We start from the raw sequence: 53,449 nt of genomic DNA, 5'->3' as shown, positions 1-53,449 counted from the left end.
AAAAAAAGCCGATGAATCCATTGTCAATTTGGCTCAAAAGGTTCAAGATGAGATGGTGATTCAAGTTCCCGCAAAAGGAGTCGATAGTGGTCACCTCGCTGACGCTAGTCAAAAAACTAAAGAGAGCAATAAAATAAAGATAAATGAAGCTACACAAGAAGAAATAGAAAGTTTATCCGGGATAGGACCAGCTAAGGCCCAAGCAATTATACAACATAGAGAGGAAAACGGATTCTTCCAAACAACAGAAGACTTGCTAGAAGTAAGCGGGATTGGAGAGAAAACCCTGGAAAATCTGCAGGATGAACTGCAAATCCCATAGTTTTTGACGAATTAGAATAAAGAGTTGTAAACTATATAGGTATAGGGGGAGTGAGGCATGGAACGAATTTCATGGGATCAGTATTTTATGGCTCAAAGTCATTTATTAGCACTAAGAAGCACATGCACAAGGCTGATGGTCGGTGCAACGATTGTCAGAGATAAGCGCATCATAGCAGGTGGTTATAATGGAAGTGTTTCTGGAAGTGTTCATTGTAACGATGAAGGTTGTTATGTGATTGATGGACACTGTGTAAGAACTGTACATGCGGAAGCAAATGCATTATTGCAATGTGCTAAATTTGGAGTTCCAACAGATAATGCAGATATTTATGTTACACATTATCCATGTCTGCAATGCTGTAAGCAACTAATTCAAAGTGGGATCAAAACGGTATACTATGCGGAAGATTACCGAAATCATCCATATGCAATTGAATTATTTCAGGAAGCAGGTGTGGAAACGAAAAAAGTAGAGCTGAATTATTTGGCAGTTGATACAAAATATAAAGAAAAATCAGCATATGTACAACATTTACTTGAAAAACTTGAATTAAATACAAATGAGCAGGAATTAAGCGTGTTAAAAAAACAGGCGAAACAGCTTTTCACACCATATAGTCAATCAAAATAGGACGAGATCCTTCGCTTAAAAAAGTGAAGGGCCTCTGCTAAGAACTTCATAAAATATTTGTAGAAGAACGATTAATGCAGGTGAGTAATGTATGAGAGGATACTGGCATTTTGCAGCATTTTCAGTAGTTGTAAGTATTTTAACAATATATTTTAAAACTAATTGGTTTATTGTTGGATTTTTTTTATGGTTATTGTATTTGTATTATTATCGAAAATTAGGATCAATCCCAATAATTATGTCCATTATTTCCTTTCTCTTTTATTGGGTATATATACCCAATATTGATGTGGATATGCCCCGAAATGATTTGATCTCCAAAGAGACCTCCCATAGTGGTAAAATTACCAGTCCCATATCGTTAACTTCTAATAAAGTTGAATTTCTATTTCAAGAAAGACAAACCCAAAACAAAGTCTCCGTCATTTTCTTTCCGGATGAAAAAAGTTCTTCTAAAAGCTTTTTAAAGCATACCTCGATAAAACATGGTGCAAAATGTATCGTTCACGGTGAATTAGAGCTTCCAGAACAAACCACTAATCCTGGTCAATTTGATTTTCATACTTATTTACTAAAACAAGGAATCACTCATCAAATTATTCTTCAATCTTTCGATGATATTGAATGCCATGGAGGGTCAAGACTTAACCAAATTTTTACTCTGAGAGACAATTTATTAAATTATGTAAATGATAAGTATAGTAAAAAAACGAGCAGTTGGCTAAACGCTCTCGTATTAGGAGACGATTCGTTTATAAGTGAGCAGACTGTAGATTTATTTCAAAGGTGGAATCTCTCACATATACTTGCTATTTCCGGTCTGCACGTTGGATTAGTAGTAGCTCTCTTGTATTTTTTGCTTATCAAGTTAAATATACTGACAAAGGAAAAAGCTAAATTAATCATGATTTTTTTCTTACCTCTTTATGCATTACTTGCTGGGGGAGAACCATCCGTTTGGCGTGCCAGTTTATCCATCATGATTTTTATTATTCTAAACAAAGCTAAATTAAAATTTAATTATACTGACGTTTTAAGCATTGTCTTTCTTTTATTTATTCTTTTTGATAAATATATCGTTTATCATGTAGGCTTTCAATTATCTTTTATCGTTACATTTGGATTGATTTTATCAAAAAACTGGATTGCACAATCTAATTCATCCATATTTCAATTATTACAGATAAGTTTTGTATCCCAGATGATGATTTTACCGCTGCAACTTTCTTATTTTTCCACTTTTCAACCACTATCAATTTTATTAAATGTCATCGTAGTTCCTTATTTTTCAATATTTGTTATTCCTTTAATGTTTATTTTTTTGTTTCTCTCACCGTTTCCAGTATCAATCGTTAAATTTTTAGACTATTTTTTTGTTCACATCCATTCGATATTTATACATTTGGTCACACTTATTGATAAGCATGCAGATTATCCATGGATTATTGGCAATATGCCAATCGTAGCTACAGTCTTATATTATGTTTTATTTTTTATGCTTATGAAGTATCTTCAAAGTGCTAATCATCCTAAAGCTTTTACCTATGGATGCAGTATAAGCTTATTGATTGTATGTTTGGCTTTTCGTCCATATTTATCTCCAATTGGAACTGTAACAATGCTAGATATCGGACAAGGTGATGCATTTGTTATCGAATTGCCCTATCGAAAAGGAGTAATTTTTGTTGATGCAGGAGCGAATTTTACCTTTAACGATTTTGGGTCATCTGACAAAGTATATAAACAAATAATTAAACCATACTTATATTCCAGAGGAATTAATTATATTGATGCTATTTTTTTGAGCCATGAAGATATTGATCATATGGGAAGTGTTGAATATATACTTAGAGATATGAAAGTAAAGGAAGTCATTATTAGTGATTACTATGAGCTCGATCGTCAAACAGTAAAATTATGGAAGGAGTACGGGACACATATTAGGAGATTGAACGATAAAATTGATATAAATGGGCAAGTTTTTCAAACGATTGGTCCAACGAAAGATATGAAATCTCCAAATGAGAATTCTTTAATTTTATATACAAAGTTTGGTGGTATGAGTTGGCTTTTTACTGGGGATAGCGGAAAAGATTCAGAAAACGAAATAATAGATCGATACCAAAATCTAGCCATTGATGTTTTAAAAGTCGGCCATCACGGAAGCAGAACCTCAACAAGTAAAATATTTGTCAATCAATTAGATCCAAGCTATGCACTTATATCAGTTGGAAAAAAAAACACCTATGGACATCCAAGTGCAGATGTATTGGAAATACTTGAAAAAGAAAAGGTACAACTATTTCGAACTGATTTAGATGGTGCAGTTCAATTTCGATATAAAAATACGGAAGGAACATTTTATAAGTTTTTACCATAAGATGGGAGTGCAGGGGCTGACGGTTAATACAAAAACAATAAACAAAGAGACTGTCTCATGATCAGTCTCTTTGTTATAGAAGATATTTTTGTAAGTTAAGCCACCACATTGATAATAGCACCAATAGCAAAAAGTACAACAAAGAATACAAATGAAGTAACAAACCCGATAATGGAATCGCTGACGTCATTATTTTTCGATTGGACATCGTTTTCAAATTCGTTCATATCTATCCCTCCTATACCATTTCAAGTATAAAATAAAACGGAAATAAAATCTACTTTTGGTCTTAAATTTCTTCAAGAACTACGTCCTTATGCATCGTTATTTTTAGAAAGAGTTAACAGCTATACTTTTATTAAAAATGGTCAATCTATAACTAATAATCAAATACCGTTTAAGATTTAGTATCCCGGGGCTGAATTTTAAGCGTTTATATAGATTATAGAGGGAAATGAATGAGGTGCGCGTTTCCCTCTAAATTATTACTTGCTATTCTCATCTTTCCGTTTTACCATTGTTATAGCTAAACAATGGAGTGAATATCATGTCGTATTTAGAGGTCTTTAAACAGGTTAAAAATAAAGAAATAAGTCCGATTTTTCTATTATATGGATCTGAGACTTATTTCATACAAAACCTAAAAAAACATATCAGTAACACAGTAATAGGGCACAAAGAGAATGAAAATTTATCTACATACGATTTAGAGGAGGTACCCATTCAGGAAGTAATCTCAGACGTTGAGACGTATCCCTTCTTCGGCGATCGGAAGCTAATCATCGCATCAAATCCCGTTTTTTTAAAAGCAAAACCAGATAAATTACCCTTTGAGCATGATTTAGATGCTTTACAGCAATACGTAAATAATCCTGTTGACTACTCGGTTCTTATATTAACTGCTCCATACGAGAAGATTGATGAAAGGAAAAAAATAAGTAAATTCTTAAGGAAAAAAGCAGCAGTTGTTGAGTGTAATCCACTCAAAGATCATGAATTAAATAAGTGGATAACAAACATTGCAAACAGTTTAAAAATCACCATTAATCACGATGTTTATGAAATTTTTGATGCGGAACTGGCCTCTGACCTTAATCTGATGCAAAACGAACTAAACAAACTGGCAATGTATGTTGGGGAAGGAGGAACAGTTACTAAAGAAATAGCCGAGGACTTAATCGCACCTACAGCGAATAGCACCTCTCTCAGACTGGTTGATGCGGTTATTGAACGTAATTTACATAAAGCAATTACCATTTTTAAAGATCTTGAAAAAATGAAAGAAGAGCCAATTGCTCTTATTGCTTTGCTGGCTTTTCAATTTCGCATGATCTTTCGAGTAAAACTTTTAAAACAAAAAGGATATAGTCAATTTCAAATGCAAAAACAGATAGGGGCCCATCCTTATGTTATCAAAATTGCACTCAGTCGGGAAAAACAATTCTCAAAACGAAAGCTCGAGCATATCATGGACCAATTGGCAGATGCAGATTCCGCGATGAAGCGTGGGCAAATGGAAAAAGATTTAGTTTTTGAATTACTATTGTATGAATTAGTTAAATAAATATAAAGAAAAAACGATCCTACCTAGGGATCGTTTTTTAGTGCCCCCAGCATGCGCGAACTCTAACGCCATGTAGTGGTAAGCACATAATTAAAAGCAAGGGTATCTACAGTGATGTAGAATCTGAAGGAAGCTCAAGACAAACCTCCGGTCTGACGAACAGAAATCATATAAGAGGCAATCGCTCCTCCTAATCGTTTATTTTAAGCACCCAGTTGATTGATTTTTTGCTTTAGACGTGATTTTTGACGATTTCCATTGTTAGGGTGGACTACACCTTTTTGTATCGCCTTGTCAATTTGTTTGATTGTATTTTCTAATGCTGCTTTTGCATTTTCAGCATCATTTTCTTCAATTAAGTTTTCAACATGTTTGATCTGTGTACGCATTGCTGATTTGAACACCCGATTATTTTCACGTTTCGTTTCGTTTGTTTTAACACGTTTAATAGCTGATTTAATATTAGCCATCGTTTCACCTCCTCAAAGTTCACCATATAGGATACTTTATCAAAGGATTCGATTCTTTTCAATTTTAATTCACCCGCCAACGCCACTGAAAAACTGTTTTTCATCTACATATACTTTTCTGCTATCTTATACATAAATTTCCATTAATTTGTGAACGCTATTATAAAGTGTAGTAATACGCATGAAAGGAAGAGTGAGGAATGAAAAAACGTGAACATATGCACAAACAAGTACGAACGGATTTAGCTGTTGAAGCTAAGAATATGTATGTTGAAAATGAGCACACAGATAACAAGCAGATACAAGGTGTTACTGTAAAAGAGCAAGTAAAAGAGAATATTAACATTTCTTATGTAGAGATAAATGAAAAAGGAGCCAAATTGCTCGAAAAAAAACCTGGTTCCTACGTAACCATTTATGCGGATGGTGTAAAAAAACAAGATACGAAGCTACAGGAGAAGGCAGCTAAAGTGTTAGCTGGAGAGTTAGAACAGTTGTTAAAAAAGAATAATATAAGTTCAGGTAGTACTGGATTAATCGTCGGACTTGGCAACTGGAATGTGACACCTGACGCACTTGGGCCAATGACAATAGAAAAAATTCTCGTAACAAGCCATTTATTTAAATTGGAACATGAAACAGTTGCGGAGGGTTATCGTTCCGTTTCTGCAGTGACTCCGGGAGTAATGGGTGTTACCGGAATTGAAACAAGTGATATTATCTTTGGGATCGTAGAGAAGGTAAAACCGGATTTTGTTATTGCTGTTGATGCTCTTGCTTCAAGGTCAATAGAACGTATAAATGAAACAATACAATTATCTGATTCTGGGATACACCCAGGTTCAGGTGTGGGTAATAAACGCAAAGAACTAAGTCAGGATACACTAGGTATTCCAGTCATTGCAATTGGCGTACCAACAGTTGTAGATGCAGTCACGATTACTAGTGATACAATCGATTTCTTGTTAAAGCATTTTGGCAGAGAATGGAATGAAAGAGACCAGCCATCAAAGGCTTTAGCACCCGCTTCCTTATCCTTTGGTCACAAAAAGCTAAAAGAAGAGGACCTTCCCGATGAAGAACAACGAAAAGCCTTTCTTGGGATCGTAGGAGGCTTATCCGAAGAGGAAAAAAGATCATTGATTACTGAAGTATTAAGTCCCATTGGTTATAATATGATGGTTACTCCAAAAGAAGTGGATGGTTTTATGGTCGACATGGCTAATGTGGTTGCTAATGGTATTAATGCTGCATTACATGAAAAGGTGGATGTTGATAATTTCGCATCTTATACTAGATAATTAACGTAATCTTCTATTAAAAAAGAAAGATTTTGTTCTACCATCTAAAGTTTAGACATAGATTTTACTATAGAATCAAACTAGCTTTAGAAAGGGTGGAACGATGTCTGTAAAATATAATAAAAAATATAGAATGACGCGGTTTAATCCTTTTTATAAAAAAGGCGGATTGTATCTGATAAGCATCATCGTTTTATTTATTTCAATTGGTATATTAACAACAATTAAACCAGCTTATCGTTTTTCATCCGACACCATTACTAGATGGACAAGTGATATAGATAGTTCCACGTTTCTGTATTTGATGGGGACAGAGAATAGAATTTTTAAGGAAGCTTTTCCAAAAGATAAAAAACTTCCAAAGTTATCTACTACTTTATTTCAAATAGCTACGAACATAAAGCCTTCTGATCCCAGCAGTTTGCTAGGGCAGGAGTTACCAGGTTTCTCATCTTTCGGAAGTAAGGTTATTGTTGCTGGTGAAGGAACAGATTACACAAATCTGGCTATGGAATCCTCTCCACCTTTAGAAGATGTATTAGAAGATAGAGAAGCTGTATTGGATGAACCATCTGAAGAAGAGTCTGATAGAGAAGATGAAAATAAAGAAGCAAACCAAAGCACAGGAGAAAAAGACACTGTTTTTATATACAATACGCATACACGGGAATCTTTTTTACCACACTTGCCAAATGTAACGGATCCGAATCAAGCGCATCATGATGAGGTGAATATTACAAAGGTTAGTGATAGGATTGCCAAAAAGTTAAAGTCGAACGGGATTGGAACGAATGTAAATAATACAGATGTAATGAATATTTTAAAAGAAAAAGAATGGGAATACGGACAGTCCTATGATGCTTCAAGAAGTATAGTAGAAGAAGCTGTAGCTTCAAACAAGCATCTTCAATATGTATTTGATATACACCGAGACAGCTTGCCACGAGATAAGACAACAAAGAAAATCAATGGTGAATCTTATGCGCAGATTTTATTTGTTGTTGGAGCTGACTATGACGATTATGAGAAAAACCTAGCGGTAGCTACTGAGTTGAATTCACTTATAGAAGCAAAGTACCCCGGTCTGAGTAAAGGAGTAATTACAAAAGAAGGTGCTGGTACAAACGGCATCTTTAACCAGGATTTGTCTGAAAATGCTCTGTTAATTGAATTTGGTGGTTATGAAAATACTTTTGAAGAATTATACCGTACAGCAGATGTTGTTGCAGAAGTGTTTAGTGACTATTATTGGGACGCTGAAAAAGTAGACGCAGACTAAACGGAGGTATAGCTTATGGTACGTTCATTTATCGTTTTTCTAATGTTAATCGTTGTTTTCTTAGCGGGTATGTTGTTTGGAATAGACCGGGGACAAATCGTTTCAAAACCTGTGGAGACGGATACAGAGAGAATAGTGAATCATGAAGAAGAGAAGATGGATGAAGGTGAAATTATAGAAAAAGAGCGAATTCTACAGATCGAAGAGGCGGATGAAACAACTACGGCTGACGTAGAGCCAGATAACCATTTGACTCAAAAAACGGCATCTGTTTTAGAAGCAGGGGTCAAAGGATTTTATGAAATAATCGTACAAATATTATACCAGATATCACAGTTGTTTATTTAGCAAATAATCCTTTTCCCGCCATAGATCATTTGGGAGAAGGATTACTTTATATATGTTCTAAATCTTGAAACTAAATAGTTCAATTGCTATAATCAACCTAGTTGTTAGTAGCTTTTTATGTTGATAAATAGACTGCAAAAACTAATTTCAAACATACAAAGGGACCATTTGTTATAGGTACCTTAGCTTAGTCTTTATCCTTATTAGATATATAGGAGTGAACGACACGAATGGAAAACAAACAAAAACATGTACGTAATTTTTCGATCATAGCCCATATTGACCATGGGAAATCCACTTTAGCTGATCGAATTTTAGAGAATACGAAAGCGTTATCGAAGCGAGAGATGAAAGATCAATTCCTTGATGGAATGGATTTAGAAAGAGAGCGGGGTATTACTATTAAATTAAATGCCGTTCAACTTCATTACCAAAGTAAGAACGGTGAAGAATATATATTCCATCTGATCGATACACCTGGACATGTAGATTTTACATATGAGGTCTCACGAAGTCTTGCTGCCTGTGAAGGTGCAATTTTAGTTGTTGATGCAGCCCAAGGCATTGAAGCACAAACCTTGGCGAATGTGTATCTTGCGCTAGATAACGAACTAGAAATTATTCCTGTTATTAATAAAATTGATCTTCCAAACGCAGATGTTGATGCTGTAACAAAAGAATTAGAAGATGTAATCGGTGTTGACAAAAGTGATATTTTGCTAGCTTCAGCAAAAGCTAATATAGGCATCGAAGACATCTTGGAACGCATTGTAGAGGCAGTCCCTCCACCGGTTGGGGAAATAGAACAACCATTAAAAGCGCTTATTTTCGATTCGCTATATGATCCTTACCGCGGAGTGATTGCCTACATATGTATTAAAGAAGGATCTGTAAAAGTTGGCGACAAAATCATGTTAATGGCCAACGGGAAGGAATTCGAAGTAAATGAACTAGGTGTTTTTACACCAACGCCCGAAAAGAAAGATGAATTAGTTGTAGGCGATGTAGGATATTTAACAGCATCAATTAAAACAGTCGGTGATACTCAAGTCGGTGATACGATCACATTAGCTGACAATCCAGCGGAAATGCCTTTGCCAGGATACCGACCATTAAATCCAATGGTATTCTGCGGTTTATTTCCAATTGATTCAAATAATTACAATGACTTAAGGGAAGCTCTTGAACGATTAGAATTAAACGACTCAGCTTTGCAATATGAACCAGAAACATCCCAAGCTCTCGGTTTTGGATTTCGTTGTGGGTTTTTAGGTCTTTTACATATGGAGATTGTTCAAGAAAGAATTGAACGGGAATTTAACATTGAGTTGATCACTACTGCCCCTAGTGTAGTTTACGAAGTAGAGAAGGCTGAAGACGAATTAATAGAGGTGGATAATCCATCATTTATGCCAGACCCACAACAGATAAAAGAAATCCGGGAACCATTTGTAGAAGCCACCATTATGGTTCCAAAAGATTATGTGGGAGCTGTTATGGAGCTATCACAAAAAAAACGAGGGCAGTTTGTTGATATGAAATACTTGGATGATATCCGTGTCAACATTATTTATAAGATTCCACTTTCTGAAATCGTTTATGACTTTTTTGATCAACTAAAATCACAAACGAAAGGATATGCTTCTTTCGATTATGAACTGATTGGTTATCAGCCGTCTGACCTGGTTAAAATGGATATCTTACTTAACTCTGAAAAGATTGATGCATTGTCCTTCATTGTTCATCGTGATTTCGCACATGAGCGTGGTAAGCACATTGTTGAAAAATTAAAAGATCTAATTCCAAGACAGCAATTTGAGGTTCCCGTACAGGCAGCTATAGGAAACAAAATCGCTGCTCGATCTAACATTAAGGCAGTACGAAAAGATGTAACCGCAAAACTATATGGTGGGGATGTTACACGTAAACGCAAACTATTAGAAAAACAAAAAGAGGGTAAAAAACGGATGAAAACCGTCGGTTCAGTTGAAGTTCCTCAAGAAGCCTTTATGGCTGTGCTAAAAATGGATGATGATTAAAGCTGCAAATATCGAAGCCTTGCTACAAACATTTGAAGCAAGGTTTCTTTTCTATATAAACGGCATATTTTTCATAGTGTTTATACAGGTTATCGTATACTAAAAACGGATAAATCATGTCCGTTGACAAAAAAAACATCATTTGATAATTTATTATTAGCACTCAGTACAAAAGAGTGCTAACAGAGGTGATTATATGTTAACAGAAAGGCAGTTATTGATTCTACAGGTTATTATTGATGATTTTATCGCATCTGCACAACCTGTCGGTTCACGTGCGATTTCTAAAAAAACTAACATAAATTATAGTGCAGCCACGATTAGAAATGAAATGGCGGATTTGGAAGATATGGGATTCTTGGAAAAGACGCACTTGTCTTCAGGCAGAGTTCCTTCCGAAAAAGGATATCGTTATTATGTAGATCATTTAATAACTCCAACTGTTAAACACAAAGACGTGAGCTTGATTAAACATATTTTTAAGGAAGACTTTTTAGAATTTGAACAAATCGTTCAGATGTCGGCTGAAGTGTTGTCAGATTTAACAAACTACACGTCCATTATTTTAGGACCTGAAATTTATGAAACCAGATTAAAAAAAATTCAAATCTTTACATTATCACCACATGTAGCCGTAGCTATTTTAATAACAAACACAGGTCATGTAGAGCATCGATCATTTTCCCTTCCGGCTGCGATCCATGCAACAGATATGGAGAAATTGGTTAACATACTTAATGAACGGCTATATGACGTACCAATTGTTCATTTGCCTGAAATGATAAACACCGAAATAGTTTTCTTAATGCAACAGTATTTAGATGACTTTGAAACCTCTTATGACTATTTAAAAGCTGTGTTCTTCTATGAACAGCCAGTCAAACTATATATAGGCGGAAAATCTAATATTTTAATGCAGCCTGAGTTTAACGATGTTGATAAAATTCGTTCTTTTTATACAATGATGGAAAAAGAAGAGGAGATAGCGAATCTATTAAAAAATGCGACAGATGGTTTGAAAGTTACTATTGGGAATGAAAACAAAATAGATGCAATTAAAGATTTTAGTCTAATTACTGCATCCTATCAAATAGGTGATGATCAATTGGGAACAATAGGATTACTTGGACCAACAAGAATGGAATATCAAAAAGTAATTACATTGTTAAATGTTCTATCGAATGAAATGACTGAAGCTCTATATTTGTGGTTTAGACAAAACAAATGAGGATTTTAGTTTATTTCAATTACAATTCGTGATATAGTCTAACGTGGTTATTTTGTATATTGGAGGTGTTTAATGATGAATGAAAAAGCAAATGAAGCAATAACTGATAAAGACGAAGATTTAAATATAGATGCTGCCGAAAAAGAAGAAACTGAAGTAGTTGATTCAGGGGAAAAGGAAAATGTAGAATCAGCAGAAGATTTAAAAAAAGAAATCGCTCGTTTGCAAAAGGAAAACGAAGATATTTATGGTCAGATGCTTCGTGTGCAAGCCGAATTTGATAATTTTAAGAAACGCTCCCAAAAAGAAAAGGAAGCAAGCCTTAAATATAAATCTCAGGATATAGTAAATGAATTATTGCCCGCAATTGATAACTTTGAAAGAGCCTTACAAGTGGAGGTTACTGATGCTACAGCAAGTTTAATTGAAGGTATAACAATGGTTTATAATCAACTGAAAGAAGCCTTGAAATCGCAAGGAGTAGAAGAAATAGAAGCTGTTGGAAAAGAATTTGATCCTAATTTACATCATGGTGTCATGCAAGTAGAAGAGGAAGAATTTGAATCTAATATTATTGTTGAAGAATTGCAAAAAGGCTATATCCTTAAAGATCGCGTTATTCGACCTGCTATGGTTAAAGTAAATAAATAAACATCTTGTTGAAGTAATGAAGGAGGAAATGATTATGAGCAAAATAATCGGTATTGACTTAGGAACAACAAATTCATGTGTGTCCGTAATGGAAGGTGGGGAAGCTGTTGTAATTCCCAACCCAGAAGGAAACCGCACAACTCCATCTGTTGTTGCTTTTAAAAATGGAGAAAGGCAAGTTGGAGAAGTAGCTAAACGTCAAGCTATCACTAATCCAAATACAGTTCAGTCTGTTAAGCGTCATATGGGAACAGATTATAAAATAAAAATTGAAGATAAAGAGTATACACCGCAAGAAATATCAGCTATTATACTTCAGCACCTTAAATCATATGCAGAAGAATATATTGGAGAAAGTGTTGAAAAAGCAGTAATAACTGTTCCGGCATATTTTAATGATGCAGAGCGCCAAGCTACTAAAGACGCAGGTACAATTGCCGGGCTTGAAGTAGAACGTATCATTAATGAACCTACTGCCGCTGCATTAGCATATGGAATTGACAAAGATGATCAGGATCAAACTATTCTAGTATATGACTTAGGTGGAGGTACTTTTGACGTCTCTATTCTAGATATTGGTGATGGAACATTTGAAGTTGTTTCAACAGCAGGTGACAACCGCTTAGGTGGGGATGATTTTGACCAAGTAATCATTGATTATATGGTTCAAGAGTTCAAAAAAGAAAATGGTATAGACCTTTCCCAAGATAAAATGGCTACACAACGACTGAAAGATGCTGCTGAAAAAGCGAAAAAGGAATTGTCCGGTGTGTCACAAACCCAAATTTCATTGCCATTTATCACTGCTGGAGAAGCTGGACCGCTACATTTGGAAATGAGTTTAACACGTGCAAAATTTGAAGAATTATCTTCTGATTTGGTAGAGCGTACAATGACACCTGTTCGTAAATCATTATCTGACGCAGATTTAGCTGCTAATGAAATTGACAAAGTTATTTTAGTAGGTGGTTCTACTCGTATACCTGCAGTACAAGATGCTATTAAGCGTGAAATAAATCAAGATCCATCTAAAGGAGTTAACCCAGATGAAGTTGTCGCTTTAGGTGCTGCAATACAAGGTGGAGTGCTTCAAGGTGATGTAAAAGATGTCGTTTTACTAGATGTTACGCCACTTTCATTAGGTATTGAAACAATGGGCGGTGTTACTACGAAATTAATTGAACGTAACACAACGATCCCAACAAGTGAATCTCAAGTATTCTCAACTGCTGCTGATAACCAGACTGCGGTTGATATCCATGTGCTTCAGGGCGAACGTGAAATGGCTGCCGATAATAAAACCTTAGGTCGCTTTCAATTAACGGATATTCCACCAGCACCAAGAGGTGTGCCACAAATCGAGGTTACTTTCGATATTGATGCAAACGGTATTGTAAGTGTAAGAGCTAAGGATATGGGCACCAATAAAGAACAATCCATAACAATTAAGTCATCTTCTGGTCTATCAGATGAAGAAGTAGACCAAATGGTAAAAGATGCGGAGGAAAACGCTGAAGCAGATAAAAAACGCCGTGAAGAAATCGATCTTCGCAATGAGGCGGATCAGCTAATCTTTACAACTGATAAAACAATTAAAGACCTTGGAGATAAAGTTTCAGATGAAGAGAAACAAAAAGCTGAAGACACTAAAGAGGCTTTAAAATCTGCTCTGGAATCTGATGATATGGATCAAATCAAAGAGAAAAAAGAAGCCTTACAAGAGCAGGTACAACAGTTGTCAGTGAAACTATATGAACAAATGGCACAAGATACTCAAGCAAATCAAGGTGAAGGAAACCAAGAGAATAACGACGATGTAGTTGATGCAGATTATAAAGAAGTCAACGATGATGAAAATAAGTAACAATTAAACATTGTTTAAGATAATGAAGTCAAAGTCAGGATTTCCTTGGCTTTGACTTTTTTACAGCCTAGAATATTTTAAAGTTCATTTGCTATCAAAGGTTTAAAAATGATAAGATAACATTTATGTAATAGTGTGTCGGGGAGAGTGATTTACAAGTGAGTAAGCGTGATTATTATGATATCCTTGGAGTTGGCAAAGATGCTTCAAAGGATGAAATTAAAAAAGCTTATCGAAAGCTAGCTAGAAAATACCATCCTGATGTGAATAAAGAAGAGGATGCTGCAGATAAATTTAAGGAAGCAAAAGAAGCCTATGAAGTATTAAAAGATGATCAAAAACGATCTCAATATGACCAGTTTGGTCATGCGGGTGCTCAAGGACAAGGTTTTGGCGGCTTTGGCGGTGCACAGGATTTTGGCGGCTTTGGTGATATATTCGATATGTTCTTTGGTGGTGGTCGTAGACGTGACCCAAACGCACCACAACAAGGAGCCGATTTACAGTACACAATGGTGCTTGATTTTGAAGAAGCCATTTTTGGAAAAGAAGTAGATATTACTCTTCCAAAAGAAGAAAATTGTGAAAGCTGTAATGGTTCAGGAGCAAAACCTGGTTCGAAAGTGAAAACTTGTACGCATTGTAATGGTTCAGGACAGTTAAACGTAGAACAAAATACGCCGTTTGGAAAGGTTGTAAATCGTCGCGTCTGTCACCACTGTAATGGATCAGGTAAAATTATTCCGGAAAAATGTAAAAAATGCAGTGGTACAGGAAAAGTGAAGAAAAACAAAAAAATTCATATTTCTATCCCTGCAGGAATCGATGAAGGGCAGCAAATTCGTGTTACTGGAAAAGGGGAGCCCGGAAAAAATGGCGGCCCTGCCGGAGATTTATTTGTAGTAGTTCAAGTAAGAGCCCATGAATTTTTTGAGCGTGATGGGGACCATATTCATTGTGAACTACCTTTGACATTCACCCAAGTGGCGTTAGGCGATGAAGTAGAAGTTCCAACTGTACACGGTAAAGTAATGCTGAAAATCCCTGCTGGAACGCAAACAGGTAAAGTGTTCCGTCTAAAAGGAAAAGGAGCTCCAAATGTTCGAGGATATGGGCACGGGGATCAACATATTCAAGTGAAGGTAATCACACCAACCAAATTAAATAAACGACAAAAAGAGCTTTTAAAAGAGTTTAATGCAATTGGCGGTAATCAATCAACGGACGATCATAGCAGCTCTCTTTTCAAGCGATTTAAAGAGGCATTTAAAGGGGAGTAATCAAAGTGTTTCCAAGCTCCCCCTACTATCATTAATTCATATAGAAGAGAGTGGTTCCTATTGAAATGGTCGGAAATGTGTATTCATACAACCAATGAAGCTGTCGAACCAATTTCAAATATACTGCATAACAATGGAGCAAACGGGATTGTAATAGAGGATCCATTGGATTTAGTCAAAGAACGAGACACTTTTTTTGGCGAAGTTTATGAGCTAAATCCTGCTGAGTACCCTGAAGATGGAATTTTCATAAAAGCTTATTTACCTATAGACGAGTTTCTAAATAAAATAATTGGAGTAATAAAGGATTCTATTAATGAGCTACCTTCCTACAATATAGATATTGGACAAAACAATATTACTTTTAGTGAAGTTTCTGAGATAGATTGGGCAACAGCTTGGAAAAGATATTATAAACCTGTAAAAATCTCAGAGAAGGTTACAATAGCCCCGACGTGGGAAAAATATGAACCTAAATCAGAAGATGAACTTATTATTGAGCTTGACCCTGGCATGGCATTTGGTACAGGTACACATCCGACAACGATGTTAAGCATTCAGGCATTGGAACAATATATAAACAAAAAGGACACAATTATAGATGTCGGTTGTGGTTCTGGTGTATTAAGTATAGCCTCTGTCTTACTCGGTGCAAGTAAAGTTTATGCTTATGATTTAGATGACGTTGCGGTGAAAAGCACGCAAATTAATATGAAGATTAATAAACTAGAAGATAAAATAATAGCCAAGCAAAATGATTTGCTTCATAATGTAACAGTTCAGGCGGATATAATCGTTTCCAATATATTAGCTGAGATCATTGTACGATTTGTTGAGGATGCCTGGAATAACTTAAAGCAAGGTGGTTTATTTGTTACTTCAGGAATAATTCAAACGAAAGAGCAGGATGTTCAATTAGAAATGGAAAAACATGGGTTTAGCATTTTAGAAACATTTCATATGGGTGAATGGGTATGTATGATAGCCAGAAAAAATGAATAAAATTAGAGGTGCATGTCTTGCAACGTTATTTTGTTCCTAGAGATAATTGGGAGAATGATCAGGTTTATATACATGGAGATGATGCTCACCATATATCGAAAGTCATGCGATTTAAGATAAACGACAAAGTGATCTGTAATCATCCTAATGGACAAGCTGCGATTTGTACGATTACATCGTTTGATACAAACCTTATTAAATTAGCGGTGATAGAATGGTTAAACGAACAAGTAGAACTTCCTTTTCAAATTACAATAGCTCAAGGGTTACCAAAAGGAGATAAACTTGACTTTATCCTTCAAAAAGGTACAGAGCTTGGTGCACACTCCTTTATTCCATTCCAAGCTCAACGTTCCATTGTTAAGTGGGATAAAAAAAAGACTGAGAAAAAATTAAATCGTTTTGCTAAAATAGTTAAAGAAGCAAGTGAACAGAGTCATCGGAATAAAATACCGATCATTCAAGATATAATGGCAATTTCTGATCTCGTTCATGAAAGTAGAAATTACGATGTAAAGTTATTTGCCTATGAAGAAGAAGCAAAAGTGGATCATGAACATTCATTCGGAACGCTAGTGTCGAACTTAAAAGAAGGGCAGCGTGTTTTAGTTTGTATTGGACCCGAAGGAGGGTTCTCAACAAACGAAGTTGATCTGCTGAAAAAGAATAACTTTACGGCAGTCCGGCTTGGTCCTCGTATATTGCGGACAGAAACTGCAGCTCTATATGTATTAGCAAGCATATCTTATCATTTTGAAGAATTGAGGTGTTAATGGTGCCAACAGTAGCGTTTCATACATTAGGCTGTAAGGTAAATCATTACGAAACTGAGGGTATATGGCAAATGTTTATGAATCAAGGCTATGAACGTGTTGATTTTAATCGGCAAGCAGATGTCTATGTCATCAATACATGTACCGTTACAAATACAGGAGATAAAAAGAGCAGGCAAACGATTCGTAAAGCTGTTCGACAAAATCCGGAAAGTGTAGTTTGTGTTACTGGCTGCTATGCGCAAACATCACCAGGTGAAATCATGGAAATCCCCGGTGTAGATGTTATTGTTGGAACACAAAACCGGAGCAAAATGATCGAATATATTGAAGAACATATACAAACACGTAAACCAGTCAATGGTGTAACAAACATTATGAAGAGTCGAGTATTTGAAGAAATGGATGTCCCTGAATTTACAGATCGTACACGTGCTTCATTGAAAATTCAAGAAGGCTGTAATAATTTTTGTACCTTTTGTATTATTCCGTGGTCACGCGGGCTGCTAAGATCGCGAGGCCCAGAAAACGTAATAAATCAAGCACAACAACTTGTTGATGCAGGGTATAAAGAAATTGTACTAACAGGTATCCATACAGCAGGTTATGGAGAGGATATGAACGATTATAACTTCGCTATGTTACTTCATGACCTTGAAACAAAGGTAGAAGGTTTAAAACGAGTTCGTATTTCTTCTATTGAAGCTAGTCAAATTACGGATGAAGTTATAGAGGTGCTTGATAAATCAGAGAAGATTGTTAGGCATTTACACATCCCGCTTCAATCCGGATCAAATACCGTCCTGGCAAGAATGCGTAGAAAATATACAACAAATTATTATAAGCAAAAGGTAGATAAAATACGAAAAGCGCTTCCTAATCTTGCAATTACTTCAGATGTTATTGTAGGTTTTCCAGGTGAAACTGATGAAGAATTTAAAGAAACATATGATTTTGTTAAGGAAATAGGATATTCAGAACTACACGTATTTCCTTTTTCTAGACGTACTGGTACACCTGCTGCAAGAATGAAAGATCAAGTGGAAGATGAGCTTAAAAATGACCGTGTTCATCAGATGATCGAATTATCCAATCAACTTGCAAAAGAATATGCTTCAAAATACCAAGATGAGGTATTAGAAGTGATTCCAGAAGAACGAGTTCATGATGAGGAACATCCTGAATTATTAGTTGGATACACCGACAACTATTTAAAAGTACAATTTGAAGGAACACCAGATTTAATAGGTAAAATTGTAAGAGTTAAAATTACAAAATCAGGTTACCCATTAAATAAAGGTAAGTTTGTCCGCATAATGGACAATGCTACACACAGTCAGTACCAACAAACAGCACAGTAAACAAAAGGTCTGCTCCTTAACGACATACTGTAATTTTTCTATATTATTCCATGTGGAAAAATAAGGAGTGGACTGTGTTTTAATATAGTACGTGCAAATTTGGAAGGGAGTTTATCATGAGTAAAGAATATGCAAAGTATATTGATCTTACTCAATTAAAACCAGAGACAACACGCGATAAAATAAATCAAATCATCCAAGAAGCAATAGAATATGAATTTGCATCCGTATGTGTTAATCCCCATTGGGTATCTCATTGTTATCAACAATTAAAAGACACCTCTGTAAAGGTATGTACAGTAATTGGATTTCCGCTTGGTGCTACAACCACTGCAACAAAAGTTTTCGAGGCAAAACAAGCAATTAAAGATGGCGCGACAGAAATTGATATGGTTATCAATATAGGAGAATTAAAGTCAAATAACGATTCTTTTGTAAGAGAAGAAATAGAAGCAATTGTCCAAGCAGCAGATAAACAAGCATTAGTTAAAGTAATCATAGAAACTTCATTATTAAACAAAGATGAAAAGGTTCGTGCATGTTTGTTAGCTAAAGAAGCTAATGCGGATTTTGTTAAAACATCAACAGGTTTTTCCGGTGGCGGCGCTTCACTAGAAAATATAAAATTAATGCGACAGACAGTTGGTCCAGAAATGGGTGTAAAGGCTTCAGGCGGGGTACGTGACTTATCATTTACAAAAGCATTAATTGAAGCAGGTGCTACAAGGATTGGAGCAAGCAGCGGGAAAGATATAGTAAAGGATAATCAAGGAACATCAGATTATTGAATGTCCTTGAAAATCTGCAGTTGACCTAAAACGGTAGATATATTATAATAAACCAAGGCGTATAAATGTTTACATATGTCTGTCTAACTTTGTTCTATGCTTCGGAGGGAGGGAAAATAGCATGTCAAATACAACTCGCATTCGTAAAAACGAGTCCCTTGAGGATGCTCTTCGTCGCTTTAAACGTAATGTTTCAAAAAGCGGTACATTATCCGAATATCGCAAGCGTGAATATTATGAAAAACCTAGCGTTCGCCGTAAAAAGAAATCGGAAGCTGCTAGAAAACGCAGATACTAAAGAGGTGCTCGGGACATGTCATTGTTAGAACAGCTGAATAACGATATGAAGCAGGCAATGAAGAATAAAGAAAAAGAAAAATTAAGCATAATTCGTATGGTGAAAGCTTCCTTACAAAATGAAATGATCAAGCTTGGTAAAGATAAACTTTCTGAGGACGAAGAATTAACAATACTGTCCAGGGAGTTAAAGCAGAGGAAAGATTCCCTCCCAGAATATAAATCAGCTGGTCGAAATGATATTGTTGAGAAACTTGAATATGAAATACTAATTATCCAAAAATATATGCCTGAACAGTTATCAAACGAAAAATTAGAGGCACTTATTCAAGAAACAATACAGGAAGTAAATGCTATATCTAAAAAAGATATGGGAAAAGTAATGAGTGCCATTATGCCAAAGGTTAAAGGAAAAGCTGATGGCTCACAAATAAATAAAATTGTTCAAAAATATTTGAATTAATGTTAAAAAAGTCCTTGTCATTTGTGGCAAGGACTTTTTTAAAGCTTGATTTACATCCCAATACATTTGTAATATATGTTACTATTTATTTATCCGAGTAAAAAGGCATACTAAAAATGAAAAAATTGATAAGGGGGTGATTTATATTGTCAGGAAAAAGCCCATCATTTACATAGTAATTGCATTATTAGTAACCTTTTTTATTCTCCCATTTCTTCCTGAATCATCAATAGAAGCTAAAGAGAATGGAGAAGGAAAATTAGTATATGTTATACCAGTAAAAAAAGAAGTTGAAAGAGGATTAGAGGCTTTTCTAAAGCGTACAACAAAAGAAGCAATCGAAGAGAACGCTGATCATATTGTATTTGAGATTGATACTCCCGGAGGAAGAGTTGATTCTGCGGGACAAATTGCTAATCTTTTGCAAGACTTAAAAATTCCAACCACTTCTTTTATTGTTAATGAGGCATTGTCCGCTGGCTCTTATATTGCGTTAAATACAGATACGATTTATATGAAACCCCATGCAACAATGGGGGCAAGCGGAGTAATTAATCAAGACGGTACGGCAGCAGATAAGAAAGCACAATCTGCATGGTTGGCCGCAATGAAAAGTGCTGCCGAATCTAAAGATAGAGATCCCCTTTATGCTGCAGCCATGGCTGATTCAAGTATTGATTTACCAGAGTATAATGCTGGTAAAGGAGAATTTTTAACCTTAGATCCTAAGTCCGCATTAGAGGTTGATTACGCTGAAGGTATAGTGAATCATCGTACTAAATTATTACATGATATAGGACTAGAAAATGCAAAGATTGTAGAAACAGAACCAACATTTGCGGAAGAAATTGCAAGATTTTTAACAAATCCTGTAGTTGTTCCAATTCTTTTATCGGTAGCAAGTCTTGGACTGATTGTTGAGCTATATTCACCAGGTTTTGGTGTTCCAGGAACCATGGGATTATTAGCCTTAATACTATTTTTCTATGGACACATTATTGCCGGTTTGGCAGGCATGGAAGCTATCATATTGCTTGTGTTAGGAATCGTTCTTATTATAGCGGAATTTTTTGTGCCCGGAGGAATTATGGGTTTACTCGGAATTGGTTCAATAATTGGATCGTTACTTATGTCTGGATATGATTTAAAACATATGTCACTTAGTATTAGCATAGCCTTTGTGGTAGCAGTAATTGCTTCCATCATATTATTTAAATGGGTTGGTATGGAGAAAGGCTTCTTCCGCCATATAATATTAAAAGATCGGACTACAACAGATTTAGGATATGTATCTTCTGACAATCGTACTGAACTTGTTGGGTTAGAAGGGCTAACTTCAACACCACTTCGTCCATCTGGAACGGCTGTATTTAACGATGAACGTATCGATGTCGTTTCAGAAGGTAGTTTTATCGATAAGAATAAGTCTGTAAAGATCATTAAAGTTGAAGGAATGCGAGTTGTTGTTCGCGAACTATAACGCGAGCTATAAATAAAAAATTTGAGGAGGAATAAAAATGGAATTTGTAGATATTGCACCAATCATTATAATTGCAGTTATCTTAATTGCAATTGCTGTATTGTTTACATTCGTTCCAGTGATGCTTTGGATTAGCGCCTTAGCAGCTGGTGTAAAAGTTGGATTGTTTACTTTGGTAGGTATGCGTTTGCGTCGAGTGGTACCAGCTCGAGTAATTAACCCTTTAATAAAGGCATATAAAGCTGGGTTGGATGTTAAAACGAATCAATTAGAAAGTCATTACTTAGCAGGTGGTAATGTTGACAGGGTAGTTAATGCCTTAATTGCAGCACAACGAGCTAATATTACTTTATCATTTGAACGTGCTGCAGCAATTGACCTTGCTGGACGTAATGTGTTGGAAGCTGTACAAATGAGTGTTAACCCTAAAGTAATTGAAACGCCTTTTATTGCAGGTATTGCAATGGATGGGATTGAAGTAAAAGCATTAGCGAGGGTTACAGTGCGTGCTAACATAGACCGACTTGTTGGTGGAGCAAGTGAAGAAACTGTTATTGCACGTGTAGGTGAAGGTGTTGTTAGTACAATAGGTAGTTCAAAGACACACAAAGAGGTTTTGGAAGATCCTGACTCAATCTCTCATACTGTACTGGCGAAAGGATTAGATGCAGGTACTGCCTTTGAAATTTTATCCATTGATATTGCTGATGTTGATATCGGTAAAAATATTGGTGCGATATTACAATCGGATCAAGCTGAAGCTGACAAGAACATTGCTCAGGCAAAAGCAGAAGAACGTCGCGCAATGGCTGTTGCACAAGAACAAGAAATGGTTGCCAGAGTACAAGAAATGCGTGCACAAGTGGTGGAAGCTGAAGCTGAAGTTCCAAAAGCACTTGCTGAAGCATTACGATCTGGAAATCTTGGTGTTATGGATTATATGAATTACAAGAATATAAATGCTGATACGGATATGCGAGATACCATCGGTAAATTATCAGAAGATGATCATCATGATGATCATAAAAATCAATAACCTTTTGAGGTGTAAATTGGAAGGAGGCCTATCATGGAAGCCTTATTAGAAGCTATTTTTGGTAACTTCATGATAATATTAATCATTATTGGTGGAATTATAGGCTTTGTGAAAGATAAGTTAGAGAAAGAAAAACATTCAAGACAGCAAACTGAGAAGTCTAATAAGAAACCATACACAGCATCCGCTCCTCCTACCGGGGATCATCAAACAAATAAACAAGCTAAACCTCTCAGGCAACTGAAACCAAGGCCAGAAAGTAAAACAGTTTCTACTGAGGAACAACGAGAGGAACAATTAAAACGTTTGACTGGAAATATAAATATGAGAACAAAAGAAGCGTTAGAAGACTTTCAACATTCGGCAATGAAAAAAAATACAGAAGAAAAATTAGACTCAAAACCCAAAAAATCACAATTACAACATAAACCTATGAAAGAAAGAATGAAAAGAAATCTATCTCGTGATGGTTTAGTTGACAGTATCATTATGTCCGAAGTACTTGATTCCCCTAGGCTATTAGGCCATATAAAAGTGTTATTCAATCCCGAAAAATGAATAGATAATAAAGCAACCTCAACTGGTAAGCTGAAGCATATCCGGTTGAGGTTTTTTTATATGCTATAATATTTAAATTTTCTTACAAAGGTAAGTTTTAATTTTTTGTTCTTATCCATTCTCCTATTTCATAAATATAATGTTGAGAGGGGGATGCCATTAGTGAAGAAATGGAATCAACGAATTCGTCCATGGTTAATTAAATATTTAGCTCTACCTTCTGATGTCATTCTCGAACTTCCCAGAATTACGATGATTGGGCAAATTCATGCATATATCGAAAACCATCAGGGGATTGTTACATACTCTGATACAGAACTTAAATTAAAAACAAATAAGGGGTTTGTGCAGATTACAGGTTCTGCTTTTATTATAAAAATGATGTTACCTGAAGAAATATTATTAGAAGGAACAATATCCGAGGTGAAATTTATCCCTCAAAATTAACATTGGATATGATACAGGAGGAGGAAATGAAACATATACAAGGAGCTTTTATTACTGGATATATTACTGTTGTTGTGAAAGGGAATACGCCAGAATTATTTTTTCAGGCATGTATGAAACACAAAATACCGGTATGGAATATAAAAAAGATCGGTAAAGATACGTGTGAAGGCAATATTAAATTACAGCATGTAAAGTATATAAAAAAGATAAAAAAAGAAACAGACTATAAAATATCATTATTAATAAAAAGGGATATCCCTTTTTATTTAAACGTTTTATTCGAAAAAAAGAACTCCTTATTGCCCTTTTTCTATGTTTCTTTTTAATTATAGCATTATCCAATATCGTATGGAAAGTGCAGATTACCGGTGTTCCTAAAGATATAGAGGAAAAAATAAATAAACAATTAGACAGTTATGGCATTCGCCCTGGAACGTTAAGTTTTTCTCTAGATTCAGCCAGTTCTATTCAACAAAAATTAATGAATGATATACCTGAGTTACTATGGGTAGGTGTGCATAAAAAAGGGACAACCTTTTTTCTAGAAGGCGTTGAGAAGATTATAGTGGAAGAAGAAGAGAATGCAGGTCCACAAAATTTAGTAGCTACGAAAAAGGGAGTGATTAAAAATATCTATGTTTCTAAAGGACTTCCTAAAGTTAAGGTAAATGACTATGTGAAACCTGGAGATATCTTAGTGTCAGGAGATATTACTGAGGACAATGAAGAGAATGAAGAAGAGGATAAGGAAGAAAAAAAGAAATCAAAATTAGTAGCTGCTGAAGGCGATATTACTGCTAAAACATGGTATGAGATGACAGTTACTGTTCCTTTGCAAACTAAAAATGAAGTATTAACGGGAAATAACGAGAAAAAGCATTATATACAATTAGGCGGTTTTAAAATTCCGATTTGGGGATTTGAAGATCCGGATTATCAAGCAATCCATACAGATACAACCAAAAATTCTGTATATTTTTTTAAATGGAAGTTACCTATAAAAATTGTTCAGTCGACATTAAGTGAAAAGAAGTACAATAAACTATCTCGAACAAAAGAAGAAGCGATAAAAACTGGAATCAAACAAGCAAGGAAGGAACTTCAATTACAATTAGGTCCTGATGCAAAAATTTTGACTGAAAAAGTTTTGCATGAAACTACGGAGAGTGGTAAAGTTAAATTAAACTTATACATTGCTGTAGAAGAAGATATAGCTCAAGCAGAACCAATAAAATAAAAAACAAAATATGCCACTACAATGTAGTAACTTTCTAAATCAAGGAGATTGATTATGTCGGAGAATCTGAATGTAATTGACTTACAAGTGACAAACCCCAGTGAAGCGTTAGCCTTATTTGGCACAAACGATAAACATTTAAAACAAATTGAGGAAAAGCTCAATGTATCCATTGTCACTAGGGGAGAACAAGTCAGCGTTTCTGGAGAAGATAAAAATATATTTCTTGTTGAAGAGGTGCTTTTAACACTTTTATCTGTGATCCGAAAAGGGCTGCCGTTATCAGAAAGGGATGTAGTCTATGCAGTTGATTTAGCGAAGGAAGGCAAGATTAATAAGTTTGAAGCACTTCTCCAAGATGTTATAACCAAAAATACGAAAGGCAAACCTATACGGGTAAAAACGTTAGGACAAAAAGGATATGTAGATGCGATAAGATCACATGATTTAGTTTTTGGAATTGGGCCAGCAGGAACTGGAAAGACATATTTAGCTGTAGTTACAGCTGTTCAAGCATTAAAAAACGGACTAGTCGAAAAAATCATCTTAACCCGTCCAGCAGTTGAGGCAGGAGAGAGCCTTGGCTTTTTACCAGGTGATTTAAAAGAAAAGGTGGACCCGTATCTGCGCCCTTTATATGACGCTTTAAATGATGTTCTAGGAGCAGAGCATACCATGAGGCTAGTTGAGCGTGAGGTTATAGAAATCGCACCACTAGCCTACATGCGTGGAAGAACTTTGGATGATGCTTTCGCTATCCTAGATGAAGCACAAAATACGACACCTGAGCAAATGAAAATGTTTTTAACGAGACTGGGATTTGGTTCAAAAATGGTAGTCACGGGGGATATAACACAAGTTGATTTACCTAAAGGGGTTAAATCAGGTTTACAAGTAGCAAATGACACCTTATCGGCTGTAAAAGGTATTTCTTTTAAGTATCTTGATCAAACAGACGTAGTAAGACATCCCCTGGTGCAACGGATTATTGACGCCTATGAAAAAACAAATTAGTTTCTTTTAAGTATAGTAAGACCCCCGATTTAGTGGGTCTTATTTCTGTATTACAATTCACAACCTGAATAAACACTGTTAACTGCTGTTATTTAATTTCTAACATGAGGTGAAACAAGTGAAAAAGAAAATAGCAGTATTTATAAAATCCATTTTAGGCATTAATAATAAATGGGTTACCATGATTATTCCCCTTCTTATTTTGGGTATATTTTTCTTTCTGATAACAATAAATAATGTGTATACAGAAACATATGATATCGAACGGTTTAACCGTGCTAAAGAAACGATCCGTTCTCCAGTAACAATCGAGGATGAGAAAGAAACAGACCGGAAAATGAGGGAAACCGTTCAATCAGTTAAAGACAGATACAATATATCTAAAGAAATTACAAATGAACAAATAAAATATGTTGAAGAAGTATTTGAGGCTCTCTCAAAAGTAGAAGAGGATGAAAATAAGTCAAAGAAGAAAACGAAGGATCAGTTGATGAATCAAGAAAAGGTAGATCAACTAAAACAAATCTTGTCCTCTGATATTACCGATGATGTAAACGAAAATGTTTTTAATCAACTGATCAAAACTGATCCAGATGAGCGTGAAGAAGGAAAAAAGTTATTAATTTCTTCACTTACAGATGTGATGGATGATGGAGTTCGGGCAGAAAATATCCAAAGTGCAAAAACAGAAGTTAAGCAACACATAAAATATTCCAATCTAGATGAAAATATAAAAAAGCCATTATTGAAGCTTAGTGAGTTTTCCGTAGTTGAAAATTCTTTCTTTGATGCTGAAAAAACAATGGAGGCACGAAAAAAAGCTGCAAGCAGTGTTGAGCCTGTTATCATTCGAGCAGGTGAAATTATCGTAAGAGAAGGCCAAACGATAACAAATGAAACGTATGAAGAACTAAAATTAACTGGATTGCTTAACAAAGAAAGAAATGTTTATCCAATAATCGGGTTAGGGTTATTAATAATTTTAATTATTAGTGTTATCGGGTATGAAATGTTTTTGATTGCAAAACAATCAAAATTAGACAAAGGTAAAATTGCTACCATTTTATTAAACAGTTTTATAGTTATTTTTTTAATGAAAATTGTAAGCTTATATACCACACAAACGAATCAGTTATACCTTATTGTACCTGTAGCTACAGGAGTATTGATGTTAAAACAATTAATACATGAACGTTTAGCTATTGTCTCTGCATGCTTGTACGCAATTATAGGAAGTATTATATTTAACGGGGAAATACCGGGCTCTCTAAACATGGAAGCAGGTATATATTTTTTCTTCTCGCAAATGGCTGGGATCATCTTCTTAGTTCATGTGAAAGATCGACTAGCCATTATGAGAGCAGGTTTAGGTGTTACCATCATAAATATCATTACCGTACTGTTATTTATATTACTATCTTTTGAAAAGTATTCATTAAGTGACTTATTTGTGCAATCTGGCTATGGTCTTGCATCAGCATTTATTTCCGTTGTGTTGACAATTGGGCTATTACCATTTTTCGAGACAGGCTTAGGCATTTTATCTGACGCAAAATTATTATCCCTATCAAGTCCAAACCAGCCTTTGCTGAAAAAAATCTTAACGGAAGCACCTGGTACTTATCATCACTCTATAATGGTTGCCAATTTGAGTGAAGCTGCATGTGAAGCTATTGGTGCAAATGGTCTTTTAGCCAGGGTTGGCGCGTATTATCATGATCTAGGTAAAACGATAAGACCACATTATTTTATTGAAAATCAATTAGCAGTTAAAAATCCACACGATGACATAGATCCGAAAAAAAGTGCAGAGATTATTATTTGTCATCCGTATGATGGAGCAGAAATGTTAAAAAAGCATCGATACCCTAAGGAAATTATTGACATCGCCAAGCAGCATCATGGTACAACCCTATTAAAGTATTTTTATTTAAAAGAAAAAGAGATAAATGAACATGCTAAGGAGAGTAATTACCGTTACCCTGGGCCAAAACCACAAACAAAAGAAGCAGCTATCATCTCAATATGTGATTCTGTAGAAGCAGCAGTTCGCTCCTTAAAAGAGCCTACTGAAGAAAAGATAGAAGAAATTGTTACATCGATCATCAATGACCGTATAATCGATGGGCAATTAGATGAAAGTCCCATAACCATTCAAGAGTTAAATCAAATTCACATAACCGTTTGTAAAGCTTTAAAAGGGATCTTTCATTCAAGAATACAATATCCTAAGGAGGAGGAAAAATAAAACATGCATATTGACTTTCACGATCAAACTCGAACTGTTCCAACAGAATATATCGATTTACTGCAGCGATTAATTTTATTTAGTGCTGAAAAAGAAGGGGTTTCCAGAGAAGCTGAAATTTCTATCAGTTTTGTAGATAACAAGGACATCCAAGAACTTAATCGAAACTATAGACAGCAGGATAAGATAACCGATGTTATCTCGTTTGCATTACAAGAAACAGTAGATGGGGAAATGGATATTTGCAGCGAGGATGATGATTTTCCATTAGTACTTGGTGATATTGTAATATCTATCGATAGAGCGAAAGAGCAAGCAAAAGCATATAATCATTCATTAGAACGAGAACTTGGTTTTCTAACAGTTCATGGTTTTCTTCATTTATTGGGGTACGATCATATGAACACAGATGAAGAAAAAATAATGTTTCAGAAACAAGAAAGAATTTTAGAGGAGTTTGGTCTTGAGAGATAAAAAACGTTCAATTGGTCTTTCTTTTGCTTGGAATGGATTATTAGAGGTTATCAAAACGGAACGAAATTTTCAAATCCATTTATTTTCTGCGTTGACAGTTATATTAGCAAGTATGCTTTTGTCTCTATCTCAAATGGAATGGATCATAATAGTTCTCGTTATCGGATTCGTCTTTGTTGCAGAAATTATAAATAGTGCTATAGAAAGAATCATTGATTACCTTAGACCGGAAATCCATCCAGCAGCAAAAGTGATAAAAGATATTGCAGCAGCCAATGTTTTAGTAGCCTCTTTTATAGCAACTGTGGTTGGCTTCCTTTTATACATTCCAAAGATATTGGCATTATTTAAAGTCCATTAAGGGCTTTTTATTTTTATTTAAAGTAGCAAATTATGACTTGTTTTCATGAAAAAGAAAATGTTTTGTCGTTTGCATGAAAGTGAAATCTATTTATAGTATTATTATGGTACATACAATGAAATGATACTTCGGAGGAAATAAAATGGAAAATAATTATAAATCAGGATTTATGGCAATTATAGGCAGACCCAATGTAGGTAAATCGACGTTTATGAATAATGTTATCGGACAAAAAATTGCAATCATGAGTGATAAGCCACAAACAACACGAAATAAAATACAGGGTGTGTATACTCAACAAGATGCTCAAATTATTTTTATTGATACACCTGGTATTCATAAACCGAAACATCGGCTAGGGGATTTTATGGTAAAAACTGCAGAAACAACTTTGAATGAAGTTGATGCTATATTATTTATGATTGATGCGAAAGAAGGTTATGGAAAAGGCGATCAGTATATTTTAGATCGCTTACAAAACATCAAGCGTCCCGTCTTTCTAATAATAAATAAAGTTGATTTAATTCACCCTGACGATTTGTTTCCTTTAATCGAATTATACAGAAACAAATGTAAATTTGAGGAAATTGTCCCCATTTCGGCACTACAAGGAAATAATGTTAACCACTTACTTGATATGTTAAAACAACATTTACCAGAGGGGCCGCAATACTATCCAGAAGATCAAATTACCGATCATCCTGAACGATTTATTATTAGTGAATTAATTAGAGAGAAAGTTTTATTATTAACAAGAGAAGAAATTCCCCATTCGATCGCTGTAGTGATTGAAGATATAGAGAATAAAAATGCTAACAAAGTATTTATTCAAGCTGTTATTATTACAGAACGTCAAACTCAAAAAGGAATCCTAATAGGTAAAAATGGCAGTATGTTGAAAAGCATTGGAAAGAAGGCACGAAAAGACATCGAAGCATTGCTTGGAACAAAAGTATATCTGGAGCTATGGGTTAAGGTGCAAAAAGATTGGAGAAATAGACAGAGTCATCTACGCACATATGGATTTAATAGTGATGAATATTAAACATGGAAAATTTTAATACTTATTTTTTTAAAAAATATGGTCAATCTAAGATATACACAGTTACCAAAAATCATGTTTAAGAAAGGTGGGGTTTCTTGTGTTAGACTTAACTTGGAAGCTATTTAGTCAAACAGGAAACATTGAAACCTATTTATTATTAAAAGAAATTGAGCATGAATTAAATGCTCAACATACCGATGGTAAAAAAATCACTTCATTTGATTCAAAATGGTAGTTTTTACACAGCATTATTTGATTGATAAACAAGAAAGGTGAACTGTGTGCTAGAAAAAATAGCAGGTATTATTGTTAAAACACAAGATTATGGAGAAACACATAAAATTGTTACGATTTTCAGCAAAAAGATAGGTAAATTTGCCGCTATTGCAAGGGGCGCTAAAAAACCAAAAAGTCGAATGGCTGCTGTTACGCAGCCATTCATATATGGTGAGTTTTTAGTTTATGTTAATAAAGGATTAAGTACGATACAGCAGGGGGAGATAATTGATTCTCTAAGAGCGATTCGCGAAGATATTATAAAAACCTCCTATGCTGCCTATTTGATGGAATTAACAGATAAGATGATGGATAATCATCTGCCTGATCCTTATTTATTTGACCAATTATACTTAACGATGCAATGGGTTGCAGATAATGATAGTGTAGACATTCCAATGATGATGTATGAAATGAAGTTATTTGCAATAGGCGGATTTGCTCCCACAGTTGATCAGTGTGTTCGTTGCGGTCGCAAGGAACTTCCTTTTTCCTTTTCGATAGCAGAAGGCGGATTACTTTGTAAACAGTGTAAGTATATCGATGGCTCTAGGATAGATCTGCCCGATTCGATAGCAAAGTTACTGCATTTGTTTATGGCAGTAGGGCTAGAACGTATTGGAACTATTTCAGTTAAAGCGAAAAACAGACAACTGTTACGCGAAATTTTAGACGCATATTATGATCAATATGGTGGTTATTATTTAAAAACAAAAAGATTTTTAAAACAAATGGATCGTCTCCATTAGCTTGATCATTGACAAATGAACGTTTTTAACGTAATATTTTGTACATAATTAAAAACTAATTTTGCTAGGAAAGAGAATAGTACTTATTAACTTCTATCTATAGCGAATCCAGAATAGTGAGAGCTGGATATAGAAGAATAAGGAATGGCACTCTGGAGCAATCCATATAAAGTGGCTCTTTTAAATAGGATGAGCAAATAGGGTGGAACCGCGGAAAACTCCGTCCCTATGTCTTAAGGTCAGACATAGGGACGGAGTTTTCATTATTTTAAAAACGGAGGTTAATTGTAAAGTGAATATTCAAGAAATGATTTTAGCGCTACAAAAGCATTGGTCAGATCAAAATTGTTTATTAATGCAAGCTTATGATGTTGAGAAGGGTGCAGGTACGATGTCTCCAATGACCTTATTACGCAGTTTAGGACCCGAACCTTGGAATGTTGCTTATGTTGAACCATCAAGGAGGCCTGCGGATGGCCGATATGGAAAAAATCCTAATCGATTATACCAACATCATCAATTTCAAGTTATCATGAAACCTTCTCCGGCTAATATCCAAGAATTATACCTAGAATCTTTAAGAAAACTTGGAATTAATCCGCTTGAACATGATATCCGGTTCGTTGAGGATAACTGGGAGAACCCAACACTTGGCGCTTCTGGATTAGGCTGGGAAGTATGGTTAGACGGAATGGAAATTACACAATTTACTTACTTTCAACAAATTGGCGGCCTAGAGGCAAATCCAGTGTCTGTCGAATTAACATATGGAATTGAACGTCTAGCCTCATTTATTCAAGACAAAGAAAATGTATTTGAACTAGAATGGACAAAGGGGGTTACGATAGGAGATATTTTTTACCAGCCAGAATATGAGCACTCTGTGTATACGTTCGAAGAATCAAATACAGATATGTTATTTAATCTATTTTCCATGTATGAACAGGAAGCAAAAGCTGCAATGGAAAAAGAATTAGTATTTCCTTCCTATGATTATGTATTAAAATGTTCACATACATTCAACTTACTTGATGCACGAGGTGTCATTTCTGTTACAGAGAGAACCGGTTATATTGCAAGAGTTCGTACATTAGCTCGAAATATAGCTAAAGCATATGTTGCTCAAAGAGAAAGGCTCGGATTCCCAATGTTAAAAAAGGAGGGGGAGTATTGATGACGAAAGGTATATTATTCGAAATAGGGTTAGAAGAATTACCAGCACGTTTTATTTATAATGCAGAAAAGCAACTTGCGACTAAAACTAAAAATTGGTTAGAAAAATTGAGGATATCCTTTGAATCGATTACTACGTATTCAACGCCGAGAAGATTAGCAGTTTTAATTAAAAAAGCAGCGGAAGAACAGACAACAATCGAAGAAGAAGCGAAAGGACCAGCAGAAAAAATTGCAAAAGACGAGCATGGGGATTGGACAAAAGCTGCTATTGGCTTTACTAAGGGGCAAGGTAAAACAACGGACGACATTTATACAAAAGAGGTCAAGGGTACGAACTATATCTTTGTAAAAAAACATATTATTGGAAAACGAACAAAAGATTTACTTCCATCTTTTCAATCTATTATCGAATCGATCCAATTCGCTAATAACATGCGTTGGGCTGAAGAAACAATAAGGTATGCCCGCCCTATTAGGTGGCTAGTTGCTTTATACGGTGAACATGTTATACCTTTTGAAATTGCCCATGTAAAAACAAGTAATATTACATATGGGCACAGATATTTAGGTAAAACCATTCAGCTGCAAAGCCCAGATGAGTATGAAACGAAATTAAAAGATAATTTTGTAATTGCAAATCCACAAGATCGGAAACAATTGATCTTGGATGGTATACAATCATTGGAAAGAAAAGAAAGTTTTCAAGTTCCAGTCGAGCAAGATTTACTTAATGAAGTATGCAACTTAGTAGAATATCCTTCTGTTTTTCAAGGTTCCATCGATCCGGATTTTTTACAGCTTCCTTCTGAGGTGTTAGTTACGTCTATGAAGGAACACCAAAGATATTTTCCTGTAAAATCAAATGAAGGAAAGTTATTACCTTATTTTATAGGTGTTAGAAATGGGGATTATCATGCGATTCATACTGTTATAAAAGGAAATGAAAAGGTTCTTAAAGCACGTCTTTCAGATGCTCAATTTTTCTACGAAGAAGATCGAAAACAGTCTATTTCTTTTTTTCAGAAAAAATTGGAACGTGTTGTTTTTCAAGATAAATTAGGAACTTTAAAGGATAAAGTGGATCGAATTGTTGAGATTAGCGAACAATTGGGAAAGTTGCTAAACTTAGATAAAAATACTTTAACGAAGGTGAAAAGAGCGGCAGAAATTTGTAAATTCGACTTAACAACAAATATGGTTAATGAGTTTACGGAGCTACAGGGAATAATGGGGGAAACGTACGCACTTCATTTTAATGAGGATGCGGAAGTAGCCAAAGGGCTAAGAGAACATTATCTGCCAGATCATGCAAATGGAGAATTGCCCGTTACCATACTAGGATCCATTGTAAGTGTAGCTGATAAATTAGATACCATCGTCGGCTGTATAGCTGCTGGCCTAGTCCCATCAGGTTCACAAGATCCATATGGATTACGCCGTCAAGCTGTTGCTATCTTAAGAATTATGGAAAGTAACAGCTGGAACATATCCTTGGAAAGCTTAATTAATATCACACTAAACCGGTATCAAGCTCTACCTGTTGACCTGAAAATTAATAATGATGTTAAAAATGAACTAAACAAGTTTTTCCGTCTACGTGCAACATTTCTCTTTAAAGAAATGGGAATTGAGCAAGATGTTATTCAAGCTGTATTACACAACGAAATTGGAGTTTTTGGATATACAGTTGACAAAGCAAGTGTTTTATCTGAAAAACGGAATGATGATTCATTTAAAAATGTGCAGGAAGCATTAGTACGTATTTTAAACCTATCCAAACATTCCCATCGAGATGAAGTAAATCCAGCTATTTTTGAAACTTCTTCAGAACAAATGTTATTTGATAAATATCAAGAAACTCATCAAGCATATAAAACAGCAAATAAAGACCGCAATGCGGATGAGGCTTTAAAACAATTAGGAAAATTAGCTGAACCAATTCATCACTTTTTTGAGCATAACATGGTTATGTCTGACGATGAAAAAATTCGAAACAATCGACTTTCCCTTGTAAATCATATTGCAATGTTAATTAATGACTTTGCAGACTTATCTGCTGTAGAATGGAAACAGCATTTTTAGGACTACCTGTCAGACTTTCTCATAGCTTGCCAGCTAAACAATAACTTAGATTTACAAATGATTTTTTCCTTTTTACTATATTTAGTATATAATAATAGGAGAATAGTATGTCATATTGTCTTTAGGTGGTGACAAAGTGGAATTATCAGACCGGCAGGAAAAAATTATAGAAATTGTAAAAGAAAACGGTCCTATTACCGGTGAAAAAATAGCAGAAAAGTTAGGGTTGACAAGGGCAACATTACGCCCTGATTTAGCTATATTAACAATGGCTGGATTTCTAGATGCAAGACCCCGCGTTGGATATTTTTTCACTGGAAAAACAGGAGCGGAATTGCTAACAGAAAAAATTAAGAAGTTTAAAGTGAAAGAGTTTCAATCTATTCCAATAGTTGTTAAAGAGGATGACTCCGTATATAATGCTATATCTACTATGTTTTTAGAAGATGTTGGAACATTATTTGTAATAAATAATCATTCCTGTTTAATTGGTGTCCTGTCAAGAAAAGATTTATTAAGAGCTAGTATTGGTAACCAAGATTTAGATGCAGTGCCAGTACACATCATTATGACCAGGATGCCTAATATAACGATATGCCAAAAAGAGGATTTGTTAATAGATGCAGCCAACAAATTAATTAATAAACAGATTGATGGTTTACCAGTTGTTAAAGAAACGCAAAATGGTTTAGAGATTGTAGGTCGTATTACAAAAACAACGATAACAAAAGCATTTGTTGAGCTAATTATGAATGAACATTTATAATGCTAAAGCAGAAAGGAGTAGTTTAAACATGAGTGCTGAGCCCACTATTTATGTTTTATCTGACTCCGTGGGAGAGACAGCAGAATTAGTAATAAAAGCTGGTTTAAGCCAATTTAATAATGGTGAATATAAAATACAGCGAATTCCTTATATTGAAGATAAAAGTACAATTGATGAAGCGCTGCAACTTGCAAAAGAAAAGGAGGATATGATTGGGTTTACTTTAGTAGATCCAACACTTAGAAACTATTTGAATGCGCGCGCTGCCGAAATGGATATTGAAGCTATAGATATAATGGGACCGATGCTTAAAGCAATGAAACGTGTCTACGGGAAACCACCCCGCCTGGAACCAGGTTTAGTTCACAAGCTTGACGAAGATTACTTTAAACGTGTAGAAGCTATTGAATTTGCGGTTAAATATGATGATGGGCGAGATTCAAGAGGAATCGCACGAGCTGATATAATATTAATCGGTGTTTCCCGGACATCAAAAACACCATTATCACAGTATTTAGCACATAAACAACTAAAGGTGGCAAACGTACCGATCGTACCTGAAGTAGATCCTCCAGAAGAATTATTTGACGTAGATCCATCAAAATGTATTGGCTTATTGATCAGTCCAGAAAAATTAAATGAAATTAGAAAAGAACGACTCAAGGCTTTAGGACTTGGTGATCAAGCAACTTATGCTAATATGAAAAGAATCCACCAAGAACTTAACTATTTTAATGAGTTAGTGAACAAGATAGGCTGTAAAGTAGTAGATGTTTCTAACAAAGCCGTCGAGGAAACTGCTAATACTATATTACATATGATGCTAAAATAAAATGGATTGGATTATATATACACCCTATCATCTTTTCAAAGAAAGCATTCAGATTGAAATAAGAATGCTTTCTTTTTAACTTATTTTTTAAGTAATTTTTCTAGTAAATTCATTAAAATTGTATTATAATTACTACTTGTGTAATGATAGAAGTAATTATTTAAACTCTATATTGCATATGATTAACTAATAATAGTTCTGTGCAGATATTCTGAAAAGTTAAACATTCCAAAATGAGAAGGATTCTTTACAATGCACATAGAATACTATATTTAAGACAAAAAAATCGACAAATTTTTGAGCTAAATTACAGATATGCGTTGTATTACAAAGAATCCCCTTTTGTTTTTCTGAAAAATTGTCGAATCTTGAAGGATATTATTTGTTAATCACGAATAAGTAATAAGCAGGCATGGTGATGTGTATGCTCAATCGTATTCCTGAGGAAACAATTGAAAGTATTCGCAAAGCTAACGACATCGTTGATTTTATAGGAGAGTACGTCCAACTTAAAAAACAAGGAAAAAACTTTGTAGGTTTATGCCCATTTCATAGTGAAAAAACCCCATCCTTCACTGTTACACAAGAAAAGCAAATTTTTCATTGCTTTGGATGTGGCAAAGGAGGAAATATAGTCACATTTTTAATGGAAATGGAAAGTTATTCATTTTATGAAGCTTTAGAGCTACTTTCTAATAGAAGTGGGATTCACTTACCAGATACAGGCATAAAAAAAGAATCATCACTTTCTCAAGAAAACCAAAGCATATTATCAGCATATAAGTGGTTAACGAAACTGTATAATCATTTATTAAGATATACAAAGGACGGTAAAGAAGGTTATCAATATTTTAAAGACAGAGGTATTAGTGATGAAAGCATTGAGGCCTTTCAACTTGGTTTTTCCCCGCGTGTGAAAGACTTCACGGCTGAATTTCTTGAAAAAAAGGGGTTTCACCAGCAGTTGCTTATAAAAGCAGGATTACTTTCCCTTCAAGATGATCAGGTAACTGACCGATTTATGGGTAAAATTATTTTTCCCATACGTAATCATCTGGGAAAAACAATTGCATTCGGCGGACGCAACATCTCGAATCAAGATGGACCTAAGTATTTAAACAGCTCTGAAAGTGATCTTTTTCAAAAAGGCAAGCTTTTTTATAATTTCGATTTAGCAAAAAGGCATATTCGCAGAGAAGGTGAAGCTGTTTTATTTGAAGGTTACATGGATGTAATTTCCGCTTACCAAGCTGGAGTGAAAAACGTCATTGCAACTCTAGGAACCTCTTTAACACAATATCAGGCTAAACTGTTAAAAAGATATGTTGATACAGTGATCCTTTGTTATGATGCTGATAATGCCGGAATGGAAGCAACTTATAAAGCATCTATCCTATTACGTGAAGCTGGCTGTACTGTGAAGGTGGCAAAACTTCAGGAAAATCAGGATCCAGACAGTTTCATCCAAGCTCATGGTGCTGAAGCTTTTAAAAACGAGGTAATCCAAGCAAGTGATACATTTATAAACTTTTACATGCGTTATTTAAAAAAGGAATATAATATGAGCCTGGAAGGAGATCGTATCCATTATATAGAAGAAGTTCTTAAACAAATTGCGATGATTAGCAGTTCGGTTGAACGGGAATATTATTTGAAAGAACTAAGTAATGAATACGATCTGTCATTGAATTCACTAAAAGATGACATTCAAAAAAACCGGCAAAAAGGAATTCAAAGGGATAAGAGAGAAAAGAACAGATATACTACTAACAGTAAGCAAAATTTTTATCAATCGAAAAAACTGCTTCCTGCTTTTCAAAATGCAGAAAGACAACTTTTGGCATATATGTTGCAAGATCTGTCTATTACTAATAAAGTACAGAAAGAATTAGGTGCTAGCTTTAACATTGAAGCACATAAGATTATTGTGACACATTTATACGCTTTTTACGAAGAAGGTAATCCAGCAGATGTTAGTTTATTTATAGAAAGACTAACAGATCAAAATTTAAAACAATTCGTATCGGAAATAGCTATGCTGCCTGTAAATAAAAATATCGATGATCAAGAAATCGACGACTACCTTAGAACGATTCGAACTCAAACAAACGATGTTCCAAGCATAAAAACATTAAAACAACAGCAAAAACAGGCAGAACAACATAACAACCCGATCAAAGCGGCGCAGATAGCCATGGAAATCATCAAGATACAAAAACAACTAAAAAATACGAATTGAATCTTTATATAGTTTGAAAGGAGGGGCACTCATGGCTGAAAACAAAACTTCACAAACAATGGAAAATGAACCAGAGCAAACACTTGAACAAGCAAAAGAACAATTGCTTGAGATGGGGAAAAAACGTGGTGTTTTAGCTTATGAGGAAGTAGCAGATCGCTTGTCCAACTTTGTTATAGAATCAGACCAAATGGACGAGTTTTATGAGTACCTTGGAGAACAAGGAGTCGAAATTATAGGTGATTCCGAAGACGATCCTAAAATGAAAGAAATTGCTAAGGAAGAAGAAGCGAATATAGAAGAGGATCTTAGTGTTCCGCTTGGCATAAAAATAAATGATCCGGTCCGAATGTATTTAAAGGAAATCGGTCGAGTAGATCTGCTATCTGCAGCAGAGGAAATTGATCTGGCTGTTCGAATAGAACAAGGGGATGAAGAAGCAAAAAGAAGACTGGCGGAAGCGAATTTACGTCTGGTTGTAAGTATTGCAAAACGGTATGTCGGAAGAGGTATGTTATTTCTCGATCTAATCCAGGAAGGAAATATGGGTTTGATCAAAGCAGTAGAGAAGTTTGATTATCAGAAGGGCTTTAAATTTAGTACGTATGCAACATGGTGGATTCGACAGGCTATTACACGAGCTATTGCGGACCAAGCAAGAACCATTCGAATTCCTGTACACATGGTAGAAACAATTAACAAACTGATCCGGGTACAGCGTCAACTGCTACAAGACTTTGGACGTGAACCAACGCCAGAAGAAATTGGTAAAGAGATGGATTTATCACCAGATAAAGTTCGTGATATACTAAAAATTGCACAAGAACCTGTTTCACTAGAAACTCCGATAGGTGAAGAAGATGATTCCCACTTAGGCGACTTTATTGAAGATCAAGAAGCAGTTTCTCCTTCCGATCACGCAGCATATGAACTTTTAAAAGAACAATTAGAAGATGTGTTAGACACACTTACGGATCGTGAAGAAAATGTATTACGTTTACGTTTCGGACTTGATGACGGGCGAACTAGGACCTTGGAAGAAGTAGGAAAAGTGTTCGGAGTAACCCGAGAAAGAATTCGTCAAATTGAAGCGAAGGCGCTACGGAAATTAAGACATCCAAGCCGCAGTAAACGCCTAAAAGATTTCTTAGAATAGAATACTTCTTTTCTATTTAACCATCCTGGAGAAAAACCAGTAACCTTTCTAAGCAATAATTCTGTTTAAAGGGCATAAAGGTTTTTCTTCATACCTTTTGGTATCGTTTTCTTTTTCTTGTTATTTATTTTACGCAATTTCTGTTGATATTGCAAATAACGATTTAAATTTATTCTGCCTACCTAACGCTTTTTTACATTTTTAACATATTTATTTTAATTCATAGCTTAACCCTTTAAACTAATTTCATTTTCGAGTAAAATATATATAGTCTTTGTACATTGTTTAACTACCATAAAAGGGATTAGTAAAACCTTATAGATGGTCAGTTGAATAAAACAGGTTGCTTTCCTTTGTTAAACATCTTACATATATCATCAAAAAAAATTTAACAGATGTTAGCAACGTGATATAATACGTACAGGATAGGGATTACATAAGGAGGAAATACAATGAAGAAAAATGCAGTTGTCCCTTATGCAATTATAGCTGTTCTTGGGATACTAACCGTAATCATCATTTCTTTTGTTGGTGTAAACCAACGAGACGACATCCAGCAAGCTGAAGAAGGTGGAGAAAAGGCAACAGAAGAGACACAAGAAGGTGAAACGTCAGATGATCCTGAAGCAATTTTTGAATCCAATTGTGCTTCTTGCCATGGGGCTGACTTATCTGGTGGAGCAGGACCAGACTTAACAAAAGTTGGTGGAAACCTTTCAGAAGAAGAAATTCATGATATTATTATTAACGGAAAAGGCTCGATGCCTCCTGGTATGGCTACTGAAGAAGAAGCCGGTGTATTAGCAGGATGGCTTGCAGAAAAAAAATAAATTAAAATTTTCTTCATGAGGACAAGCTTTCTGATATATAAACAGAAAGCTTTTCTTTAATTATAAAACTTTAAGGAGAATCGAATGAAACACACAATAAAACTTTCCAGACGCCTAACAAATGTAGCCTCATTTTTATCTCCTGGTTCGCTTTTTGCTGATATTGGTTCTGACCATGCGTATCTTCCCTGTTATATATGCTTACAGGATAATGAGGCAAGAGCTATAGCTGGTGAAATTAATGAAGGTCCTTATCTCAGTGCTTGTAAAACAGTTGAATCATATCAATTAACAAATGTAGTAGACGTCCGTCTCGGTGATGGTTTAGAAGTGTTAAATAAAAATGAGGTTACCGAAATCGTAATAGCAGGAATGGGTGGTTCGTTAATAAAAAGTATTTTAGATGATGGCCGGGATAAACTTTTGAATGTAAAGCGAATAATTGTTCAACCTAATGTAGAAGAACAAAATGTGCGAAGTTGGCTTTTATCGAATGGCTTTAAATTAACAAATGAAATTATTTTAGAAGAAAACAACCATATTTATGAAATAATTGTCGGAGATAAAGCAGATGAGATAAATTCTAGTAAGTCAACGCTGGAAGAAAAACAGCTATTTTTCGGCCCCTTATTAATGTCAAATCCAAATCCAGTTTTTTATAAAAAATGGCGTTCAGAGCATTCTAAACGAGCAGCAACGCTTGAGCAGATAAAAAAAGCAAATACTTTACATAAAGAAAAAATCAGACAATTTGAAATGGAATTAGATTGGATAGAGGAGGTTTTGCAGAATGAAAAAAAGTATTATTAATTCAGAAATTTTTAAGGTAATGGAAGAATGGGCACCAAAAGATTTTGCATATGATTGGGACAATGTCGGCTTACAAATGGGTTCCTTTAATAAATCTGTTAAAAAAATTATGATTACCTTGGATGTATTGGAATCAGTGGCAGATGAGGCTATAGAAAAAGAGGTAGATTTAATTATAGCTCATCATCCATTATTATTTAAACCTGTAAAGCGGTTGAACACAGATCAATCAAAAGGTCGAACCATTCAGAAACTATTACAGCATCATATATCTGTTTATGCCTCTCATACAAATTTAGATATAGCAACAGGAGGCGTTAATGATATATTATGTGATTACTTAGGAATTCAAAACAGAAAAATACTTATCAAAACGCATTCTGAAAAACTTTTTAAAGTTATCGTTTATGTACCTAATACCCATATAGAAAATGTACGTGAAGCTTTAAGTAATGCAGGTGCAGGTCATATTGGGGATTACAGCCACTGCACATTTCAATCAGAAGGTCAGGGTACATTTAAACCGCTCGAAGGAACAAATCCTCATATTGGGATACAGAATAAACTGGAATATGTTAATGAACATAAAATAGAAACAATTGTACAAGAGAGGAAGCTTAATGATGTTTTGGATGCAGCTATTCAAGCACATCCATATGAAGAAGTTGCATATGATGTATACCCCGTAAACAACGAGGGCCAGGCATATGGCATTGGGCGAATTGGTTCATTAAACAAGGAAATGACCCTGCAGTCGCTGGCTGAAAAAGTAAAAAAGGATTTTAACATACCACATGTTCGTGTAACAGGCGATTTAACAAAAAAAATAAATAAAGCGGCTATATTAGGAGGAAGCGGTGAAAAGTATATTTATCAAGCGAAGCAAATGGGAGCTGATGTTTATATAACTGGTGATATGACTTTCCACAATGCCCAAGATGCGTGGGAAATGGGTTTATCCGTAATTGATGCGGGGCATTATATTGAGAAGGTCATGAAACAAGCAACAAAACAATATTTAGATCAAAAGCTTCCAAATGAAAATTTAGAAATAATTGTATCAGAAACAAAGACAGAACCGTTTCAATTTATTTAAATCTATAGCTTGATGATCGTAATCATCAAAAGGAGTTACAATGATGAAAAATACTGATTTTAAGCAATTTGCTTTTCATTCTTTACTTAATAATGTTATAAGGCAATTAAATTTTCAAAAACCTACTGAAATACAACAAAAAATTATGCCTTCCATTCTAAAAGGGGAAAGCGTAATTGGACAATCTCAGACAGGATCTGGAAAAACACATGCCTATTTACTTCCTCTATTTCAAAAAATGAAAACAGAGAGACAAGAAGTTCAATTTGTTATTACTGCCCCAACACGTGAACTTGCTACGCAGATTTATGAGGAAGTTAAGAAAATTACGCACTATGCCAATAAAGACGGCAAATGGATATCTAAACTTTTGGTTGGTGGGACGGACCGAGAAAAGATGGCTGAAAAGCTAAAACAACCGCCACATATTATAGTTGGAACTCCTGGAAGGATACTTGACTTAATTAAAAACGGAGCAGTATCAATTTATACTGCTCAATCCTTTGTTGTTGATGAGGCAGATTTAATGTTAGATTTGGGATTTCTCAGTGACGTAGATCGGTTGTTAACTCGATCAAAAGAAGATATACAACTGCTTGTCTTCTCAGCAACAATTCCGCAAAGACTAGAGCATTTTTTCAAAAAGTATCTAAAAAATCCTATACATGTTAAAATAAAGGATCAGTTATCTCCTGAGACAATGAAGCATTATGTGATTGCATTAAAACATCGAAATGAAGCAGATGTTATTAAGGAGTTTTCGAAAGTAGTAAACCCTTATTTAGCTATAATTTTTACTAACGGTAAAGATAAAGCAAATCAATTGGAGGCTGACCTACAAGAAAGAGGATTAAATGTAGGACTTATACACGGTGGTTTATCTCCCAGAAATAGGAAACGTACGTTAAAAGACATTCAAAACCTGCGTTATCAATATATTGTCTCAACTGATTTGGCTTCAAGGGGAATTGATATAAAAGGGGTCAGTCATGTTATTAATGCCCAGCTTCCCAAAGAAGAAGACTTTTATATCCATCGTGTTGGAAGAACTGCAAGAGCAGGAATGGAAGGAACTGCTATAAACCTTTACAATGATTCAGATTTAAATTTAATTAAAAAGTTAGAACAAAAGGGTTTACCATTTATATATACTGATATCAAAAATGGACAGTGGGTAGAAGCAAAAGCTTGGAATGAACGGAACCTGCGAACAAAAACAACTACAAACATAGAGAAAGAAGCATGGAGAAGAGTACAAAAGGCAAAAAAAGTAAAACCCGGTTACAAAAAGAAAATGAAAAAACAGCATGATGCAATCAAAAAACAATTACAAAAAAAATCGAACCCCAAAAAAAAGAGATAAAAAAGAAAACACAAATAAGATAGGAGAGGGCAAAGAATGGTTTTTTTAGGTTCTCATGTATCAATGAGCGGGAAAAAAATGTTATTAGGATCGAGTGAAGAAGCGGCCTCTTACGGCGCAAATACATTTATGATATATACGGGAGCACCTCAAAATACCCGCAGAAAACCAATTGAAGAACTGAATATTGAAAAAGGAAAAGCTCATATGGATGAGAAAGGCATGAATAATATTGTTGTTCATGCACCATATATTATAAATATTGCAAACACCGTTAAAAGTGAAACGTTTGATTTAGGTGTCACATTTTTACGCAAAGAAATCGAACGGACGGAGGCACTTGGTGCTAAACAAATAGTTCTTCACCCAGGAGCACATGTTGGAGCGGGAGTTGAAAAAGGTATAGCAAAAATTGTAGAAGGGCTCAATGAGGTATTAGATGATCAGAGCAATGTACAAATCGCACTTGAAACGATGGCTGGAAAGGGAACAGAAATTGGTAGACGTTTTGAAGAAATCGCATCCATTATAGATGGCGTTAACCATAATGAAAAACTTTCTGTATGCTTAGATACCTGCCATATTCATGATGCCGGATATGATGTTATTAACGATTTTGATGGGGTGTTGAATCAATTTGATAAAATTATTGGAATTGATCGTCTCAAGGTAATTCATGTTAATGACAGTAAAAATGAACAAGGTGCACAAAAAGACCGACATGAAAACATTGGTTTTGGTTACATTGGCTTTGAAGCTCTGCACTATATTGTACATCATCCACAACTAAAAGAACTTCCGAAAATATTAGAGACACCATATGTAGGGGAAGACAAAAAGAATAAAAAACCTCCTTACAAGTTTGAAATCGAAATGATAAAAAAAGGAGAGTTCAAACCTGATTTAAAAAATGAAATTATTAGCCAGTAAAAATGAAGGAATGACGCTCCCAAGGGCCTCATTCCTTTTTTGATATTTTAAATTAATAAAAAAGATGACCTAAACCTTGAGAATGTACCAGCTCATTAAATATTTTTTGTGCTTTCTTTGCAGTTTCAGCATTTGTTATTTGCGTTAAGGCTTGAAGCATTTTAATACGTTCATTCTCATCAAAGGGGTTTATAGGATGAGTTTTCACATAAGTCGTAATATCCTTTGCTTCCTTTTCAGTAACGGAAAATCCATATTGCTTAGCATAATATAATAATTCATCAGCCGTAAGGTTCTCTAACTTTTTTATGATTAAACTTTTTAAAAAATTAGACATATATTTATCATTCTCCTTAATTTATTCTCTTTACTATATGCAACAATGCTTAAAAATTAACCAATTGAAAGTAAAAATAACCAACCGAAGTAATCTTGGTAAAATGTAACATAAATGATAATTAGAAAGTAATCATAAACTATACATGCACCTCAAACAGCAAAAGGAGGTATTAGCATTATGGATGAACATGATCATACAAAGGAAATGGAAAAGTCAAACGATGATCTGGTATCTTCTAATTTAACTGAACCGCCTGCTGTCACCCCTGAAAGCAGAAGAAATGATGAAGAAGTAGCAGAAGAAATTAGTGCTGATGATTTTGATAAGCAGCTTCGTGTAGATGAAGAAGATAACGATACAGAAGTAAACAGTGTTTATGGATGGATTGGTATCGCTTTATCAGTCATATCCTTTTTTATGATGCCAATCATTTTAGGCGGCGCTGGGATTATTTTAGGTTTTATTTCCAGAAGTCGTGGTGCAGATGCATTAGGAAATACAGCTATAGCTGCGGGTGCAATATCAATTTTAATTACGCTTTTTGTTATTCCATTCGTGTAGAGAAAGAGGCTGATTATTATCGGCCTCTTTCCATTTATATGTTATTATGGTACAAGGGAAAATAATAATATTTAAAAATTTCTAGTTTATATGGATCCGCATCAGGGTTTATTTTTTTAAAATCAATGATAATTTGCTCAATGTCAATATTTGGTGTTTGGTGATGATTGTTATTTATTTGCTCAACTATTGATAATACTGTATCTCCGGGATATACTTTAATTTTTGCAGTACGAATATTAGCTTTTTCTGTAATTTCTGTATCAATTTTTGTATTTAGCGTATTTTTTATGATTCCTGTTGTTAAATCTTTATAGATACTCATAATAAATAAGAAAAGAAATAAAATGATACATATCCTTTTAAACTCCATATTTAAACTCCTTAATTAAAAAATCACCAAAAAATTATTTTAAAAAGGTGGTAAAATCGTGGAATTTTTTCTTTCATCAGATTGGTTGGCATTACTTTTTACAGGACTTGGTACACTATTTTTAATAGGAGAAATTCTTGTTAATATGCGTGGAGGATTTGCAATATTAGGGATAGGGTTTATCACTGTTTATTTTTCAGTATTTCTTCAAACTCAATCCTTTGTTCTTATGCTTATTATTTATTTTATCGGTTTATTACTAATTATCATTGATGGAAAAGTATTAAATGACGGAACACTTGCAGCAATTGGATTAGTTGTAATGTTAACCTCTGTTGCATTAGCTTCTCCTACATTTACTGCTGGGATATATGCCATTTGTGGTGTTTTAATAGGAGCGGGAACTTCCTTCATTTTCTTGAAAATCTTTAAGAAACGGGAGATGTGGAATAAAATTATGTTGAAAGACAGATTAACGAAGGAGGCTGGCTATAATTCTTTAAACGCTGATTATAATCAGCTACTCGGAGAAAAGGGAATTACACTAAATGACCTACGACCTGTAGGAACAATTCGGATTAATGATAAGGATTACAGTGCCATTTCAAATGGACAATGGATCCCCAAAAATAATGAAATACAAGTAATAGAAGTTGATGGTACAAAAATTTTGGTGAAGCAATTATAAAATAAAAAAACGCAATGAATGATCACTTTCGTTCATTGCGTTTTTTTACAGCCAACATATCAAACATATTAAACAAGTCAAGTTAAAAAACTAATTTAAGTATCATTTGTGATTTGTAAATTTAATGTAAAGTATTTGCGAAGATACTTTACAAAATAAAGTTATTTATTAATAATGGAATGGTATACGACATAATCTGACAGAAAGTGAAGGGAAGGTTTAACCATTGGAAATCGATGTACAAGCTATGCTGTTTGAATTTATTGGCGGTTTAGGTATTTTTCTATTAGGCATTAAATACATGGGAGATGGATTGCAGCAATCTGCGGGAGATCGGTTAAGAGATATTCTTGACAAATTTACAAGTAATCCTTTTTTGGGTGTATTAGCCGGAATTATTGTTACTGTTCTTATACAAAGTAGTTCAGGTACTACTGTGTTAACTGTAGGCCTAGTTAATGCTGGTTTTATGACTTTAAGACAAGCGATAGGCGTTATTATGGGGGCAAATATTGGTACCACCATACTGCGTTTATTATAGGCCTGGATATCGGGGAATACGCTTTACCAATAATTGCTGTAGGATGTTTTTTACTATTTTTCTTTAAAAATCAAAAAGTGAATGCCATTGGACAAACTATTTTTGGGTTTGGTGCATTATTTTTTGGGTTGGATTTAATGAGTGCTGGTATGGAACCGCTGCGCAGTTTAGAAGCATTCCATGAACTCACGGTCAGTATGAGTGATAATTCAATACTAGGTGTTGTTATTGGTACTGTTTTCACATTAATTGTACAAAGTTCTAGTGCAACAATTGGTATACTCCAAGGGTTGTTTGCTGAAGGAGCAATAGAACTAAAAGCAGCTATACCCGTTTTGATGGGAGATAACTTAGGAACCACTATAACAGCCATTTTAGCATCACTTGGTGCGACAGTTGCAGCAAAAAGAGCTGCATTTACACATGTTATTTTTAATTTAATGGGTGCAGCTATCTTTTTAATTTTTCTAAGTTTATTTACAACGTTCGTGAGCTATTTACAAGGCCAATTAAATTTAAATCCGGAAATGACAATTGCATTTGCACATGGAAGTTTTAATATGGCCAATACAGTTATTCAATTTCCTTTTATTGGTATACTTGCATGGATAGTTACAAAAATTATACCGGGTGAAGATACAATAATTGAGTATAAGCCAAAGCATTTGGATCCTATATTTATTCAACAATCATCGACCCTAGCGTTAGATCAAGCAAAATCCGAAATTGTTCGCATGGGCGAATACGCATACAAAGGCCTCGAGGAGACGAATTTATATTTAACAACGCAACAGCAAAAATATTCGGAGATGGCTGTTCAAGTTGAGGGAGCTTTAAATAACCTCGATCGGGAAATAACGGATTATTTGATAAGCATTTCCAGTGGAACAATGACAGAATTAGAAAGTGCAAAACACACTTCACTTATGGACACCGTTCGCGATATTGAACGAATTGGGGATCATTTCGAAAATATCGTTGAACTGATTGATTATAAAATTTCAAACAAAGTTAATATTACAGAACAGGCACAAGAAGACCTGAATGATATGTTTGACTTAACGATTTTAACCGTAAAGCAGGCCGTTAAAGCTCTTGAGACAATGGATAGAGAAGAAGCGCTTGCTGTTGCACAAAAAGAAGATCAAATAGATAAAATGGAGAGAAATTATCGTAAAAAACATATTATTCGCATGAATGAAGGAAAATGTAACGGTTCAGCAGGCATTGTTTTTGTCGATATATTAAGTAATTTAGAAAGAATTGGTGACCATGCAGTAAATATAGCAGAAGAGGTACTGGATTAAATCGCATCATTTATGTATTTAAGAAAATAATTGAATTTTAGTATTGAAAACTATATAAGAAAGTGCTATAGTATGTATTGTTGTTTCTAAAGACAACAATACATACTAATTATTTAAAAAATATTTTAAAAAATATTTCAAGAAAATAATTGACAGATCGTGTCGAACATGATAAATTATATTTCGTGCCTAACCAATATCAAAAAATATAAAGACATTATCTCATAGAGAAAATGAAAATTTGATTAACTAATTACTTGTTAAACTTTACCGATCTAGTTATAAGTAACCTTGAAGAACCAATTAACTGTAAATAAACATGTAGATGCCAGGGAAAAAGAACGATTGTTAATAGATACTAAAATCATTCCACAGTAGCTCAGCGGTAGAGCTATCGGCTGTTAACCGATCGGTCGTAGGTTCGAATCCTACCTGTGGAGCCTTATTTGGCGGTGTAGCTCAGCTGGCGAGAGCGTACGGTTCATACCCGTAAGGTCGTGGGTTCGATCCCCTCCGCCGCTACCAATCTACTTCATTTGGCGGTCGTGGCGAAGCGGTCAACGCACCGGATTGTGGCTCCGGCATTCGTGGGTTCGATTCCCACCGGTCGCCCCATTATATTAGTAAAATATTTTATTAAGGACCCTTAGCTCAGTTGGTTAGAGCTATCGGCTCATAACCGATCGGTCGCAGGTTCGAATCCTGCAGGGTCCACCATTATACGGAGGAATACCCAAGTCTGGCTGAAGGGGTCGGTCTTGAAAACCGAAAGGGGTGTCAAAGCCCGCGGGGGTTCGAATCCCTCTTCCTCCTCCATACATAAACTTGCTAAGATAAATAGAAATAATGGCTTGGTAGCTCAGTCGGTAGAGCAAAGGACTGAAAATCCTTGTGTCGGCGGTTCGATTCCGTCCCGAGCCACCACTAAATGACGTAACAAGCAAAAATGCTTGTTTTTTTTGAGGGTAATTTTTCTGAAATTTCATTGTTTATTTTATTGCTAGAAAAAGTATGTGAAAGCATAGATCATCTTTCATCCAACTTACATTAATCAAGGACTTCAAGAGAATGCAAAATATTTGCATGAGTTGAAACGCTTTGGTACTCTTGATAAGTAAAGGTGAATAATATATCCTTTTACTTTAGAATAATTTTGAAGGAGGAAATTTAATCATGGCTAAATTTGAATTACCTGAACTACCTTATGCATACGATGCTTTAGAACCAACAATCGACAAGGAAACAATGAACATTCACCATACAAAGCATCATAATACTTATGTTACAAACCTAAATGGTGCTTTAGAAGGTAATGAAACCCTTCAATCTAAATCGTTAGAAGACCTTATAAGCAATTTAGAGAATGTACCTGAAAACATCCGTACTGCAGTACGAAATAACGGTGGTGGACATGCTAACCACAGTCTTTTCTGGAAAGTTCTATCACCAAACGGTGGAGGAAATCCATCAGGAGAACTTGCTGATAAAATTAATGGTAAATTCGGAAGCATTGATAAATTTAAAGAAGAATTCGAAACAGCTGCAAAAAAACGTTTTGGTTCTGGATGGGCATGGTTAGTAGTTAATAATGGTGAACTAGAAGTAATGAGTACTCCTAATCAAGATAGTCCTTTAATGGAAGGGAAAACGCCTATATTGGGGTTAGATGTTTGGGAGCATGCATACTACCTAAACTATCAAAACAGACGTCCTGAATATGTTTCTGCATTCTGGAATGTAGTAAATTGGGATGAGGTAGCCAAGAATTATAACAATGCTAAATAAGAATGAGTTTAAAAATACGAGGAAATATCCTCGTATTTTTTTATGCAAAAACAGCTATATTGGCTTTATATAAATTTTTTTGTGAGGGCTTTTTGTATATCTCATGCCGATTTGCTCACACTATTTAAAGAGAAAAAGGAGCCTTGAGATATGCAAAAAAAACTTAGTTTTTTATCAGAAAAAATGGATATTGATCGTGATTTAATTTTTTTGTTAATTATTGGAGGGCTCTATTCGTTAGGGCTTTTTCTTTCTAACACTTTTGTAAATGTTTATTTATGGAAACAAGCGGGTGACTATATTACTATCGCTGTTTATAACCTAGCTATATACCTGTTTCAACCTATTACTTTCATTTTGGCAGGAAAGACTGCAAAAAAAATTGATCGTATTATTGTATTAAGACTAGGGGTTATTTTCTTATCTGTATTTTTTATGAGTGTATTAATCATTGGAGAAAAGGCAGCTACTTATAATTTCATACTCGGGAGCCTGCTCGGTATCGGTTATGGATTTTACTGGCTTGCTTTTGATGTTTTAACATTTGAAATTACCGAACCAGATACACGTGATTTTTTTAATGGATTCCTAGGTGTCTTGCAATCTTTTGGAGGAATGGTTGGCCCGTTAATTGCTGGGTTTATCATTGCGAAAATGTCAGATAATACAGGGTATACGACAATATTTACGATTTCTTTTATTTTGTTTATCTGTGCTGTAGCCTGTAGCTTCTTTTTAAAACGGCGTCAAGCAGAAGGAAGCTTTCAATTTAAAAAAATTTTAAGAGAAAGGCACCATAATAAAAATTGGAACCGAATTTTATATGCCCATATTTTCCAAGGTTTAAGGGAAGGGATTTTCCTATTTGTTATCACAATCTGGGTATTTTTAGTGACCAAAAGTGAATTTGCCTTGGGTATGTTTAATTTACTTTTATCTGGTTTATCATTAGTATTTTATTTTATTGCAACGAAATTCATTAAACCCGCCCGAAGGAAGTTAGCTATATTAATTGGAGCTGCCATGCTGTACTTTTCACTTTATATCATTTTATTTCAAATTAGTTATACCAAATTGCTTATATATGCGATTATAATTGGTATTGCCTATCCAATTATCAGTGTACCGTATGTATCATTAACTTATGATGTAATCGGTAAGGCGCGGGATGCAAAAGATTTACGTGTTGAATATATCGTTGTCAGAGAATTTTTTGTGAATATCGGGAGAGTAATATCCATTAGTATTTTTCTTCTGACTGTTATCAATTTCTCTTCTGAACTGGCAATTCCTATATTGTTAATGATTTTTGGTTCAGGTCATCTTTTTATTTATTTATTTGTAAAAAATATATATTTGACTAGCTCCCCAGAAAAAGAAATCATGATAAAAGATCGAATAACTGATGAAAAAAATCGTTAAATGAGTTAGAATTTCATAAATTAAATGCTATAATAGGAAAGGATTTATATAGCTTTAGACAAAATGAGGGGAATAAATAGTGAAAAATAAAAAAAGAAAAAAAAGACCACAACTTCCTTTCCGTTTAAATATCATCTTTTTTATCGTGTTTCTACTATTTTGTGGCTTAATTCTTCAATTGGGAGTTGTTCAAATACTACATGGCGAAGGGTTTCAGGAAGAAATTGACCGTACAATTAAAGATACAACCAAAATTCCTGTGCCTCGTGGATTAATTGTTGATCGAAATCAAAATGTAATCGTAGACAATAAACCTTTATATTCAATAACTTATACACCAGCAAAAGGTACACAGGCTGAAGATAAATTAAAAGTAGCGGAAAAATTAGCGGAATATATATCGATGGACAGTAAAGAGCGAATCGATGGCTTAACTGAACGCAACAAAAAAGAGTATTGGTATTTAAAAAATAAAAAAGAAGCAGATAAACGCCTTTCTGAAGAAGAAGCAAATGAAATGAGTAATGCAGAACAATACGATACGATTTTAGACCGGATAACAGAGAAAGAAATTAGTGATTTTACAAAACAAGAACTTGAGGTAATGGTCATTAAAAAAGAGTTGGATAAAGCATATTCCCTAACTCCACAAATAATTAAAAACGAAGATGTTACTCCGAAAGAATATGCACGTGTTGCAGAACATTTAGACCAACTTCCTGGAGTTAATGCTACAACCGACTGGAATCGTTCCTATCCTTTTAAGGATAGCTTTAAATCACTTCTAGGATCGATTACATCGCAAGAAGAGGGACTCCCTGCGGAAAAAATCGATTATTTCCTAACACGCGGTTATAGTAGAAATGATCGTGTTGGTAAAAGTGGTTTGGAAGAACAATATGAGGAAGTTTTACGTGGCAGAAAAGAGCAAGTGCAATATACAACAACGAAATCTGGACAAGTAATTGATTCCGAGGTTATTGTAGAAGGACAGCGCGGGAAAGATTTAGTTTTAACTATCGACATGGAACTGCAAAAACGCGTAGATAAAATTGTAAAAAAAGAGCTGAAAACAGCAATTCAAAAACACCCGCATGCAAACCGATTTTTGAACGATGCATTCGCTGTTGTCATTAATCCTCAAACTGGCGAATTATTAGCAGTGTCCGGCCAGCATTATGACCGTGAGGAAGGCAAGTTTGAAAATGCAGCCTATAAAGCATTATATGAGGCACATCGACCCGGATCGTCTATTAAAGGGGCAACAATAGCAGCGGGATATCAATCAGATGTTATTTCACCTGGTCAAACATTTTACGATGCCCCAATCAAGATAGCAGGTACACCAGAAAAAAGTTCTGTCTCTAACTTAGGATCCATTAATGATATAAATGCTTTAAAACGGTCTTCAAACGTATACATGTTTTATATCGCTATGCGCATGGGTGGGGAATATGATTATCAACGTGGAAAATCAATTCAATTTAATCCTGAATCCGTTCAAGAGATAAGGAATTATTTTCACCAATTTGGCTTAGGGGTTTCAACAGGAGTCGACTTTCCTTATGAAGCGACTGGGTATGTAGGACAAACACCACCTAATTTACTCGACTTTTCAATTGGCCAATATGATACGTACACAACAATGCAATTAGCACAATATATTTCAACAATTGCGTCAGATGGCTACAGAGTACGTCCTCATTTCGTAAAAGAAATTCGAGACCCTGATTCTGAAGGTGAGGGGACTGGCCCTATTCAAAAAAGTATTAATACGAAGGTACTAAATAAAATTGGGATTAAGGATGAAAATCTTAATCGAATTCAGGAAGGATTTCGTAAAGCCTTCCAGGAAACTGGAGGCACAGCTTCATCCTATTTTTCAGGAAAAGATTACGATCCGGCTGGTAAAACGGGTACTGCACAGCACGAAGTGTACGAGGATGGGAAAAAACTAGCTGAGACGGAAAATCTGACATTAGTCGGATATGCACCATTTGACGAACCTGAAGTAGCTTTTGCTGTCGTTGTACCTAATACGGGGAATGTAAGTGGACAACATCCAATTAACAATTTAATTGGAGAGAAGATTTTAGATGAATATTTTGACCTTAAAGAGGAACGAGATAAGAAAAGTAAAAAAGAGAATAATTAAAAAGGAAAAGAGGCCGGGACATAACT

General features: G+C 34.9%; 49 protein-coding genes, 6 tRNA genes, 2 pseudogenes and 1 other annotated feature. Of the genes and pseudogenes, 53 read left to right on the top strand and 4 right to left on the bottom strand.

Annotated features, from left to right (window positions below):
* The 3 genes from GZ63_RS0103295 to GZ63_RS0103285 form a co-directional block, all read left to right on the top strand.
* A partial coding sequence (locus tag GZ63_RS0103295; protein ID WP_029266837.1) for a helix-hairpin-helix domain-containing protein occupies positions 1-322 on the top strand: 322 nt, incomplete at its 5' end.
* Positions 323-379: 57 nt separating this feature from the next.
* A complete protein-coding gene (locus tag GZ63_RS0103290; RefSeq protein WP_029266835.1) occupies positions 380-955 on the top strand; it encodes a ComE operon protein 2 in 576 nt (191 codons plus the stop codon).
* A 91-nt stretch (positions 956-1,046) separates the two neighbouring features.
* Positions 1,047-3,335 carry a DNA internalization-related competence protein ComEC/Rec2 gene (locus tag GZ63_RS0103285; RefSeq protein ID WP_029266834.1) on the top strand — a complete coding sequence of 763 codons (2,289 nt, stop codon included), beginning with the start codon at positions 1,047-1,049 and terminating at the stop codon, positions 3,333-3,335.
* 95 nt (positions 3,336-3,430) lie between these two features.
* Here the strand turns inward: GZ63_RS0103285 and GZ63_RS17265 are convergent, their stop codons facing one another.
* Entirely contained in the window at positions 3,431-3,562 is a 132-nt protein-coding gene (locus GZ63_RS17265; protein ID WP_029266831.1) for a YqzM family protein, read from the bottom strand.
* 320 nt (positions 3,563-3,882) lie between these two features.
* Between GZ63_RS17265 and holA the strand changes: the two genes are divergently transcribed.
* Positions 3,883-4,899, top strand: coding sequence for a DNA polymerase III subunit delta (holA, locus tag GZ63_RS0103275; RefSeq protein WP_029266829.1), 1,017 nt, complete (start codon positions 3,883-3,885; stop codon positions 4,897-4,899).
* Between the two features lie 203 nt (positions 4,900-5,102).
* On the opposite strand, the gene rpsT is transcribed toward holA, so the two are convergent.
* Positions 5,103-5,369, bottom strand: a complete 267-nt coding sequence (rpsT, locus tag GZ63_RS0103270; protein WP_029266827.1) for a 30S ribosomal protein S20 — start codon at positions 5,367-5,369, stop codon at positions 5,103-5,105.
* A gap of 200 nt (positions 5,370-5,569) precedes the next feature.
* Between rpsT and gpr the strand changes: the two genes are divergently transcribed.
* The 37 genes and pseudogenes from gpr (at position 5,570) to GZ63_RS0103085 (ending at position 44,251) form a co-directional block, all read left to right on the top strand.
* Positions 5,570-6,670 carry a GPR endopeptidase gene (gene gpr, locus GZ63_RS0103265; RefSeq protein WP_029266825.1) on the top strand — a complete coding sequence of 367 codons (1,101 nt, stop codon included), beginning with the start codon at positions 5,570-5,572 and terminating at the stop codon, positions 6,668-6,670.
* Positions 6,671-6,773: 103 nt separating this feature from the next.
* A complete protein-coding gene (gene spoIIP, locus GZ63_RS0103260; protein WP_051681370.1) occupies positions 6,774-7,949 on the top strand; it encodes a stage II sporulation protein P in 1,176 nt (391 codons plus the stop codon).
* 15 nt (positions 7,950-7,964) lie between these two features.
* Positions 7,965-8,297: a hypothetical protein gene (locus GZ63_RS0103255; RefSeq protein WP_029266821.1), complete on the top strand. Its 333-nt coding sequence runs from the start codon at positions 7,965-7,967 to the stop codon at positions 8,295-8,297.
* Positions 8,298-8,527: 230 nt separating this feature from the next.
* Positions 8,528-10,336 (top strand): translation elongation factor 4, encoded by a 1,809-nt coding sequence (gene lepA / locus GZ63_RS0103250; RefSeq protein WP_029266819.1) that lies wholly within the window; start codon positions 8,528-8,530, stop codon positions 10,334-10,336.
* A 196-nt stretch (positions 10,337-10,532) separates the two neighbouring features.
* A complete protein-coding gene (gene hrcA / locus GZ63_RS0103245; RefSeq protein WP_029266817.1) occupies positions 10,533-11,564 on the top strand; it encodes a heat-inducible transcriptional repressor HrcA in 1,032 nt (343 codons plus the stop codon).
* Positions 11,565-11,636: 72 nt separating this feature from the next.
* Positions 11,637-12,215: a nucleotide exchange factor GrpE gene (grpE, locus tag GZ63_RS0103240; RefSeq protein ID WP_084178938.1), complete on the top strand. Its 579-nt coding sequence runs from the start codon at positions 11,637-11,639 to the stop codon at positions 12,213-12,215.
* Positions 12,216-12,249: 34 nt separating this feature from the next.
* On the top strand, positions 12,250-14,079 hold the full coding sequence (dnaK, locus tag GZ63_RS0103235) for a molecular chaperone DnaK (RefSeq protein ID WP_029266813.1): 1,830 nt from the start codon (positions 12,250-12,252) through the stop codon (positions 14,077-14,079).
* A gap of 158 nt (positions 14,080-14,237) precedes the next feature.
* The gene (gene dnaJ, locus GZ63_RS0103230; RefSeq protein ID WP_029266812.1) at positions 14,238-15,359 is read left to right on the top strand and encodes a molecular chaperone DnaJ; all 1,122 of its coding nucleotides are present in this window, start codon (positions 14,238-14,240) and stop codon (positions 15,357-15,359) included.
* Positions 15,360-15,419: 60 nt separating this feature from the next.
* Complete coding sequence (gene prmA / locus GZ63_RS0103225; protein ID WP_029266811.1) at positions 15,420-16,361, top strand: 50S ribosomal protein L11 methyltransferase; 942 nt, start codon at positions 15,420-15,422, stop codon at positions 16,359-16,361.
* A gap of 17 nt (positions 16,362-16,378) precedes the next feature.
* The gene (locus GZ63_RS0103220) at positions 16,379-17,134 is read left to right on the top strand and encodes a 16S rRNA (uracil(1498)-N(3))-methyltransferase (protein ID WP_029266810.1); all 756 of its coding nucleotides are present in this window, start codon (positions 16,379-16,381) and stop codon (positions 17,132-17,134) included.
* A gap of 2 nt (positions 17,135-17,136) precedes the next feature.
* Positions 17,137-18,495: a tRNA (N(6)-L-threonylcarbamoyladenosine(37)-C(2))-methylthiotransferase MtaB gene (gene mtaB, locus GZ63_RS0103215; protein WP_029266809.1), complete on the top strand. Its 1,359-nt coding sequence runs from the start codon at positions 17,137-17,139 to the stop codon at positions 18,493-18,495.
* 116 nt (positions 18,496-18,611) lie between these two features.
* Positions 18,612-19,283 (top strand): deoxyribose-phosphate aldolase, encoded by a 672-nt coding sequence (gene deoC, locus GZ63_RS0103210; RefSeq protein WP_029266807.1) that lies wholly within the window; start codon positions 18,612-18,614, stop codon positions 19,281-19,283.
* A gap of 121 nt (positions 19,284-19,404) precedes the next feature.
* Positions 19,405-19,581 (top strand): 30S ribosomal protein S21, encoded by a 177-nt coding sequence (gene rpsU / locus GZ63_RS0103205; protein WP_029266806.1) that lies wholly within the window; start codon positions 19,405-19,407, stop codon positions 19,579-19,581.
* A gap of 15 nt (positions 19,582-19,596) precedes the next feature.
* Positions 19,597-20,043 carry a GatB/YqeY domain-containing protein gene (locus tag GZ63_RS0103200; RefSeq protein WP_029266805.1) on the top strand — a complete coding sequence of 149 codons (447 nt, stop codon included), beginning with the start codon at positions 19,597-19,599 and terminating at the stop codon, positions 20,041-20,043.
* Positions 20,044-20,188: 145 nt separating this feature from the next.
* A complete protein-coding gene (locus GZ63_RS0103195; protein WP_029266800.1) occupies positions 20,189-21,523 on the top strand; it encodes an NfeD family protein in 1,335 nt (444 codons plus the stop codon).
* Between the two features lie 37 nt (positions 21,524-21,560).
* Positions 21,561-22,559 (top strand): flotillin-like protein FloA, encoded by a 999-nt coding sequence (floA, locus tag GZ63_RS0103190; RefSeq protein ID WP_029266788.1) that lies wholly within the window; start codon positions 21,561-21,563, stop codon positions 22,557-22,559.
* 33 nt (positions 22,560-22,592) lie between these two features.
* Positions 22,593-23,117 (top strand): hypothetical protein, encoded by a 525-nt coding sequence (locus GZ63_RS0103185; protein ID WP_029266787.1) that lies wholly within the window; start codon positions 22,593-22,595, stop codon positions 23,115-23,117.
* A gap of 162 nt (positions 23,118-23,279) precedes the next feature.
* Complete coding sequence (gene yqfC, locus GZ63_RS0103180; RefSeq protein WP_198020898.1) at positions 23,280-23,564, top strand: sporulation protein YqfC; 285 nt, start codon at positions 23,280-23,282, stop codon at positions 23,562-23,564.
* An 8-nt stretch (positions 23,565-23,572) separates the two neighbouring features.
* Positions 23,573-24,804, top strand: a pseudogene (gene yqfD, locus GZ63_RS16325) (sporulation protein YqfD).
* Positions 24,805-24,858: 54 nt separating this feature from the next.
* Complete coding sequence (locus GZ63_RS0103170) at positions 24,859-25,818, top strand: PhoH family protein (protein WP_029266784.1); 960 nt, start codon at positions 24,859-24,861, stop codon at positions 25,816-25,818.
* A 118-nt stretch (positions 25,819-25,936) separates the two neighbouring features.
* Positions 25,937-28,066, top strand: a complete 2,130-nt coding sequence (locus GZ63_RS0103165) for an HD family phosphohydrolase (RefSeq protein WP_318842351.1) — start codon at positions 25,937-25,939, stop codon at positions 28,064-28,066.
* A gap of 3 nt (positions 28,067-28,069) precedes the next feature.
* Complete coding sequence (gene ybeY, locus GZ63_RS0103160; RefSeq protein ID WP_029266778.1) at positions 28,070-28,540, top strand: rRNA maturation RNase YbeY; 471 nt, start codon at positions 28,070-28,072, stop codon at positions 28,538-28,540.
* On the top strand, positions 28,530-28,901 hold the full coding sequence (locus GZ63_RS0103155) for a diacylglycerol kinase family protein (RefSeq protein WP_029266777.1): 372 nt from the start codon (positions 28,530-28,532) through the stop codon (positions 28,899-28,901). The genes ybeY and GZ63_RS0103155 overlap by 11 nt, the downstream gene beginning before the upstream one ends.
* Positions 28,902-29,043: 142 nt before the next feature.
* Entirely contained in the window at positions 29,044-29,946 is a 903-nt protein-coding gene (era, locus tag GZ63_RS0103150) for a GTPase Era (RefSeq protein WP_029266775.1), read from the top strand.
* 97 nt (positions 29,947-30,043) lie between these two features.
* A complete protein-coding gene (locus GZ63_RS17260; protein ID WP_084178935.1) occupies positions 30,044-30,181 on the top strand; it encodes a YqzL family protein in 138 nt (45 codons plus the stop codon).
* 46 nt (positions 30,182-30,227) lie between these two features.
* Entirely contained in the window at positions 30,228-30,971 is a 744-nt protein-coding gene (gene recO / locus GZ63_RS0103140) for a DNA repair protein RecO (RefSeq protein WP_029266769.1), read from the top strand.
* A gap of 57 nt (positions 30,972-31,028) precedes the next feature.
* Positions 31,029-31,202: a binding site (T-box leader), on the top strand.
* A gap of 61 nt (positions 31,203-31,263) precedes the next feature.
* Positions 31,264-32,145 (top strand): glycine--tRNA ligase subunit alpha, encoded by an 882-nt coding sequence (glyQ, locus tag GZ63_RS0103135; protein WP_029266768.1) that lies wholly within the window; start codon positions 31,264-31,266, stop codon positions 32,143-32,145.
* Positions 32,145-34,229, top strand: a complete 2,085-nt coding sequence (gene glyS, locus GZ63_RS0103130) for a glycine--tRNA ligase subunit beta (protein ID WP_029266767.1) — start codon at positions 32,145-32,147, stop codon at positions 34,227-34,229. The genes glyQ and glyS overlap by 1 nt, the downstream gene beginning before the upstream one ends.
* A 136-nt stretch (positions 34,230-34,365) precedes the next feature.
* The gene (locus GZ63_RS0103125; protein ID WP_029266766.1) at positions 34,366-34,995 is read left to right on the top strand and encodes a helix-turn-helix transcriptional regulator; all 630 of its coding nucleotides are present in this window, start codon (positions 34,366-34,368) and stop codon (positions 34,993-34,995) included.
* A gap of 28 nt (positions 34,996-35,023) precedes the next feature.
* Positions 35,024-35,827, top strand: a complete 804-nt coding sequence (locus tag GZ63_RS0103120) for a pyruvate, water dikinase regulatory protein (protein ID WP_029266761.1) — start codon at positions 35,024-35,026, stop codon at positions 35,825-35,827.
* Between the two features lie 424 nt (positions 35,828-36,251).
* Positions 36,252-38,066, top strand: coding sequence for a DNA primase (gene dnaG / locus GZ63_RS0103115; RefSeq protein WP_029266759.1), 1,815 nt, complete (start codon positions 36,252-36,254; stop codon positions 38,064-38,066).
* Positions 38,067-38,097: 31 nt separating this feature from the next.
* Positions 38,098-39,222 carry an RNA polymerase sigma factor RpoD gene (rpoD, locus tag GZ63_RS0103110; protein ID WP_029266756.1) on the top strand — a complete coding sequence of 375 codons (1,125 nt, stop codon included), beginning with the start codon at positions 38,098-38,100 and terminating at the stop codon, positions 39,220-39,222.
* Between the two features lie 452 nt (positions 39,223-39,674).
* Positions 39,675-40,052, top strand: a complete 378-nt coding sequence (gene cccA / locus GZ63_RS0103105; protein WP_029266754.1) for a cytochrome c550 — start codon at positions 39,675-39,677, stop codon at positions 40,050-40,052.
* An 84-nt stretch (positions 40,053-40,136) separates the two neighbouring features.
* Positions 40,137-40,862, top strand: a complete 726-nt coding sequence (locus GZ63_RS0103100) for a tRNA (adenine(22)-N(1))-methyltransferase (protein ID WP_029266752.1) — start codon at positions 40,137-40,139, stop codon at positions 40,860-40,862.
* Entirely contained in the window at positions 40,843-41,958 is a 1,116-nt protein-coding gene (locus GZ63_RS0103095; protein WP_029266750.1) for a Nif3-like dinuclear metal center hexameric protein, read from the top strand. Before GZ63_RS0103100 ends, GZ63_RS0103095 begins: the two co-directional genes overlap by 20 nt.
* Before the next feature lie 43 nt (positions 41,959-42,001).
* A complete protein-coding gene (locus tag GZ63_RS0103090) occupies positions 42,002-43,321 on the top strand; it encodes a DEAD/DEAH box helicase (protein ID WP_029266748.1) in 1,320 nt (439 codons plus the stop codon).
* 36 nt (positions 43,322-43,357) lie between these two features.
* Positions 43,358-44,251, top strand: coding sequence for a deoxyribonuclease IV (locus tag GZ63_RS0103085; RefSeq protein ID WP_029266746.1), 894 nt, complete (start codon positions 43,358-43,360; stop codon positions 44,249-44,251).
* Between the two features lie 52 nt (positions 44,252-44,303).
* Here the strand turns inward: GZ63_RS0103085 and GZ63_RS0103080 are convergent, their stop codons facing one another.
* Positions 44,304-44,588: a DUF2624 domain-containing protein gene (locus GZ63_RS0103080; protein WP_029266744.1), complete on the bottom strand. Its 285-nt coding sequence runs from the start codon at positions 44,586-44,588 to the stop codon at positions 44,304-44,306.
* A gap of 180 nt (positions 44,589-44,768) precedes the next feature.
* Here GZ63_RS0103080 and GZ63_RS0103075 point away from each other — a divergent pair, with 180 nt between their 5' ends.
* A complete protein-coding gene (locus tag GZ63_RS0103075; RefSeq protein ID WP_029266742.1) occupies positions 44,769-45,152 on the top strand; it encodes an MATE family efflux transporter in 384 nt (127 codons plus the stop codon).
* A 34-nt stretch (positions 45,153-45,186) separates the two neighbouring features.
* Here GZ63_RS0103075 and GZ63_RS0103070 read toward each other — a convergent pair whose 3' ends face one another.
* Positions 45,187-45,525 (bottom strand): hypothetical protein, encoded by a 339-nt coding sequence (locus tag GZ63_RS0103070; protein ID WP_051681369.1) that lies wholly within the window; start codon positions 45,523-45,525, stop codon positions 45,187-45,189.
* 58 nt (positions 45,526-45,583) lie between these two features.
* Between GZ63_RS0103070 and GZ63_RS0103065 the strand changes: the two genes are divergently transcribed.
* The 11 genes and pseudogenes from GZ63_RS0103065 (at position 45,584) to GZ63_RS0103015 (ending at position 53,423) form a co-directional block, all read left to right on the top strand.
* Positions 45,584-46,213 carry an NfeD family protein gene (locus GZ63_RS0103065; protein ID WP_029266738.1) on the top strand — a complete coding sequence of 210 codons (630 nt, stop codon included), beginning with the start codon at positions 45,584-45,586 and terminating at the stop codon, positions 46,211-46,213.
* A 226-nt stretch (positions 46,214-46,439) separates the two neighbouring features.
* A pseudogene (locus GZ63_RS16320) lies at positions 46,440-48,061 on the top strand (Na/Pi cotransporter family protein).
* A gap of 368 nt (positions 48,062-48,429) precedes the next feature.
* Positions 48,430-48,501, top strand: a tRNA-Asn gene (locus GZ63_RS0103055).
* A gap of 8 nt (positions 48,502-48,509) precedes the next feature.
* A tRNA-Met gene (locus tag GZ63_RS0103050) sits at positions 48,510-48,586 on the top strand.
* 14 nt (positions 48,587-48,600) lie between these two features.
* A tRNA-His gene (locus GZ63_RS0103045) sits at positions 48,601-48,676 on the top strand.
* Between the two features lie 25 nt (positions 48,677-48,701).
* A tRNA-Ile gene (locus tag GZ63_RS0103040) sits at positions 48,702-48,778 on the top strand.
* Positions 48,779-48,784: 6 nt separating this feature from the next.
* A tRNA-Ser gene (locus tag GZ63_RS0103035) sits at positions 48,785-48,877 on the top strand.
* Between the two features lie 32 nt (positions 48,878-48,909).
* A tRNA-Phe gene (locus GZ63_RS0103030) sits at positions 48,910-48,985 on the top strand.
* Positions 48,986-49,234: 249 nt separating this feature from the next.
* Positions 49,235-49,846, top strand: a complete 612-nt coding sequence (locus GZ63_RS0103025; RefSeq protein WP_029266736.1) for a superoxide dismutase — start codon at positions 49,235-49,237, stop codon at positions 49,844-49,846.
* Between the two features lie 150 nt (positions 49,847-49,996).
* The gene (locus GZ63_RS0103020) at positions 49,997-51,268 is read left to right on the top strand and encodes an MFS transporter (protein WP_029266734.1); all 1,272 of its coding nucleotides are present in this window, start codon (positions 49,997-49,999) and stop codon (positions 51,266-51,268) included.
* A 79-nt stretch (positions 51,269-51,347) separates the two neighbouring features.
* Complete coding sequence (locus GZ63_RS0103015; RefSeq protein WP_318842350.1) at positions 51,348-53,423, top strand: peptidoglycan D,D-transpeptidase FtsI family protein; 2,076 nt, start codon at positions 51,348-51,350, stop codon at positions 53,421-53,423.
* Positions 53,424-53,449 lie beyond the last annotated feature (26 nt).

It is taken from the genome of Virgibacillus alimentarius (assembly GCF_000709085.1).
Lineage (GTDB): Bacteria > Bacillota > Bacilli > Bacillales > Amphibacillaceae > Virgibacillus_B > Virgibacillus_B alimentarius.
This window is presented reverse-complemented; position numbering and strand designations above follow the sequence as displayed.

Bases quoted from the DNA above. Each gene is read 5' to 3' on its own strand.
- GZ63_RS0103290 (WP_029266835.1), top strand. From the start codon at position 380: ATGGAACGAATTTCATGGGATCAGTATTTTATGGCTCAAAGTCATTTA.
- GZ63_RS0103285 (WP_029266834.1), top strand. From the start codon at position 1,047: ATGAGAGGATACTGGCATTTTGCAGCATTTTCAGTAGTTGTAAGTATT.
- GZ63_RS17265 (WP_029266831.1), bottom strand. From the start codon at position 3,562: ATGAACGAATTTGAAAACGATGTCCAATCGAAAAATAATGACGTCAGC.
- holA (WP_029266829.1), top strand. From the start codon at position 3,883: ATGTCGTATTTAGAGGTCTTTAAACAGGTTAAAAATAAAGAAATAAGT.
- rpsT (WP_029266827.1), bottom strand. From the start codon at position 5,369: ATGGCTAATATTAAATCAGCTATTAAACGTGTTAAAACAAACGAAACG.
- gpr (WP_029266825.1), top strand. From the start codon at position 5,570: ATGAAAAAACGTGAACATATGCACAAACAAGTACGAACGGATTTAGCT.
- spoIIP (WP_051681370.1), top strand. From the start codon at position 6,774: ATGTCTGTAAAATATAATAAAAAATATAGAATGACGCGGTTTAATCCT.
- GZ63_RS0103255 (WP_029266821.1), top strand. From the start codon at position 7,965: ATGGTACGTTCATTTATCGTTTTTCTAATGTTAATCGTTGTTTTCTTA.
- lepA (WP_029266819.1), top strand. From the start codon at position 8,528: ATGGAAAACAAACAAAAACATGTACGTAATTTTTCGATCATAGCCCAT.
- hrcA (WP_029266817.1), top strand. From the start codon at position 10,533: ATGTTAACAGAAAGGCAGTTATTGATTCTACAGGTTATTATTGATGAT.
- grpE (WP_084178938.1), top strand. From the start codon at position 11,637: ATGATGAATGAAAAAGCAAATGAAGCAATAACTGATAAAGACGAAGAT.
- dnaK (WP_029266813.1), top strand. From the start codon at position 12,250: ATGAGCAAAATAATCGGTATTGACTTAGGAACAACAAATTCATGTGTG.
- deoC (WP_029266807.1), top strand. From the start codon at position 18,612: ATGAGTAAAGAATATGCAAAGTATATTGATCTTACTCAATTAAAACCA.
- rpsU (WP_029266806.1), top strand. From the start codon at position 19,405: ATGTCAAATACAACTCGCATTCGTAAAAACGAGTCCCTTGAGGATGCT.
- GZ63_RS0103200 (WP_029266805.1), top strand. From the start codon at position 19,597: ATGTCATTGTTAGAACAGCTGAATAACGATATGAAGCAGGCAATGAAG.
- floA (WP_029266788.1), top strand. From the start codon at position 21,561: ATGGAATTTGTAGATATTGCACCAATCATTATAATTGCAGTTATCTTA.
- GZ63_RS0103185 (WP_029266787.1), top strand. From the start codon at position 22,593: ATGGAAGCCTTATTAGAAGCTATTTTTGGTAACTTCATGATAATATTA.
- GZ63_RS0103170 (WP_029266784.1), top strand. From the start codon at position 24,859: ATGTCGGAGAATCTGAATGTAATTGACTTACAAGTGACAAACCCCAGT.
- ybeY (WP_029266778.1), top strand. From the start codon at position 28,070: ATGCATATTGACTTTCACGATCAAACTCGAACTGTTCCAACAGAATAT.
- era (WP_029266775.1), top strand. From the start codon at position 29,044: ATGGAAAATAATTATAAATCAGGATTTATGGCAATTATAGGCAGACCC.
- glyS (WP_029266767.1), top strand. From the start codon at position 32,145: ATGACGAAAGGTATATTATTCGAAATAGGGTTAGAAGAATTACCAGCA.
- GZ63_RS0103120 (WP_029266761.1), top strand. From the start codon at position 35,024: ATGAGTGCTGAGCCCACTATTTATGTTTTATCTGACTCCGTGGGAGAG.
- dnaG (WP_029266759.1), top strand. From the start codon at position 36,252: ATGCTCAATCGTATTCCTGAGGAAACAATTGAAAGTATTCGCAAAGCT.
- rpoD (WP_029266756.1), top strand. From the start codon at position 38,098: ATGGCTGAAAACAAAACTTCACAAACAATGGAAAATGAACCAGAGCAA.
- cccA (WP_029266754.1), top strand. From the start codon at position 39,675: ATGAAGAAAAATGCAGTTGTCCCTTATGCAATTATAGCTGTTCTTGGG.
- GZ63_RS0103100 (WP_029266752.1), top strand. From the start codon at position 40,137: ATGAAACACACAATAAAACTTTCCAGACGCCTAACAAATGTAGCCTCA.
- GZ63_RS0103095 (WP_029266750.1), top strand. From the start codon at position 40,843: ATGAAAAAAAGTATTATTAATTCAGAAATTTTTAAGGTAATGGAAGAA.
- GZ63_RS0103090 (WP_029266748.1), top strand. From the start codon at position 42,002: ATGAAAAATACTGATTTTAAGCAATTTGCTTTTCATTCTTTACTTAAT.
- GZ63_RS0103085 (WP_029266746.1), top strand. From the start codon at position 43,358: ATGGTTTTTTTAGGTTCTCATGTATCAATGAGCGGGAAAAAAATGTTA.
- GZ63_RS0103080 (WP_029266744.1), bottom strand. From the start codon at position 44,588: ATGTCTAATTTTTTAAAAAGTTTAATCATAAAAAAGTTAGAGAACCTT.
- GZ63_RS0103075 (WP_029266742.1), top strand. From the start codon at position 44,769: ATGGATGAACATGATCATACAAAGGAAATGGAAAAGTCAAACGATGAT.
- GZ63_RS0103070 (WP_051681369.1), bottom strand. From the start codon at position 45,525: ATGGAGTTTAAAAGGATATGTATCATTTTATTTCTTTTCTTATTTATT.
- GZ63_RS0103025 (WP_029266736.1), top strand. From the start codon at position 49,235: ATGGCTAAATTTGAATTACCTGAACTACCTTATGCATACGATGCTTTA.
- GZ63_RS0103020 (WP_029266734.1), top strand. From the start codon at position 49,997: ATGCAAAAAAAACTTAGTTTTTTATCAGAAAAAATGGATATTGATCGT.